The sequence below is a fragment of the Kribbella catacumbae DSM 19601 genome (assembly GCF_000372465.1).
In the GTDB taxonomy this organism is placed as follows: domain Bacteria; phylum Actinomycetota; class Actinomycetes; order Propionibacteriales; family Kribbellaceae; genus Kribbella; species Kribbella catacumbae.
Map to the genome: position 1 here is coordinate 109657 of NZ_AQUZ01000015.1, position 53709 is coordinate 163365.

General features: G+C 68.2%; 61 protein-coding genes, 1 tRNA gene and 1 pseudogene (2 of these 63 cut by a window edge). 34 read left to right on the forward strand and 29 right to left on the reverse strand.

All coding sequences use genetic code 11. The features are described 5' to 3' along the window. A protein-coding gene (locus tag A3ES_RS47480) for a TerC family protein (protein WP_051084743.1) crosses the window boundary here: on the forward strand, nt 1-469 show its end. It extends 719 nt beyond the left edge of the window; only the last 469 of its 1188 coding nucleotides appear in the window; its start codon lies off the left edge, out of view; its stop codon occupies nt 467-469. Nucleotides 470-486: 17 nt separating this feature from the next. Here A3ES_RS47480 and A3ES_RS0117730 read toward each other — a convergent pair whose 3' ends face one another. Continuing rightward, entirely contained in the window at nt 487-969 is a 483-nt protein-coding gene (locus tag A3ES_RS0117730) for a CGNR zinc finger domain-containing protein (protein WP_026162961.1), read from the reverse strand. A gap of 71 nt (nt 970-1040) precedes the next feature. Between A3ES_RS0117730 and A3ES_RS0117735 the strand changes: the two genes are divergently transcribed. The 3 genes from A3ES_RS0117735 (at nt 1041) to A3ES_RS0117745 (ending at nt 3285) form a co-directional block, all read left to right on the forward strand. Next, complete coding sequence (locus A3ES_RS0117735) at nt 1041-1904, forward strand: alpha/beta fold hydrolase (RefSeq protein WP_020388178.1); 864 nt, start codon at nt 1041-1043, stop codon at nt 1902-1904. A gap of 129 nt (nt 1905-2033) precedes the next feature. Beyond that, nucleotides 2034-2894, forward strand: a complete 861-nt coding sequence (locus A3ES_RS0117740) for a TrmH family RNA methyltransferase (RefSeq protein WP_020388179.1) — start codon at nt 2034-2036, stop codon at nt 2892-2894. Nucleotides 2895-2904: 10 nt separating this feature from the next. Continuing rightward, a complete protein-coding gene (locus A3ES_RS0117745) occupies nt 2905-3285 on the forward strand; it encodes a VOC family protein (protein ID WP_040454898.1) in 381 nt (126 codons plus the stop codon). Between the two features lie 4 nt (nt 3286-3289). Here A3ES_RS0117745 and A3ES_RS0117750 read toward each other — a convergent pair whose 3' ends face one another. Then, nucleotides 3290-4084: a methyltransferase domain-containing protein gene (locus A3ES_RS0117750; protein ID WP_020388181.1), complete on the reverse strand. Its 795-nt coding sequence runs from the start codon at nt 4082-4084 to the stop codon at nt 3290-3292. Nucleotides 4085-4254: 170 nt separating this feature from the next. On the opposite strand from A3ES_RS0117750, the gene A3ES_RS54080 reads away from it, so the two are divergent. Next, the gene (locus tag A3ES_RS54080; protein WP_020388182.1) at nt 4255-4419 is read left to right on the forward strand and encodes a hypothetical protein; all 165 of its coding nucleotides are present in this window, start codon (nt 4255-4257) and stop codon (nt 4417-4419) included. Then, the gene (locus tag A3ES_RS0117760) at nt 4416-5216 is read left to right on the forward strand and encodes an isocitrate lyase/PEP mutase family protein (RefSeq protein WP_020388183.1); all 801 of its coding nucleotides are present in this window, start codon (nt 4416-4418) and stop codon (nt 5214-5216) included. Before A3ES_RS54080 ends, A3ES_RS0117760 begins: the two co-directional genes overlap by 4 nt. On the opposite strand, the gene A3ES_RS0117765 is transcribed toward A3ES_RS0117760, so the two are convergent. Beyond that, nucleotides 5217-6380 carry a helix-turn-helix domain-containing protein gene (locus A3ES_RS0117765; protein ID WP_020388184.1) on the reverse strand — a complete coding sequence of 388 codons (1164 nt, stop codon included), beginning with the start codon at nt 6378-6380 and terminating at the stop codon, nt 5217-5219. 108 nt (nt 6381-6488) lie between these two features. Here A3ES_RS0117765 and A3ES_RS0117770 point away from each other — a divergent pair, with 108 nt between their 5' ends. Both A3ES_RS0117770 and A3ES_RS0117775 read left to right on the forward strand, forming a co-directional pair. After that, the gene (locus tag A3ES_RS0117770) at nt 6489-7034 is read left to right on the forward strand and encodes a P-loop nucleotide/nucleoside kinase family protein (protein WP_020388185.1); all 546 of its coding nucleotides are present in this window, start codon (nt 6489-6491) and stop codon (nt 7032-7034) included. A gap of 70 nt (nt 7035-7104) precedes the next feature. After that, entirely contained in the window at nt 7105-7797 is a 693-nt protein-coding gene (locus A3ES_RS0117775) for an RraA family protein (protein ID WP_020388186.1), read from the forward strand. A gap of 3 nt (nt 7798-7800) precedes the next feature. On the opposite strand, the gene A3ES_RS0117780 is transcribed toward A3ES_RS0117775, so the two are convergent. Continuing rightward, complete coding sequence (locus A3ES_RS0117780; protein ID WP_020388187.1) at nt 7801-8685, reverse strand: LLM class flavin-dependent oxidoreductase; 885 nt, start codon at nt 8683-8685, stop codon at nt 7801-7803. 92 nt (nt 8686-8777) lie between these two features. Between A3ES_RS0117780 and A3ES_RS0117785 the strand changes: the two genes are divergently transcribed. Beyond that, the gene (locus A3ES_RS0117785; protein ID WP_020388188.1) at nt 8778-9185 is read left to right on the forward strand and encodes a MarR family winged helix-turn-helix transcriptional regulator; all 408 of its coding nucleotides are present in this window, start codon (nt 8778-8780) and stop codon (nt 9183-9185) included. On the opposite strand, the gene A3ES_RS0117790 is transcribed toward A3ES_RS0117785, so the two are convergent. Then, nucleotides 9182-10027: an arylamine N-acetyltransferase family protein gene (locus tag A3ES_RS0117790; protein WP_020388189.1), complete on the reverse strand. Its 846-nt coding sequence runs from the start codon at nt 10025-10027 to the stop codon at nt 9182-9184. The genes A3ES_RS0117785 and A3ES_RS0117790 overlap by 4 nt on opposite strands. 60 nt (nt 10028-10087) lie before the next feature. Here A3ES_RS0117790 and A3ES_RS0117795 point away from each other — a divergent pair, with 60 nt between their 5' ends. Further along, a complete protein-coding gene (locus A3ES_RS0117795) occupies nt 10088-11107 on the forward strand; it encodes a lactonase family protein (RefSeq protein WP_020388190.1) in 1020 nt (339 codons plus the stop codon). 12 nt (nt 11108-11119) lie between these two features. Here the strand turns inward: A3ES_RS0117795 and A3ES_RS0117800 are convergent, their stop codons facing one another. Then, a complete protein-coding gene (locus tag A3ES_RS0117800) occupies nt 11120-12295 on the reverse strand; it encodes an MFS transporter (protein ID WP_083933504.1) in 1176 nt (391 codons plus the stop codon). A gap of 101 nt (nt 12296-12396) precedes the next feature. Between A3ES_RS0117800 and A3ES_RS0117805 the strand changes: the two genes are divergently transcribed. Beyond that, complete coding sequence (locus A3ES_RS0117805; protein ID WP_020388192.1) at nt 12397-13935, forward strand: HD domain-containing phosphohydrolase; 1539 nt, start codon at nt 12397-12399, stop codon at nt 13933-13935. Here A3ES_RS0117805 and A3ES_RS0117810 read toward each other — a convergent pair. Next, entirely contained in the window at nt 13925-14248 is a 324-nt protein-coding gene (locus tag A3ES_RS0117810) for a hypothetical protein (protein WP_020388193.1), read from the reverse strand. The genes A3ES_RS0117805 and A3ES_RS0117810 overlap by 11 nt on opposite strands. Continuing rightward, nucleotides 14245-15108, reverse strand: a complete 864-nt coding sequence (locus tag A3ES_RS0117815; RefSeq protein ID WP_020388194.1) for a phytanoyl-CoA dioxygenase family protein — start codon at nt 15106-15108, stop codon at nt 14245-14247. Before A3ES_RS0117815 ends, A3ES_RS0117810 begins: the two co-directional genes overlap by 4 nt. Before the next feature lie 100 nt (nt 15109-15208). Between A3ES_RS0117815 and A3ES_RS0117820 the strand changes: the two genes are divergently transcribed. The 3 genes from A3ES_RS0117820 to A3ES_RS0117830 all read left to right on the forward strand — a co-directional run bounded on the left by A3ES_RS0117820 (nt 15209) and on the right by A3ES_RS0117830 (nt 17297). Then, the gene (locus A3ES_RS0117820; protein WP_020388195.1) at nt 15209-16006 is read left to right on the forward strand and encodes an AraC family transcriptional regulator; all 798 of its coding nucleotides are present in this window, start codon (nt 15209-15211) and stop codon (nt 16004-16006) included. A gap of 10 nt (nt 16007-16016) precedes the next feature. Continuing rightward, the gene (locus tag A3ES_RS0117825; RefSeq protein ID WP_020388196.1) at nt 16017-16751 is read left to right on the forward strand and encodes a GNAT family N-acetyltransferase; all 735 of its coding nucleotides are present in this window, start codon (nt 16017-16019) and stop codon (nt 16749-16751) included. Between the two features lie 168 nt (nt 16752-16919). Then, nucleotides 16920-17297, forward strand: coding sequence for a hypothetical protein (locus A3ES_RS0117830; protein ID WP_157630580.1), 378 nt, complete (start codon nt 16920-16922; stop codon nt 17295-17297). 106 nt (nt 17298-17403) lie between these two features. Here A3ES_RS0117830 and A3ES_RS0117835 read toward each other — a convergent pair whose 3' ends face one another. Continuing rightward, entirely contained in the window at nt 17404-17895 is a 492-nt protein-coding gene (locus tag A3ES_RS0117835; protein ID WP_020388198.1) for a YajQ family cyclic di-GMP-binding protein, read from the reverse strand. Between the two features lie 99 nt (nt 17896-17994). On the opposite strand from A3ES_RS0117835, the gene A3ES_RS0117840 reads away from it, so the two are divergent. Next, a tRNA-Tyr gene (locus A3ES_RS0117840) sits at nt 17995-18077 on the forward strand. Between the two features lie 135 nt (nt 18078-18212). After that, nucleotides 18213-19343 (forward strand): hypothetical protein, encoded by a 1131-nt coding sequence (locus A3ES_RS0117845; RefSeq protein ID WP_020388199.1) that lies wholly within the window; start codon nt 18213-18215, stop codon nt 19341-19343. A 639-nt stretch (nt 19344-19982) separates the two neighbouring features. Here the strand turns inward: A3ES_RS0117845 and A3ES_RS0117850 are convergent. The 12 genes and pseudogenes from A3ES_RS0117850 to A3ES_RS0117905 all read right to left on the reverse strand — a co-directional run bounded on the left by A3ES_RS0117850 (nt 19983) and on the right by A3ES_RS0117905 (nt 32241). After that, nucleotides 19983-21437, reverse strand: a complete 1455-nt coding sequence (locus A3ES_RS0117850) for an NADH-quinone oxidoreductase subunit N (protein WP_020388200.1) — start codon at nt 21435-21437, stop codon at nt 19983-19985. After that, on the reverse strand, nt 21434-22984 hold the full coding sequence (locus tag A3ES_RS0117855) for a complex I subunit 4 family protein (protein ID WP_020388201.1): 1551 nt from the start codon (nt 22982-22984) through the stop codon (nt 21434-21436). The genes A3ES_RS0117850 and A3ES_RS0117855 overlap by 4 nt, the downstream gene beginning before the upstream one ends. Beyond that, nucleotides 22981-24747 carry an NADH-quinone oxidoreductase subunit 5 family protein gene (locus tag A3ES_RS0117860; RefSeq protein WP_020388202.1) on the reverse strand — a complete coding sequence of 589 codons (1767 nt, stop codon included), beginning with the start codon at nt 24745-24747 and terminating at the stop codon, nt 22981-22983. The genes A3ES_RS0117855 and A3ES_RS0117860 overlap by 4 nt, the downstream gene beginning before the upstream one ends. Beyond that, complete coding sequence (nuoK, locus tag A3ES_RS47485) at nt 24744-25070, reverse strand: NADH-quinone oxidoreductase subunit NuoK (protein ID WP_020388203.1); 327 nt, start codon at nt 25068-25070, stop codon at nt 24744-24746. Before nuoK ends, A3ES_RS0117860 begins: the two co-directional genes overlap by 4 nt. Beyond that, nucleotides 25070-25570 carry an NADH-quinone oxidoreductase subunit J family protein gene (locus A3ES_RS0117870; protein ID WP_020388204.1) on the reverse strand — a complete coding sequence of 167 codons (501 nt, stop codon included), beginning with the start codon at nt 25568-25570 and terminating at the stop codon, nt 25070-25072. The genes nuoK and A3ES_RS0117870 overlap by 1 nt, the downstream gene beginning before the upstream one ends. 143 nt (nt 25571-25713) lie before the next feature. Further along, nucleotides 25714-25929: pseudogene (locus A3ES_RS56075) on the reverse strand (4Fe-4S binding protein); the annotation flags it as partial. Nucleotides 25930-26140: 211 nt separating this feature from the next. Then, entirely contained in the window at nt 26141-26944 is an 804-nt protein-coding gene (locus A3ES_RS0117880) for a methylenetetrahydrofolate reductase (RefSeq protein ID WP_475008784.1), read from the reverse strand. 135 nt (nt 26945-27079) lie between these two features. Further along, on the reverse strand, nt 27080-28597 hold the full coding sequence (locus tag A3ES_RS0117885) for an alkaline phosphatase family protein (protein WP_020388207.1): 1518 nt from the start codon (nt 28595-28597) through the stop codon (nt 27080-27082). Between the two features lie 92 nt (nt 28598-28689). Next, nucleotides 28690-29949, reverse strand: a complete 1260-nt coding sequence (locus A3ES_RS0117890) for an RNA polymerase sigma factor (protein WP_020388208.1) — start codon at nt 29947-29949, stop codon at nt 28690-28692. Continuing rightward, the gene (locus A3ES_RS0117895; RefSeq protein WP_020388209.1) at nt 29946-30290 is read right to left on the reverse strand and encodes a YciI family protein; all 345 of its coding nucleotides are present in this window, start codon (nt 30288-30290) and stop codon (nt 29946-29948) included. Before A3ES_RS0117895 ends, A3ES_RS0117890 begins: the two co-directional genes overlap by 4 nt. A 32-nt stretch (nt 30291-30322) precedes the next feature. After that, entirely contained in the window at nt 30323-31588 is a 1266-nt protein-coding gene (locus A3ES_RS0117900) for a sensor histidine kinase (RefSeq protein WP_020388210.1), read from the reverse strand. Further along, entirely contained in the window at nt 31585-32241 is a 657-nt protein-coding gene (locus tag A3ES_RS0117905; protein WP_020388211.1) for a response regulator transcription factor, read from the reverse strand. The genes A3ES_RS0117900 and A3ES_RS0117905 overlap by 4 nt, the downstream gene beginning before the upstream one ends. A 142-nt stretch (nt 32242-32383) precedes the next feature. Here A3ES_RS0117905 and A3ES_RS0117910 point away from each other — a divergent pair, with 142 nt between their 5' ends. The 4 genes from A3ES_RS0117910 to A3ES_RS0117925 are packed head-to-tail and all read left to right on the forward strand — an operon-like array spanning nt 32384 to nt 35938. Then, nucleotides 32384-32905 (forward strand): hypothetical protein, encoded by a 522-nt coding sequence (locus A3ES_RS0117910; RefSeq protein ID WP_020388212.1) that lies wholly within the window; start codon nt 32384-32386, stop codon nt 32903-32905. Then, complete coding sequence (locus A3ES_RS0117915; protein ID WP_020388213.1) at nt 32905-33960, forward strand: peptidoglycan-binding protein; 1056 nt, start codon at nt 32905-32907, stop codon at nt 33958-33960. The genes A3ES_RS0117910 and A3ES_RS0117915 overlap by 1 nt, the downstream gene beginning before the upstream one ends. Then, on the forward strand, nt 33957-34619 hold the full coding sequence (locus tag A3ES_RS0117920; protein ID WP_020388214.1) for an ABC transporter ATP-binding protein: 663 nt from the start codon (nt 33957-33959) through the stop codon (nt 34617-34619). The genes A3ES_RS0117915 and A3ES_RS0117920 overlap by 4 nt, the downstream gene beginning before the upstream one ends. Further along, nucleotides 34619-35938 (forward strand): ABC transporter permease, encoded by a 1320-nt coding sequence (locus A3ES_RS0117925; RefSeq protein WP_083933506.1) that lies wholly within the window; start codon nt 34619-34621, stop codon nt 35936-35938. Before A3ES_RS0117920 ends, A3ES_RS0117925 begins: the two co-directional genes overlap by 1 nt. Here A3ES_RS0117925 and A3ES_RS0117930 read toward each other — a convergent pair. Next, nucleotides 35935-36885 carry a complex I subunit 1/NuoH family protein gene (locus tag A3ES_RS0117930; protein WP_040454932.1) on the reverse strand — a complete coding sequence of 317 codons (951 nt, stop codon included), beginning with the start codon at nt 36883-36885 and terminating at the stop codon, nt 35935-35937. The genes A3ES_RS0117925 and A3ES_RS0117930 overlap by 4 nt on opposite strands. An 89-nt stretch (nt 36886-36974) precedes the next feature. On the opposite strand from A3ES_RS0117930, the gene A3ES_RS0117935 reads away from it, so the two are divergent. Genes A3ES_RS0117935 through A3ES_RS0117945 form a run of 3 tightly spaced genes read left to right on the forward strand, consistent with a single transcriptional unit; the run spans nt 36975 to nt 38501 of the window. Continuing rightward, on the forward strand, nt 36975-37832 hold the full coding sequence (locus A3ES_RS0117935; RefSeq protein ID WP_020388217.1) for an NAD(P)H-binding protein: 858 nt from the start codon (nt 36975-36977) through the stop codon (nt 37830-37832). A 25-nt stretch (nt 37833-37857) separates the two neighbouring features. Then, nucleotides 37858-38079, forward strand: coding sequence for a type II toxin-antitoxin system VapB family antitoxin (vapB, locus tag A3ES_RS0117940; protein WP_020388218.1), 222 nt, complete (start codon nt 37858-37860; stop codon nt 38077-38079). Then, entirely contained in the window at nt 38076-38501 is a 426-nt protein-coding gene (locus A3ES_RS0117945; RefSeq protein WP_020388219.1) for a PIN domain nuclease, read from the forward strand. Before vapB ends, A3ES_RS0117945 begins: the two co-directional genes overlap by 4 nt. A gap of 3 nt (nt 38502-38504) precedes the next feature. Here A3ES_RS0117945 and A3ES_RS0117950 read toward each other — a convergent pair whose 3' ends face one another. Genes A3ES_RS0117950 through A3ES_RS0117965 form a run of 4 tightly spaced genes read right to left on the reverse strand, consistent with a single transcriptional unit; the run spans nt 38505 to nt 41442 of the window. Beyond that, a complete protein-coding gene (locus A3ES_RS0117950; protein WP_020388220.1) occupies nt 38505-39239 on the reverse strand; it encodes an NADH-quinone oxidoreductase subunit C in 735 nt (244 codons plus the stop codon). Next, on the reverse strand, nt 39236-39817 hold the full coding sequence (locus tag A3ES_RS0117955) for an NADH-quinone oxidoreductase subunit B (RefSeq protein WP_020388221.1): 582 nt from the start codon (nt 39815-39817) through the stop codon (nt 39236-39238). The genes A3ES_RS0117950 and A3ES_RS0117955 overlap by 4 nt, the downstream gene beginning before the upstream one ends. 4 nt (nt 39818-39821) lie before the next feature. Continuing rightward, nucleotides 39822-40673, reverse strand: a complete 852-nt coding sequence (locus tag A3ES_RS0117960; RefSeq protein ID WP_026162968.1) for an alpha/beta fold hydrolase — start codon at nt 40671-40673, stop codon at nt 39822-39824. A 7-nt stretch (nt 40674-40680) separates the two neighbouring features. After that, nucleotides 40681-41442, reverse strand: a complete 762-nt coding sequence (locus A3ES_RS0117965; protein ID WP_020388223.1) for an SDR family NAD(P)-dependent oxidoreductase — start codon at nt 41440-41442, stop codon at nt 40681-40683. 137 nt (nt 41443-41579) lie between these two features. On the opposite strand from A3ES_RS0117965, the gene A3ES_RS0117970 reads away from it, so the two are divergent. The 10 genes from A3ES_RS0117970 to A3ES_RS0118010 all read left to right on the forward strand — a co-directional run bounded on the left by A3ES_RS0117970 (nt 41580) and on the right by A3ES_RS0118010 (nt 50950). Next, nucleotides 41580-43046, forward strand: a complete 1467-nt coding sequence (locus A3ES_RS0117970) for a purine-cytosine permease family protein (protein WP_020388224.1) — start codon at nt 41580-41582, stop codon at nt 43044-43046. After that, entirely contained in the window at nt 43046-43585 is a 540-nt protein-coding gene (locus A3ES_RS0117975; RefSeq protein ID WP_020388225.1) for a cysteine hydrolase family protein, read from the forward strand. The genes A3ES_RS0117970 and A3ES_RS0117975 overlap by 1 nt, the downstream gene beginning before the upstream one ends. Then, the gene (locus A3ES_RS0117980) at nt 43582-44301 is read left to right on the forward strand and encodes a GntR family transcriptional regulator (protein WP_202806533.1); all 720 of its coding nucleotides are present in this window, start codon (nt 43582-43584) and stop codon (nt 44299-44301) included. Before A3ES_RS0117975 ends, A3ES_RS0117980 begins: the two co-directional genes overlap by 4 nt. Further along, nucleotides 44298-45311, forward strand: a complete 1014-nt coding sequence (locus A3ES_RS0117985) for an ADP-ribosylglycohydrolase family protein (RefSeq protein WP_020388227.1) — start codon at nt 44298-44300, stop codon at nt 45309-45311. Before A3ES_RS0117980 ends, A3ES_RS0117985 begins: the two co-directional genes overlap by 4 nt. Then, complete coding sequence (locus A3ES_RS0117990) at nt 45308-46219, forward strand: PfkB family carbohydrate kinase (protein WP_026162970.1); 912 nt, start codon at nt 45308-45310, stop codon at nt 46217-46219. Before A3ES_RS0117985 ends, A3ES_RS0117990 begins: the two co-directional genes overlap by 4 nt. Nucleotides 46220-46304: 85 nt before the next feature. Further along, a complete protein-coding gene (locus A3ES_RS0117995; RefSeq protein ID WP_020388229.1) occupies nt 46305-46466 on the forward strand; it encodes a hypothetical protein in 162 nt (53 codons plus the stop codon). 219 nt (nt 46467-46685) lie between these two features. Then, entirely contained in the window at nt 46686-46817 is a 132-nt protein-coding gene (locus A3ES_RS56745) for a hypothetical protein (protein ID WP_020388230.1), read from the forward strand. 13 nt (nt 46818-46830) lie between these two features. Further along, a complete protein-coding gene (locus tag A3ES_RS54085; protein WP_157630581.1) occupies nt 46831-46995 on the forward strand; it encodes a hypothetical protein in 165 nt (54 codons plus the stop codon). Nucleotides 46996-47108: 113 nt separating this feature from the next. Beyond that, nucleotides 47109-50021, forward strand: a complete 2913-nt coding sequence (locus A3ES_RS56750) for a helix-turn-helix transcriptional regulator (RefSeq protein WP_020388231.1) — start codon at nt 47109-47111, stop codon at nt 50019-50021. 113 nt (nt 50022-50134) lie between these two features. Further along, nucleotides 50135-50950, forward strand: coding sequence for an NPP1 family protein (locus A3ES_RS0118010; RefSeq protein WP_020388232.1), 816 nt, complete (start codon nt 50135-50137; stop codon nt 50948-50950). Nucleotides 50951-51019: 69 nt separating this feature from the next. On the opposite strand, the gene A3ES_RS0118015 is transcribed toward A3ES_RS0118010, so the two are convergent. The 3 genes from A3ES_RS0118015 to A3ES_RS0118025 all read right to left on the reverse strand — a co-directional run bounded on the left by A3ES_RS0118015 (nt 51020) and on the right by A3ES_RS0118025 (nt 53358). Next, nucleotides 51020-51727, reverse strand: a complete 708-nt coding sequence (locus tag A3ES_RS0118015; RefSeq protein WP_020388233.1) for a hypothetical protein — start codon at nt 51725-51727, stop codon at nt 51020-51022. 153 nt (nt 51728-51880) lie between these two features. Then, nucleotides 51881-52126 carry a hypothetical protein gene (locus A3ES_RS0118020; RefSeq protein ID WP_020388234.1) on the reverse strand — a complete coding sequence of 82 codons (246 nt, stop codon included), beginning with the start codon at nt 52124-52126 and terminating at the stop codon, nt 51881-51883. A gap of 179 nt (nt 52127-52305) precedes the next feature. Beyond that, entirely contained in the window at nt 52306-53358 is a 1053-nt protein-coding gene (locus A3ES_RS0118025) for a dipeptidase (protein WP_020388235.1), read from the reverse strand. Nucleotides 53359-53412: 54 nt separating this feature from the next. Between A3ES_RS0118025 and A3ES_RS0118030 the strand changes: the two genes are divergently transcribed. After that, nucleotides 53413-53709 carry the 5' portion of an ornithine cyclodeaminase family protein gene (locus A3ES_RS0118030; protein ID WP_020388236.1) on the forward strand. Its footprint extends 627 nt past the window's final position, so only the first 297 of its 924 coding nucleotides appear in the window; it begins with the start codon at nt 53413-53415; the stop codon falls past the right edge of the window.

Genomic DNA, 53709 nt, shown 5'->3' on the forward strand with positions numbered 1-53709 from the left:
GTACTTCCTGCTCGACGGCCTGCTGGACCGGCTGATCTACCTGTCCTTCGGGCTCGCCACCATCCTCGCCTTCATCGGCGCCAAGCTGATCCTGCACGCCCTGCACGAGAACAACCTGCCGTTCATCAACGGCGGCGAGCACATCGAGGTGACCGAGATCAGCACCGGCCTGTCGCTGGTCGTCATCTTGGTGGTGCTGGTGGTCACCGTCCTCGCGTCGCTGTTCAGCACCCGCGGCCGGACCCAGACAGCGATGGCCAACGTACGCCGTGACGCGCTCGCCTACCTGGACGCGGAGTACACCAACGACCCGGCCGAGCGCGAGCGGATCTTCCGCCGGCTGGAGGTCTCCCGCGACCACATCATTGCCCTCGGCCCCAAAGCGAAGCAGATCGTGAAGAACGAGCCCGAGCTGATGGAGCTGTGCGCCCGGGTCGTCGAGAGCCGCCAGGCAAGTTCGAACGCCTGACTCAGTCCGTACTGCACTCAGTCCGTATTTCGAAGGCGATCCTGATGCCGCCGGGCCTTCAACCGGTTGCCACACGTTGACATCGAGCACCAGCGACGGGCGTTCGCCTTGCTCCGGTCGATGAGGAAAAGGGTGCACTCGGCATCGTTCTCGCACGGCCGCAACCGACCCTGGACCTGAGCCCACGCGAGCACCGCCCGGGCCGCGAAACGGGCGCCTTCCACCTTCCACTCCACGCCGGACTCCCCGGCCACGGGGACCTGCCGCACGCCATCGAGGAACCGCTGCAGACTGGCCGCCGGTTGCTCGTCCCGTACTACGCCGGCGATGGCGTCGCGGATCTCGCGCGCGGCCGTCGGCGTACCGGGGATGCCGTGCGCTCGCAGCCAGCCGGATGCGCCCGCGCCGCGCAGTTCATCGGTCGGTACGCCGTCGACGATCGGCGCCGAGTTGAGCAGCTCGAGTAGTACTGCATCATTGGACATAACCCCATTAGCCATGTTGACAGGTTACACCGGCAGGGTGTTTGCTGTGTCTTGTAACCAGATAAAACTTTCAAAGGGGTTAGACGATGACCGTTCATCACCGGACTGTCGAGGTCGGCGGACACCAGCTCTTCTACCGCGAGGCAGGCCCGTCCGACGCGCCGACCCTGCTGCTCCTGCACGGGTTTCCGACCAGCTCGCACATGTTCCGCGACTTGATTCCGCTGCTCGAGGACCGGTATCACCTGGTCGCGCCCGACCACCTCGGCTTCGGCTACTCGGCGATGCCGTCGGCTGACGACTTCGAGTACAGCTTCGCCGCGCTGGCCGCCTTGACGACCGCCTTCACCGAGAAGCTCGGCCTGACGCAGTACGCGGTCTATGTGCAGGACTACGGCGCGCCGATCGCCTGGCGGATGGCGCTGGAGCACCCGGAGCGGATCACGGCGATCATCACCCAGAACGGGAACGCCTACGAGGACGGGTACGTCGAGGCCATGTGGGCCGACGTCGTCGCGTACGACGCCAACCCGACACCGGAGACCGCCGATGCAGCCGCAGGGCCGCAGAGCACGGCATTGGTGAAGTGGGCGTATCAGCACGGCGTACCGGATCAGAGCCTGCTCAGCCCGGATGCATGGCAGCACGACCTGTCGCTGCTCGCGCGGCCGGGCGCCGAGCAGGTGCAGCTCGATCTGGTCCGCACCTATCTCGACAACTTCAAGCTGTACCCGAAGTTCCAGGAGTACTTCCGGACCAGTCAGGTCCCGCTGCTCGCGGCCTGGGGTGCGAACGACGAGATCTTCCCGGCAGCCGGCGCCAAGGCCTTCCAGCGCGACCTTCCCGACGCGGAGATCCACCTACTGGACGCGGGCCACTTCGCCCTGGAATCCAACGCCCCCGAGATCGCCACCCTGATCAGGGACTTCCTGGGACGCAAGCTGGCCTGAGCACCCACCCACCTGATCATTCGCCCCCTTTTGACCCTCGCAACCTGCGCACAGCACCGAACGGTCTGCTGGAGGGTCAAAAGGGGGCGAATGATCAGGTGGGTGAGGTCTCGTAGGGTGGGGCTGGTGATGGAGAGGGTGGCTGTGGCGCAGCGGATCAGTAGTCGGAATGCCCGCTTTCAGGTGTGGCAGGCGTTGCTGGGCAACCGGAACAAGCGGTTGCGGGCCGGGGAGTTCCTCGTCCAGGGCGTCCGGCCGATCAACCTGGCGGTCGAGCACGGCTGGACCGTGCGGACGCTGATCCACGACTCGGAGCGGCCGTTGTCGCGCTGGGCGGCCGAGCTGCTTCAGGGGCAGCGCGGGGCCGAGCGGGTGAGCATGGCGCCGGAGTTGCTCGCCGAGCTGGGCGAGAAGGACGAGACGCCACCCGAGCTGATCGCCGTCGTGGAGATGCCGGCCGACGACCTCGAGCGGATCAAGGTTGGCCCGGACTTCCTCGGCGTCGTGTTCGACCGGCCGACCGGTCCGGGCAACATCGGCTCGATCATCCGCTCCGCCGATGCCTTTGGCGCCGACGGGCTGATCGTCACCGGGCACGCCGCAGACATCTACGACCCGAAGGCGGTTCGGGCCAGCACGGGATCGCTGTTCGCAGTACCGGCTGTGCGGGTGCCGTCGCAGCGGGAGGTGATGGCGTGGGTCGAGCAGCAGCGTGCCGGCGGTACGCCGATAGTCGTGGTCGGCACCGATGAGAAGGGTGAGGCCGACATCTACGACTTCGACCTGACCCGCCCGACGCTGCTGCTGATCGGCAACGAGACCTCCGGCCTGAGCACCGCCTGGAAGGAACTGGCCGACCACCTTCTCCGAATCCCGATGACCGGCTCCGCCAGTTCCCTCAACGCAGCCAACGCCGCGACCACAATCCTCTACGAAACCTCCCGCCAGCGTGCCCATTCCTTCAAGACTGGCGGCTCCGGCGGCGCCTAACGTCGCCATCATGACTGCTTCCGTACGACCGCAACCGATGATCGTCGTGACCGACGTCGAGAAGAGCAGCGCCTGGTACTGCGAAGTCCTGGGCGCGACGAGCGGCCACGGTGGACCGGAGTACGAGCAGGTGCTCGTCGATGGCGAACTGGTCCTCCAACTGCACAGGCTGGAAGTCGGCCACCACCACGGCACGATCGGCGACCCCGCACTCCCGCTGGGCAACGGGGTCGCCCTCTGGTTCCAGCTCGGCGCCCTCGAGCCGGCCATCGCCCGTGCCGCGCGGATTGGCGCCACCGTCCAGACCGCCCTGCACCACAATCCCAACGCTCACCACGAAGAGATCTGGCTTCGCGACCCCAACAACTATCTGGTCGTCCTGGCCAACTGACCCCTCAGGCGGTGGCGAGGATTTCGCCGTGGAGGAGGGACATGAAGCCCGCGGGGTCGGCTGCCCAGGTGCGCCACGCTTCGGAGATTCGGTCCAGGGCTTCTTGCGGTACGCCGGACGCCAGCGCCTGGTCGGCCAGGGCGGAGTGGAGGATGCGGTCGGCCCACATGCCGCCCCACCACGCGCGGTCGGCCTCATTGGCGAAGGTCCAGTTGCTTGCCGTGGCCTCCACCTTCTCGAAGCCGGCGGCCCGGGCCCAGGACAGGAGACGGCGGCCCGCGTCGGGTTCGCCGCTGTTGGCGCGGGCCATTCGCTGATAGAGCGCCATCCACTCGTCGAGCTCCGGCAACTCCGGGAACCAGGTGAAAGCGCGGTAGTCCGAGTCCCGTGCCGCGACGATCCCGCCTGGCTTGCAGACGCGGCGCATCTCGCGCAACGCCTGCACCGGGTCGGCGACGTGCTGCAAGACCTGGTGCGCGTGGACCACGTCGTACGAGTCGTCCGGCAGGTCGAGCCGGTGGACGTCGCCTACGACGAAGTCGACTGAGACGTCCAGCTTGGCGAAGGTCGCGCGGGTGATGTCGAGCGCGCTCTCGCTGGCTTCGAGTGCCGTCGTCCGGCCCGGCTGGACCAGCCTGGCGAGGTCGGCGGTGATGGTCCCGGGACCCGCGCCGATATCCAGCAAGGTCTGACCGGGACGCAACTGCGGCAACAGGTAGCCGGCCGAGTTCTCGGCAGTACGCCAACTGTGCGAGCGCAGTACGGATTCGTGGTGGCCGTGCGTGTACACGTTATTCATCAGGGACTCCTTCGTCCTCGCCGACACGCTCACCCTAGCCCTGAATCTTGACAAATGAGACATATCGTCTCAAATAGCGGAAGGACGTAGGTGGCCGAATATGGCCAGACCTGAGCCTGGTCAGCGGGCGAGGCTTGTCTCCTGAGGACGCATCGACCAGGAGGAAGAAAGTGCTCGCAAAGGTATTCCCCATCAAGCTCAAGGACGGCAATCAGTCGAAGGCCGAGGAGGTCGTGCTGGCGTACGGGCCACAGGGGCCGGGGCAGGAGGAGGAGCTCGGCGACCTGATGGTCGAGTTCGTCGAGGTCGACCACGAACTGCTGATCAGCCTGTGACCATCGACCGAGCAGCACAGGCCAGGGCGTTCCGGGCACTGCACGAGAACGGGCCGCTGGTCCTGCCGAACGCCTGGGATCCCGGCTCGGCGCGCGCGATCGAGGCGGCCGGGGCCAAGGCGGTCGCGACGACGAGCGCCGGGGTCTCCTGGGCCGAGGGAGTCGCGGACGCGGGCGGTCTCACCCGCACCACCGCGCTCGCCGTACTGCGACGCATCGCGGCCGTCGTCTCCGTCCCGATCACCGCGGATCTCGAGTCCGGGTACGGCGCGACAGCGGCCGAGGTTGGTGAGACCGTTGCCGAGGCCATCGAGATCGGTGTCGTCGGCATCAACCTCGAAGACAGCATCGAGCACGTGCTGGTGGATCCGTCAGTGCTGGCCGAGCGAATCGCCGCAGCTCGACAGGCAGCAGTTGCCTCTGGCATCGAGCTGGTCATCAACGCGCGGACCGACACGCACCTGTTCGGCGACGGCAGCGGAACACTCGAAAGAGCCAGCCTGTACGCCGAAGCCGGCGCGGACGTGCTGTTCGTACCAGGCGTAGTCGACCCAGATGCCATCCGCGAACTCGTTGCCGGATCGACTCTTCCGCTGAACGTGATGACCGGCCCGGGCGCGCCGACGATCAGCGAGCTGACAGCGCTGGGAGTCGCCCGGATCAGTGTCGGCCCGGCGATCAGCGCAGGCGCCTACGGGCTGGCGACCGCCGCAGCTCGGGAACTGCTTGCCATCGGCACCTACAACGCCTTGGCGGCAGCGGGCGACTTTGCCCAGAGCAACAAGCTGTTGCGCTAGTTATAGGTAGGTCAGCCTCGAAGCGACGTGACGGGCAGCGGTCTCGCTGACTCCGTCGATGCGGATGAGTGCCGAGACGAGAGTTTCGAGCGACTCGGCACCATCCAGCCTCACGTTGCCTGCCGCAACTTCTTTGGCCAGCGCCTGGAGCGTCTCACCAACTCGGCCCGGTCCGTCGTACTGCGCTGCCAGGGTTTCCGCCGAGGGGAAGGCGTGGGTCAACCCATGACCGAGCCCGGCCACCGGCGTACCGGTGCTCTTGACCAGCTGGCCGAGAATCTCGTCCGCCTCGGTCGGCGCCAGATCCCGGACAACCGCCTGGACCGCGGTCTCGAACGGTCCCCACGCGCCCGGGACCCTGATCCCAGGCCGGGCCTTGATCAAGGGAAGGCCGACGAGCTGGGTCGCCCGCTCGAAAACGTGGATCACGCCTTCCCAGTAAGGAAGATGGGCTCGCAACAGCAGATGGTCAGCGCCACCAGGGCCGATCTCGAGCAGCCCCGGATCGCCATCGAGGGCGATCGCCCGGCGGTAGATGCCATCGGCAACAGACTCCACCCCGGGGATCGCGTGGCCGGCCAGGAAGTCGATCATCGCCTCCCAGTCGTATGGCGGGGTGAACGGCATCCGCAGTACGAGGCCGCCGTCGGCAACCATCCGATCGGTACGCCGGCGCCGGTCGCGCAGCTCGCGTGGGGTTGACCGGAACACCTCACGCATCGCGCGGTTGAACTGGCGCAGGCTGCCGAAACCGGACGCGAAGGCGATGTCGGCGATCGTCAGGTCCGAGTCGTCCAGCAGCCGGCGGGCGAAGTGCGCCCTGCGGGAGCGGGCGAACTGGTCCGGGGTGACGCCGAGATGGTCGTTGAACATCCGGCGCAGGTGGCGCGCCGACAGACCGAGCCGGGCTGCCAGCGCCGTCTCGTCAGCGTCGTCGAGCACTCCGGTGATGATCAGCTGTATTGCGCGGCAGACGAGCTCGGGTGCTTCATCCGCCACGGTCCCGGCGACGCGGTACGGGCGGCAGCGCAGGCAGGCGCGGAACCCGGCGGCCTCGGCGGCAGCCACGAGCTCGAAGGTCTGCACGTTCTCCGCCAACGGCTTAGCGCCACAGCCCGGACGGCAGTAGATCCCGGTGGTCCGGACAGCGGAGTAGGTGGTCACACAGCCATCCTGCGAACCGGCGTCCCGCGCCGTCCAGTCATATCCGGACAGACGCTGGGCAGATCGGGACAGACGTGGGGCAGGTCGGCAGGGCGCTAAGGTGCCCGGGTGTCGGCGAAGCCCATGCTCATCGTGGTCAGTGGTCCCCCCGGGAGCGGCAAGACCACGCTCGCCCATCAGGTTGCCGCCGCGGTCGGTTGTCCGGCGATCTGCCGGGACGAGATCAAGGAGGGGATGGCGCACGCGACCCCGGGGTTCGTCCCGGGTCCCGGCGATCCGCTCACGATGCGCACGCTTGCGACGTTCTTCGACATCCTCGGGCTGCTGATCGGCCGCGGTACGACGGTGGTCGCCGAGGCCGCGTTCCAGGACCGCATCTGGCGACCGGGCCTCACACCGTTCCTAGGGCTGGCCGACGTCCGGATCGTCCACTGCACGGTTTCCGCCGAGGTCGCCCAGGCACGCATCGCCACCCGCGCCGCCGAGAACACTCTCCGCAAGGCCCACGAGGACGGCCACCGATCCGCCGACACCTGGCGCCGCGGCCACGACGCCTTCGACCCGATCGCCCTGGCGGTCCCCACGCTGACCGTCGACACGACCGACGGCTACCAGCCGGGTCTTCCCGAGGTCGTCCAGTTTCTTCGACGCTAGCGAGTTGCCCGTTGGGGCGCAGTACCGAAAGGTCCTGGTGGGGTATCGATTCTCTGACTAAAGTCAGGGAATGGCTGATCTGCTGAAGCGGTTCGAGAATCTGACCACTGCTCACGTCGCCGACGCCTGCCTGCGGGCCGGTGTGCCGGTACGGACGGTGTCGCTGCAACCCGTCATCCCGGCGCGCGTCGCCGGACGAGTACTGCCTGCGCGGCATGTCGGGAGCGTCGACGTCTTCCTGGAAGCGTTCGAGACGGCCGAGCCCGGCGACGTACTCGTCGTCGACAACGCCGGCCGACGCGACGAGGCCTGTGTCGGCGACCTGGTCGCCCTGGAGGCGCAGGCCGCCGGAGTGACCGGCCTGGTCGTCTGGGGCCTGCACCGCGACACCGTCGACATCCAGGCGATCGGCATGCCCGTCTACAGCCTCGGCGCGATGCCGACCGGGCCGCTGCGCCTTGATCCGCTGCCGGAGGATGCGCTGGAGTCCGCCAATGTCGGAGAGTGGACCGTCACGGGCGACGACGTAGTACTGGGTGACGAGGACGGCGTCGTCTTCATCCCCGCGGACCGCGTCGACGAACTGCTGGGGCTCGCGGAGTCGATCCAGGCGACCGAACGCCGGCAGGCCGAGCTGATCCACGCCGGTACTTCGTTGCGTGAGCAGGTGCAGTTCGCGGCCTATCTCGAGGCGCGGAAGGAGCGGCCGTTGCTGACCTTCCGCGAGCACCTTCGTACTGTCGGCGGCGCCATCGAGGAGTAGCAGCTACCCGATCGCGGCCCTGACGGCGGGCACGACTTCCTGGGACCAGCGGCTCAGAGTGGTTTCCGGGGAGTCGGGGCCGGCCGGGAAGAAGGTAAAGCCGGCGGCGTCGTGGTCGAGCACGGCGGAGGTCAGCTCTTCCACCCATTGAGCGGTTGAACCTCCGATCCAGCGGCCGTCGCCGTCGCGGGTCTGCGCGAGCGGCTGGGTCGTGATCCTGCCTGGGAAATTGTAGATGGTGGCGATGTCGGACGGCTTGCGGCCGACGGCCGAGGCCGCTTCGTCGATGATCGGCCGGGCCTGGCGACAGTGCTCCGTGAGCCAGTCTGCGGCGTGACCCGGAATCCACCCGTCGGCTTGACGGCCGGTTGCGGCCAACGATTTGGGGCCCTTGGAGCCTGTCCAGATCGGTGGCGCCGGGATTCGGGACGGCACGAGCGCGGTCACGCCGTAGTACGGGTCGGTGACGGCCGGGCCGCCGCCGGAGAGTTGGCGGACCAGGATCATCGCCTGTTCGAACGCCTCGACGGCCTCGGCCGGCCGGACCCGCGGCACACCCATCGTCTCGATCTTGTCCCACGCGCCACCCGCGCCGAGGCCGAGCACGAATCTGCCGTTGGAGATCGCGGTCAGCGAGGACGCGGTACGGGCCAGCACTGGCGCTGGGCGCAGCGGGAGGTTGGTGACGTTGACCAGCGCGGAGATGCGGGTCGTGCGGCCGAGCAGGAAGGCGAGCGCCGCGTAGGGGTCGAGCAGGTCCGGGAGATACGGGTGGTCCGAGAGCGAGAGGATGTCGAGCCCGTCCCGGTCGGCCTGTTCGGCCAGCCGGATGATGTCGGACACCGCGCGGACGTCCGCGGGCAAGCCGTACCCGAAGTGCACCGTCATGCTCTGCCTCCTAGATAGTTCGTAGACCTAAATACTAGGCCTACTAACTATCAGAAGCGCAAACAGTCCGGAGGACGGACTACAGTGCAGGGGTGGCAACGCATACCGAGCTGGTCGGCTCCCTGGTCGGGCTGATGCACGTCCTCCAGGACCTGTACGCCGAAACGAGCCGCCCGCTGGGCCTGACTCCCCAGCAGGCCCACCTGCTCTGCGTACTGCTCGCCGGCCCGCAGGGCATGACGGACCTGAGCCGCATCCTGAGCATCGAACGCTCCAGCCTGACCAGCATGGTCGACCGGCTGGAACGCCGCTCCCTGGTCGCCCGCAACGCCCACCCCACCGACCGCCGCGCCTGTCAGATCGTCCTGACACCCGGCGGCCACAAGCTCGCCGACCAGGCCCACACCGCCTTCACCGAGCGCGTCGAAGCCCTGACAACCGTCCTGTCCCCCACCGCCCGCAAGGCCCTCACCACAGCGATCACCCAGATCACGCTCTAGGTGGTCGGAGCCTCCTGGCGAGCGAGGAAGGCCTCGTACTGCGCCCAGACGCGGCGCCAGAGCGCATCGCGATCCGTGCGGGACAGGTGTGGGAGCGGCAGGTGGAAGACGTCGGCCAGGACGTCGAAGTACTCGGTCGGCTGCTCGATGATCTGGTTGTCGATCCGGTCCGTGTAGGTCTGGGTGAAGCCGACGGAGCGGATGACCGCCGTGCTCTCGGCCCGGCGAAGGAACGCTGAGCAGACCCGCACGAACGGTGAGTCCGGCGACTCGGACAGGTATTTGTGCTGCTCCTCGAAGTCGGCGAAGGTGGCCGGCGCGGACTCGAAGTCCATCCCCAGCAGGTTGCTGCGCGGGTCGTGATCCAGCCGCCACCCGTCGACGATGTCCGACCTCCGCAGGGACAGCACGAAGGGCACCTGCTCGGCCCTGGCGCCCGCCTGCAACGGGATCGGCCTCAGCAGGCCGTCGCCGAGGCCGACATCTACCAGCCACTCCTCCGAGGAGAGCAGCACGGTCAGGACCATGTGACTGGCGTCCACCACCCTCGGCCGGGTCGGGGTCTGTACTCCGCCGCGGTGCTTGATGACCTCGTAGCCCAGCTCGGTCAGCAGGTGGGCGAAGACGCCGTTCATCTGGAAGCAGTAGCCGCCTGCCTCGCGGGCGATGATCCGCGCTGCCACTGCCTCGGGATCGATCGGTCCACCTCCCCCGAACTGGTACTGCACGGTCTCGTACGGCACCTGGTCGACGAAGGCGGCGTGCAGCTCGGAGAGTCCCTCGACACTCGGGCGGTCATGGCCGGCGACGCCGATGCGGCGGAGGAAGGCTGCGGTGTCCATGACGTGAGCCTACGAGGAGTCAGGAGTGTCCGCAGGTGAGTTACCTGGCAGGGTGGGGGCATGACCTCGGAGCAGATTTTTGTCGGTAGTTACACCACTCAGGACGGTGGCGGCGACGGCATCGGGTTCGGTACGCCGGAGGAGTTGCAGGTCGTCGCGCCGACGGCCAACCCGTCGTTCCTGACGCTCTCGGCCGATGGGCGCTACCTCTACGCGACCAACGAACTGGACTCGGGCCGGGTCAGTGCCTTCGCGGTCGGGGACGGCGGCACGCTGGAGTTCCTCAATCATCAGCCCACCGGTGGCGCGCACCCGTGCCATCTCCAGCTCGACCCGTCCGGCAAGTTCCTGCTGTCGGCCAACTACGGCTCCGGGTCGGTCGCGATCCACCCGATCAAGGGCAACGGGTCGCTCGGCGACCCGAGCCAGATCCTGCGGCGCGAGGGCTCCGGCCCGAACGAGGAGCGCCAGGAAGGGCCGCACGCCCACCAGGTGACGTTCGACCCGTCGGGATCGTTTGCCTTCGACATCGATCTCGGCTCGGACACTGTCTACGTGTCCACACTCAGCACCGACGGCCGGCTCGAAGAGGTGAGCCGCCTGCAGATCCACCCGGGTGCCGGGCCGCGCCATCTCGTCTTCCACCCGGGCGGCGCAGCGGCGTACCTGATCAACGAGCTCGACTCGACGCTGACCGTGTGCAGCTACTCGGAGGGCAAGCTGGCCGTAGTACAGACGGTGTCGACGCGGCCGGACGATGCCGAGGGCGACAACTTCCCGGCCGAGGTGCTGGTGTCGGCGGACGGGCGGTTCGTCTACGGCTCCAACCGCGGCGACGACACGATCGCGGTGTTCGAGACCGGCGCGGAGGGACTCGAGGCGGAGCTGATCCAGACGATCGGTTCCGGCGGGACCTGGCCGCGGCACCTCGCCTTCAGCAAGGATGGAACCGAGCTGTACGCCGGGAACGAGCGCTCCGACTCGATCGCGGTCTTCACCGTCGACCAGAGCAGCGGCGCCCTCACCGCAACGGGGACGCCGCTGACCTGGCCAAAACCGGTCTGTGTCCTGCCCTACTAGGACCAGCCTGTACTACCTGGCTGCGGCTGCCCGGGTGCGCGAGGCGAGACTCAGCCCCGCGGCAGCCACCAGCCCGGCGGCAAGGAATCCGCTACCCCGCCCGAGGCCGGCGGCGACCAGCCCGAAAGTCGCCGGTCCGAGGCCCAGCGCCAGGTCGATGCTCATCGACACCGTGCCCATGACCGCACCACGCTCGCTCGCCGGCGCCCGCTCGAGCGCGAGCATCATGATCGCCGGCGTACCGAGCGCGATCCCGACGGCCAGCACCGCCGTTCCGGCCACGAGGCCCGGCACGGCGCGCCAGCCACCGATGATCACCAGACCGGTCGTACTGCAGAGCAGCGCCAACCGAACGCTCCTTGCCGCGCCCAGCCGATCCGGGATCCGTGCGCCCACACTGCGGATCACCACCACGATCGCCGCGAAGCCGAACAGCAGCATCCCCGAACCCGGCAACCCCAGATCCAGCGCGTAGAGCGGTACGAAGGCCAGGAACCCGGCCATCCCCCACACCAGCGCGAGCAACAACAGCCCCGGCACCACGGCCGCTGGATGAATCAACCGCTGGCCGGATGGGTTCGGAGTACCGGTTTCGAAGGCGGGGCGGGTGTCGCCACCCTGAAGTGCCAGCAGTACTGCGAGCCCGGCCGCGGCCGCGGACACCAGCCACACCGCCCCGAAACCAGCAGCGTCGATCACCGTCTCCCCGAGCGGCGGGCCCACCGCAAGCCCGATGTACAGCGACAGGGAGAACAGGCTGATCGCCTCGCCGCGACGCTCGGCCGGCGCCAGATCGCCCATCGCCGTGACCGCCCCGACGAAGAAGAACGCCTCCCCGACACCGGTCAGCAACCGCAACGCGACCAGCAGTCCAACACTGTTCGCCAACCCATAGCCCGCCACCGACAAGGCAAAGATGAGCCCACCGGCAACCATCGCGATCGCCCGCCCGCGCCGGTCGACCAGTCGCCCTACCCATGGCCGCAGCAACAGCGCGGACACGCTGAACGCCCCGACAGTCAGCCCCACCGCCACGTCGTCCCCGGCGAGTCGCCCGGTGACGTACAGCGGCACGGTCGGCACCAGCACGCCGTCCGCGACGAAGTAGGCGAGCGCTGCCACCCCCAGCAGAGCGAATTGCGGGGTGACCAAACGTGGTCTGGCAACGGTCGGCGCTGTGCGGCTCATGATGCTCCCCCTGCTCCGTTACGGGCTGTAAGGCCCACAATGGCCGTACGGCGCCCGCCGGGGCATCGGTAGTTCTGCCCATCCTTCGACGGAGGGTTTCGATGGCGGATGACGATCTGCGGCTCGCCGACCTGCTCTGCGCGCTGTCGGTGACCCTGGACCTGGCCATGGCGCAGCCACCGGAGAAGTCGATCCGCTGCTGCCTGGTCGCGACCCGGCTCGCCCGCCGCCTCGACCTGCCCGCCACGGAGCAACGGACCGTGTACTACGCGACGCTGCTCCGCCACCTCGGCTGTACGGCGACCACTCACGAGGAGGCCCACCTGTTCGGCCCGCGCGCAGCCGAGCTCCGTCCGCAGGCGGAGCGGACGGACAGCGCAAGCCGGCGCGAGTCCGCGGCCATGCTCCTGCAGGTAGGCCGTGGGACTGGAGCACGACGCCTCCAGTACGTCGCTCGCACGATCAAGGCCGGTGCGTCCGGTGAGGCGGAACTGCTGCTGGCCGTCTGCGAGGTCGGCAGCATGCTCGCCACCCGGCTCGGACTGGGACCGGCGGTCGCCGAGGCGCTCTACCAGAGCCTCGAACGCTGGGACGGCAGCGGTACGCCGAAAGGCCTGACCGGCCAGGAGATCGCACTGGCGACCAGGATCGCCGAGGTCGCCACCCAGGCGGTCATCTTCGACGGTCTCGGTGGTCCGTCAGCGGTAGAGGCCGCGTTTCGCAAGCGGCAAGGAGGTTGGCTCGACCCGGAGCTGGTCGGGCTCTTCGACCAGGGGCTGCTGGACGGCTTGGCGACGATCGACGTCTGGCAGGAGACGCTTGAAGCCGAGCCGGAGCCGCACTGCCGCATTCCGGAGCAGGAGCTGGACGAGCTGGCGCGGACCTTCGGCTACTTCGTCGATCTCAAGTCGCCGTACCTGTTCGGGCACTCGACCGGTGTCGCGGCGCTGGTGGACGAGGCGGCCAAGACGCTCCGGTTGAGCGATGCCGAGCGGGCCACCGTGCGCCGAGCCGCGCTGCTGCACGACCTCGGACGGGTGGCTGTGCCGACCGGAGTCTGGGAACGACCCGGCCAGCTCCGCCGCAGTGACTGGGAGCAGGTCCGGCTGCATCCGTACCACTCCCAGCGGATCCTTGCCCGATCCGTTGCCCTCGAACCGATCGCGGCCTTGGCCGGCCTCCACCACGAACGTCTGGACGGCACCGGCTATCCCCTCCAGTCGCGAGGCTCCCAACTCCCCCTGGCCGCGCGGCTGCTCGCTGCCGCTGACGTCTACCAGGCGCTCACTCAGGATCGCCCGCACCGGTCCGCGCTCTCACCTGCGGCCGCGGCAGACGCAGTACTCGAGCAGGTCGCGGCGGGACAGCTGGACGCGGACTGTGTCCGGGCAGTGCTGACGGCGGCTGGGCAACGAGTGCCCAGCCGCCGGATAAGCCGCCCTGCCGGTCTCAGCGATCGCGAGGTCGAGGTACTGCGCTTGGTCGCGCGCGGCCACTCCAATGCCGAGATCGCGCGGGAGTTGGTGGTAGCACCTCGCACCGCGGAGCATCACGTGCAGCACATCTACGGCAAGATCGGGGTCTCCACCCGCGCGGCCGCTGCCCTGTACGCGATGCAGCACGGCTTGTTCACACCGTGATGAGCTTCTCGAAGAAGAACTCGTGCTTGAGGAACGACACGTCGTACTCGTGACCCGGCTGCGGTGGGAGCAGTTGCGCGGCCTGGAAGAGTCGCCAGCCGTCCTTGAGCGCGTCGAGTCCGCTGGCGTACGGCGGGACGTCGGAGTCACCTGTCGTGGGTGACGTCGCACCGGTCCCGTCGTACGTCGACCAGCCGACCGTGCGCGAGTCGAGCGCGGACGAGGCCAGGTAGAGCACCAGGACCTGCTGGCGAACCAGCTGCTGGCCGGTGGCCTGCAGGCCGAGAGCCTGCTGGTCGGGGGTGATGCTCATGCCATCTCCTTCTTCGCTGCGTGCGGGTTGAGGCTGCGCTGCGCGACCACGCGCCGCGGGCGGTTGGACACCCTGGTGACCCAATAGTCCGGGTCGTAGGTGTCGTCGCCGGCCAGGGCCTGCCACAACTTGACCCGGTTGTAGATCTCCAGCCGGCCGGTCGCGTTCTCGTACCAGGGGAACGACTGACCGAGCTCGGCCGCCACCGCGTCGTCGTACAGGTCGTCGGTGTTCCACAGCCGGACCTGGCGGACGGTCGGGTTGAAGCGGATCTTGAACATGTAGCGGTCGATGTCACTGTCGTTCTTGCGGCCGCCGTGCCAGATGCCGTGGTGCAGGATGACGACCGTGCCGGGTGGGCAGGTCAGCCGGGTCTGGCCGAGCAGGTTCTGGTACCGGCCGGTGTCCGACTCGTTCGTCCTGCGCAGGTGGCTGCCGGGGACGCTGAGCGTGCCGCCCATCTCGAGCGTCACCTCCTGCGGGTAGTACATGAGCTGGACGTCGAAGGCGTCCTCGCGGACGTCGATGATCGCGTCGCCGTGCAGGTTCTGCGCCTCACCCTCGTTCGCCTTGCGGATGTGGACCGCGTGGTGATCGACGGTCGGCTCCGGGCCGACCAGGCTGTGGATGGCGCCCGCGACCTCGGGCAGCTGCACCAGCCGTTGGACGAACTCGTTGTCCACGAACGCCTCGGACAACGGGGTGCCGTACGGGACGCCGGGGATGCCGGCCAACAGGGCGTCGATCGCCTGCTGGTTCATCTCGTCGGGTACGACCGCGTCCATCCGGAACGCGCCGGTGGCGACGAAACTGGCCATCTGGACGGAGGTGAGCAGGTTCTTGCGATGCGGGTGGGGCATGTCTCTCCCTTTCGGCGCACTGGTTGCTACTCCTCCAGGCTAGGTAGGAGGGTTGTGGTTTCGCGTGGGCTGAGTTCACCACTGGTGGTAATTTCTCACCATGATCCCGCTCTATCTGGCTGAGCCTCCCGACTTGGTCAACGTGGGCGTGGGAGTGCATGGGGTGCGTGGGCTGCGGGATGTGTTCCGGCTTCCGGATCTGTGGCAGCTCCATCTCTACGGATACTCGGCCGACCTGACGATGGGCGGGACGACGTATCCGGTCGCCCCCGGCTCGGTCAGCCTGACGCCGGCCGGAGTACAGGTTCAGTTCGACTATCGAGGGCGCTCGGAGCACCTCTTCGCGCACTTCCGCCCTCGGATCGTGGGCGAGCCGTCGTACGTACAGGTCGTGCAAGACGCCGGTACTGCGGCGCCCGTACTGTCCGACATGCTCCGATCGGCCATTGGGGCCTCACCCAGCGGCTCTGCTCGAGTAGTGGCTGAGGTGTGGGCTGCACTCTGGCGGGTCGCCCAGCTGTCGGCGCCACTCACCGAAGGCGGCGCGGCGGCCGGGCACTCGGCAGTGTCGGCGGCAATCAGCTACATCGAGGCCAACCTGGCCAGGGTCCTGACCGTGCCGTCACTGGCTGCCGCTGCCGGCGTCTCCCACAACCACCTGACCAGACTCTTCCGCGCCGAGACCGGGCTGACAGTGGTCGCCTACATCCGCCAGCGCCGCATGGCTCGCGCCCGACACCTACTTGTCTCCTCCACTCTCTCTATCCCAGCTGTAGCCGCCTCCGTAGGCATCGCCGACCTCCAGGCCTTCAACAAGGCCTGCCACCGCGAACTGGGCGGCGCGCCCCGCGCAGTACGGGCTGGGAATGCGGTGGCTGGTGGTGGGCGCGGCGCCTAACCTTCACGGCATGTATGAGCTGATACCGGTCGCCACTGCGCCCGAACTGGATGAGGAAGCGGGCCGGCGGTTCGTCGAGGAGTGGCCGGAGTTCATCTTCCACGACGAGGGCGTGAAGCCTTATCGGGAACGGCGGATCGCGTACTTCCGGGAGTGGGAGTTCTACCTGGTCGACGACGATCGCCGGCTGATCGGTGGGTGCTGGGGAGTGCCGATCGCCTGGGACGGGTCCGTGGCGGATCTGCCTGGTGGCTTCACTGACTCGCTGGCTCGGTCGGTGGAGTCGCATGAGGCCGGGGTGGTGCCGAATACTTTCGTGCTGATGGCGGCCGCGGTCCGCAACGACGAGCAGGGCAAGGGACATGCGAGCCGGGTGATCACCGCAGTACGGGATCGCGCGGTCGAGGCTGGCCTGTCGCAGGTGATCGCCCCCGTACGACCGACACTCAAGTCGTCGTACCCGTTGATCGACATCGCCGAGTTCATGACGTGGACCCGCCCCGACGGCCTCCCCCTCGACCCCTGGCTCCGCACCCACGTCCGCCTGGGCGCCACTATCCTCGCGCCCGCTCCCGCCTCCCAAACCATGACCGGCACAGTCGGCGACTGGGAAAAGTGGACCGGCCTAGCCCTCCCCGCCACCGGCACCTACGTCATCCCCGACGGCCTGACCACCCTCGCCATCGACTACGAGGCCGACTCCGGCATCTACCGCGAACCCAACATCTGGATGCGCCACCGCTAACTAACACAGCGTTCTTGCAAGTGAGACGGTGTATCAGCAGTTGGGCGTGGCGGTGGCTGCTCTGGGTGGTCGCGACGGCACTCGAATGATCTTGTCTCTGCCGCGTGACCCGTGTCACAGTCCAGTAAGTCGCGGACAAGGGGTGCCCGCGTGGGGAGGGGAAACACCATGAACAGATTGCTTCGCCGTGCGCTCATGACAGGAGTCGGCACGGTCGCGATCGTGGGAATCGCGGCGGCACCGGCCAACGCGCACTTCTGCTTCAAGACCAACCTGAACGCCCACGCGGCACAGGGCATGGCCGGTTCGGCGAACTGGGTGCCGTTCGGTGACCTTGCTGCCCAGTTCCTGCCGGACCTGTGTCCGGCCGGAATCCAGCATCTGGCCACCGCGGCCGGCGCGACCACGTCCACGCTGATCAACAGCCACGGCACGATGGCCGGTGGCACGCTGAAGAAGGGCGCGAACGCCGGTACGCCGTCGATCTCGCATCTCGACTTCGACGCGCTCGACGCGGCGATCCCGGGCGCGTTCGCACTCTGCTGACCGTCAGCAAACGCAAGCAGCGCCGTGGTGGACCGGGGTGAGTTCGGTCACGTCCAGACCGAAGTCCTCCCGGATCCACCGGCGCACGCGCGGCACGGAGTACGGGTCAGCGGTAGTTGACGAACTGGACCGCGAAGTCGAGGTCCTGGCCCTTGATCAGGGACTGGACGGTCTGCAGGTCGTCGCGGCTCTTGCTGGAGACCCGCAGCTCGTCGCCCTGGATCTGCGCCTTGACGCCCTTGGGGCCCTCGTCGCGGATCAGCTTGGACAGCTTCTTCGCGTTCTCCTGGGTGATCCCCGCGCTGATCGTGGCGTTGAGCTTGTAGATCTTGCCGGACAGCTTGGGCTCGTCGGCCTCCAGGCCCTTCAGCGAGATCTGCCGCTTGACCAGCTTGTCCTTGAGGACGTCGAGGACCGCGTTGCAGCGCTCCTCGGTGTTCGCCTGGATGTCGATCGCCTCGCCGGACAGCTTGATGCCCGCATCCACGTTCTTGAAGTCGAACCGCTGGCTGATCTCCTTCGCCGCCTGGTTCACGGCGTTGTCCACCTCCTGCTGATCGACCTTGTTCACGATGTCGAAGGAGGACTCCGAAGCCATGGGCACGTCCTTTCTGACGCTGCTGTCTTTCCGATTTGCTGTCAGGGGCACTGTCTGTTGTATCGTCTCTCACGCCGGTTCACGAACCGGCAGCACCCTGGCAGGTTGCCCGAGTGGCCAAAGGGAGCAGACTGTAAATCTGTCGGCTTATGCCTACGCAGGTTCGAACCCTGCACCTGCCACAGGAGCTGTGACAGCCCCCGATCGCGGAGACGCGGTTGGGGGCTGTTTCGTTGTCGGGGCGGGGAATAGGGGCAAGATGGTGGGGGTTGGTTGTTGGGTCGGGTTGGTTGAGTTGGAGCGAGGAGACGCGGGCGATGAAACCCACTGAGTTCGTGAAGGTGAACAGTCAGTTCTGGGGGGAGCACCTCAAGAGCGTGAGTGAGCATCTGCCGACGAGTCACTCGCGGGAGCTGGCGGGGGTGCTGGTCTATCCGCGGCAGCTGGTGCTGACCGAGACGCCGGACTGGAACATCCTGGAGCTGGTCGGCGTGAGCCGGGAGTACCGGTCGCTGGAGGTACGGCGGCAGAAGGCCGCGAGCATCGACGAGTACTTCGCCGACGCCAAGGGCTCCAAGCCGGTGCTGATCCTGCGTGACGAGGACGTCTACCAGGACGCGACCATCGCCACCGAGGCCGGCCGCAAAGCGCTGGGGACCCGGTACCCGGGCGCACAGAGCGAGCGCGAGTTGGTGGGGACCGGCGACGGCAAGCTGCTGCAGTTCGCGCCGGGCAACTACTCGGCGCTGCATCGCGTGCTGCTTGTGACCGACGCCAGGGCGCACTGGACCTTCCTGGCGATCGCGATCCACCGCTCCGAGCCGGCCGACAAGTACCGCGCGTACCTGGACAGCCTGGTGAACTCGGCGCCACACCTCGACCCGGTGGGCACCTTGAGCGTGCCGCCCAGCGAGCTGCTCAAGTCCGAGCCCTTCGGCAGCACCTACCAGCACGGCCTCCACAAGACGACAGTGGGCGAGTTCCTGCAGCAGCACGAGGGGATCCTGCTGGCGGCCTTCGACGCGACGCAGCTGGTCCGTGAGCCGGTGCTCGAGCGCGAGGACGGTACTGCGGTCACGCCGGACTTCATCCTCGAGCGCGCAGACGGCACCCACATCATCGGCGACCTCGCGTTGCCCCTGCTCGAGACGGCCAAGGACGGCAAGAAGCGCAAGAGGCCGACCACCGCATCTGACGGCGTCGCGCGGCTCACGCAGTACGAGGACTACTTCCAGAGCTCCGAGAATCGGGCCTTCGCCACCACGAAGTACGGCGTAGAGGTGACGAGCCCGCGAAAGCTGCTGATCCTCGCCGGTCAGGAACAGACGACGGACAAGGTCGAGTCCATCGACTACGACACGATCCTGCGCCTGGCCCTCACCCCGAAGACCGTGACAAAAACCGCAGCGAGCGGCATCTCGTCGGTGGCGATCCTGGGACAGCAATAGAACCTGTCTGATTGAGGGCTGGTCTTGCGCGACCGCGGGCACGAGCAGCACCCTCCGTTCATTCGCCCCCTTTTCACCCGTTCTGGTGTCGATCACCTCAGGCGAGAGGCCGCGACGAGTGAAAGGGGACGAATGAAGGCTCTCCTGACGGAGCCGTGGGTCATTCGCGGTGTTGCCGGGGGTCGGCTAGCCGGTTGTAGAGCCTGTTGCGAACTGGCTCCGCAGCGGCCGATCGTGTACCGACCGACAGGAAGTAGTCGACCGTTCGGCCGCGCGCCACGCTCACACAGGCCGCGGCCGACCTCAGAACCGGCACTACTTCCTGTCGGTCGGGACACAACGCCAACCCCAGACCCATATCCCAACAGGCTCTGCAGCGCGCCATCGGTAACAGAACCGGCCAGTGGACCAGCCATCCCGGACCGTTCCCTTCGGCGGAACCAACTGTCGGCACTCGGCGGCTGCTGGCGGACTGGACGTCGGGGGTGGGGAGGTTTTTTGCCGGGTTTGGGGCGGACTCTCGCCGCGGGCGGGCGTATTTTCCTCCCCGGTCGGCGTCTCTCGCGGCGTGGCCGGGTCGGCTGACTTCGCCCCAGCCACACCCACCTCTCGCCACACCCGCCGGCAATGGCGTTGTGCTCAGCCGGCGAGGGCGAAGAGGGTGCCGGGGAGGATGGACAGGACGACGGCCGCCCCGGCGCAGAGTGAGATGACTCCGACGGCTGGGGACTCGATGTTGACGGAGAACGGGTCGTCGGCGGGGAGACGGAAGAGTTCGGCGACCCAGCGGAGGTAGACGGCCAGGCCGATCATCACGTTGAGAGCCATCACCAGGGCCAGCCAGCCGTAGTGGGCGTCGATGACGGCCTGGAAGGCGGCGAACTTGGTGAAGAGGCCAGCCAGTCCCGGGGGTAGGCCAGCGAGGACCATCAGGAAGAAGACCAGCGCGACGCCGAGGCCGGGCTCTGAGCGGACCATGCCGCGGTAGTCCGACAAGAACAGCCCACCGGGCCGATGCCGTTGGACAACCGCGACCGCACCGAAGGCGCCGAGGGTGACCACCACGTACGCCGCCAGGTAGGCAACGACCGCCTGCGCGTCGCCGACCGCGAGTGGCGCCAGCAGGAAGCCGACCTGGCCGATCGACGACCACGCGAGCAGGCGGACCGCCTCGACCTGACGCAGGGCTGCCAGGTTGCCGACCGTCATGGTGACGGCTGCCAGGATGGCGACGACGATCCGCAGATCCGAGCCAGACGGCGCGACTCCGAAGGTCACCAGCACGAGCAGCCCTGCCACGCCGGCCGACTTCGACACGACGGCGAGAAACGCGGTGACCTCGACCGGCGCACCGGAGTACGTGTCGGGCAGCCAGCCGTGGAACGGGACGGCGGCGATCTTGAAGCCGAACCCGACGATCACGAACAACCCCGCCGCGAAGGCGACCCGGCGCAGATCCGGGTCGATCCCCGGCATCCGCGTCGCGATCGTCTGCAGGTAGAGCGACCCGGTCACGCCGTACAGGTAGGAGATGCCGAAGAGCATCACGGCCGTCGAGAGGACCGACACCAGGAAGGCCTTCAGAGCCGCCTCGGAGCCACGCCGATCGCGGCGCAGGGCGACCATCGCGAAGCTCGGCAGCGAAACAACTTCCAAAGCGATGACCACCGTCGCGAGATCGCGCGCGCCGGCCAGCACGGTCGCGCCGACGAGCGCGCTGAGCAGCAGGAAGTGGTACTCCCCCACCGGGATGTCCGCGGACAGCAGCCGGTACGCCGAAAGGCCGACGACCCCGAGCCCGCCGATCAGGAGCACGGCCCACAACCCGATCGTCAGCGGTTCGAGCACGAGGCTGCACTCCGCCGGACCCTCGACCGCGGTACGGCAGAAGGCGGGCTTGAACGCGTCCCGCTGCGACATGACGAAGACGAGCCCGAAGAGGATCACGCCACCGGTGATCAGCGTGATCACGGTGTGCTTGAGCTGCTTGGTGCCGGTGCGCCAGAACCCGTCGATCAGCAGTACGGCGACAGCCCCGAGCGCCAGGAGCAGCGGTACGGCGGTCGCCTGCCAGTCGGTCCAGGTGATCGTCATGAGAACGTCCAGTAGTCGAGCAGCGTGAACGGCCAGAGCCCGAGCAGCACGGTGAGCACGATCAGCGGCGCCCAGGTGATCAACTCGATCCGGCTCACGTCGACCGCGAAGGCAGTCGCCGGATTGTCGGCGGGATCACCCTGGCAGAGCTGGCGGATCAGCCGGAGGAAGTACGCGGCCGTCAGTACCGCGCCCAGCCCGGCGATCACCATCAGCACCAGGAATGTTGTCCGGGGCAACGAATCGCCGGGATGGTAGGCGCCGAGCAGGATCAGCATCTCGCCCCAGAAGCCGGCCAGCCCGGGCAGCCCCAACGAGGCCAGGCAGGCGAAGGTGAGCAGCCCGCTGAGCCGCGGCAGCCGGGCGTACAGGGCGCGGCCGATCGTGCGCAGGTCGCTGGTGTCGTGCCGGTCCTTGATCCCCCCGGCCAGGAAGAACAGCAGGCCGGTGATGATGCCGTGGGCAATGTTCGCGTACAGCGCGCCGGCCAGTCCCTCCGGCGACATGGTGGCGATGCCGAGCCCGATGAAACCCATGTGGCCGACGCTGGAGTACGCGATCAGCCGCTTGACGTCGGTCTGCGCGAGACAGGCCAGCGACCCGGCGATGATCGCGACGGTCGAGAAGCCGGCCAGGTACGGCGCTATGGTCGCCGTCGCGTCGGGCAGTACCGGCAGCAGGATCCGGATCATGCCGTAGCTGCCGAGCTTCAGCAGTACTCCGGCGAGCAGCACCGAGCCGACCGTCGGCGCCTTGGCATGGGCATCGGGCAACCAGATGTGCAACGGCCAGAGCGGCATCTTCACGGCCAGCCCGACCGCGATCAGCACCGCCGCGACGAGCGCGATCCCGTGCCCACCCGCGACCGGATTCTCACCCAGTACCTCGAGATCGAACGTGCCCGCCTGGCGATGCACCAGCAGGAAACCGAGCAGCATCACGGCTGACCCGAGCACCGTCATCAGTACGAACGTGGTCGCCGCGCGACGCCGCCCGGCCCGGTCGTGCTCGTCGCCCCAGATGTCGATCACCAGCCACATCGGGATCAGCACGACCTCGAAGAACAGGAAGAACAGCACCAGGTCGAGCGCCGAGAACGTCCCGATCACGCCGGTCTCGATGATCAGCAGCAGCGCGATCAGCGAGCGGGTCCGGCCGGCGCGCGGGGTGATCCGCAGTGAGTACAGGCAGCAGAGAAAGACGAGCAGCGCGGTCAGCGCGATCAGTGGCATCGAGATGGTGTCGATGCCGAGGTGGAACCGCACGTCCAGCTCGGGGATCCAGGAGATGTCGGTCTCGGCGTACGCGTAGATCTTGCCCGGCAGGGTTCTGGGGGGCGGACCGAGAAAGCTTTCCAGCCTGTAAGTGCACGGACAATGAGGCCGGACCAGATCCCACCAGAGCACGGCTGAGCCGACCAGGACACCACCCGAGACGACCGAGCCGACGATCGCCGCCACACGATCGCCTGTCCCCGCAGGCAAAGCCCACAGGACCGCCGCGGTCAGCGCCGGCACCGCCAGCAGCGCGATCAGCAAGAGGCTCATGAGCCGATCACCCCTGCAAGGATCGCGAGTGCGACGACACCGACGACCGCTGCCGTCAGGTAGGTCTGCACATTGCCCGTCTGCAGCTTTCGGAACCCAGCAGAAGCCAGTACGCCGGCCCGCCCGGTCGCCCGGACATAAGCCCCGATGACATCCCGATCGCCACCGACGGTCAGCCTGGCAAGCCACTCCACCGGTACGACGAGCACCCGCTGGTACGCCGGATCCACCCCGAACTCGCGTTCGAGCACGACCGGCCGCGGATCAGCCCCACGCCGCCACAGCGAGTACGCCGGGAGCGCGCCGAACACCGCGAGCACCGTCGTCGCCAGCGCGATCGCCCAGTTGAGATGAAGGCCATCGGCGTACCCCAGTCCAACGGCACCAAGAGCCAGCACGATCAGCGGCGCAAGCATCAGCCAGGACCCCTCGTGCAGCTTGGAGCTGTCCGGCTCCTCGAGATCCGCCATCGGGTCGTCGTCCTCGAACGCGCCGAGCGCGCCGGCCAGTGCCGGAGTACGGAAGAACACCCACAGCCACAGGCGGACACAGTAGAAGGCGGTCAGAGCCGCTGTCAGGCAGACCGAGACGAGCACGATCCAGCCGACCGTCGAACCGTCGCGGGCGTGATGCCAAGCCGCTTCGACCACCGAGTCCTTGGAGAAGAAGCCGGCAAACCCCGGTACTCCGGCCAGCGCGGCGAGGCCGATCGTCATCGTCACGAAGGTGACCGGCATGCGTTTCCGCAAAGCACCGCGCCGCGTGTAACGGCGCAGTACGACGAAGGCGGCGCTGCCGACCTGATGCAGCAGCACGCCGGCGCAGAGGAAGAGCAGACCCTTGAAGGCGGCATGCGTGAGCAGGTGGAAGAGCGCCGCGTGGCGCCCGTCGTCAGTCCCGAGCGAGAGGCCGGCGAACATGATCGCCAGCTGGCTCACGGTCGACCAGGCGAGGACCCGCTTCACCTCCACCGCTGCCATCGCGCAGAAGGCGGCGAAGAGCATCGTCACGCAGGCGACCACGGCCAGCACGGTGAGAGTCGTCTCGGCCGCGAGGAACACGTCGTACAGGCGGGCGATCAGGAAGACGCCAGCGGCCACCATCGTCGCCGCGTGGATCAGCGCGCTGACCGGGCTCGGGCCGGGCATCGCGTCCGGGAGCCAGGTCTGCAGCGGGACCTGCGCGGACTTGCCGATCACGCCGACGAGGATCAGCAGGGTGCCGGTGGTCAGCGCGCCGGGTGAGATCGGGCTGTCGCCCAGTTCGGAGATCTTGAAGGTGTCGTAGCCGAGGCCCAGGACGAAGATGCCGAACAGGAAGCCGACGTCGCCGAGCCGGGTCATCAGGAACGCCTTCATCGCACCGGAGCGGGCGTCGCGGCGCTCCCAGTAGTGGCCGATCAGCAGGTACGAGCAGGCGCCCATCAGTTCCCAGCCGATCAGCAGCAGGAACAGGCTGTCGGAGACCACCACGGTCACCATCGACAACGTGAACAAGGTGACGAGTGCGGTGTAGGAGGCGACGCGTTCGTTCAGGTAGCCGATCGAGTAGAGCTGCACGCAGGCCGAGACGACGCCGACCACGGCGAGCAGCAGCACGGTCAGGTCGTCGGTGCGGAGGTCGTAGGTGATGAACACGTCGTTGCCGACGAAGGATCCGCCGAAAGCTGTCTGCTGCGGGTCGACGCCGTACAGCAGGCCGGCCGCGAGGATGACGAGCAGGGAGAAGCCGACGCCGACCACGCGCCATGCCGTGGCGATCACTGCTCGGCACCCCTCTCTTGCTCGAGCAGGTCGCGGGCGGCATCCGCGTCGACGTGGCCGTGACCACGGAACAGCAGCAGCACGATCGCCAGGCCGAGCCCGATCTCGGCGGCGGCGATGGTGATGACGAAGACCGCGAGGGTCTGACCGGTGGCCAGGCCGTCGACGTGCCAGGCGTCGAAGGCGATCAAGTTGAGGTTGACGGCGTTCAGCATCAGCTCGAACGACATCAGCATCGTGATCGCGTTGCGGCGGGCCAGTACGCCGTACACGCCGATGCAGAACAGTGCGACGGCGAGCAGCAGCGGGATGATGAGCGGCATCAGTCGCCCTTCTTCCCTGTGCGCTGGGACAAGACGATCGCGCCGATCAGGGCCGCGAGCAGCAACACCGACAGGACCTCGAACGGCAGCACCCAGGTGCGGAAGACCGCAGTACCGACTGCTTCGGCCGATCCGTCCGGTACGGGTTTGAGCTTTTCGTTGCCGAAGGCAAGCACAACGCCGGAGCCGAGGATCAGCGCGAGCACCAGCGCGACGACGGCGGCGAACGGGCTGCGCCGGGTGGTCAGGGCGGGCAGCGGATTGGTCGGCGCCTTGGTCAGCATCAGCGCGAACAGGACCAGGACGACGATCGCGCCGACGTACACCAGGATCTGCACCAGTGCGACGAACTCGGCGTGCAGGGCCCCGAAACAGCCGGCCACGGCACCGAGCGCGACGACCAGCCAGAGCGCGGCGTGCACGATCCGGCGAGACGTGACGACCATCACCGCGGCCAGCAGCGCCACCGCCCCCGCGATGGAGAAGAGAGCAGTGGTCACCCCTCGGCCTCCGCGGCGGGTTCGATCACCGACGGGCCGGGATCGATCGGCTGCGGTGCGGGCACGGTCCACATCCAGTCCCGCAGCCGGTCCTTCTCGTGGGTCAGGTTGCGCAGGTCGGTCTCGGCGTACTCGAACTCCGGCGACCAGAACAGCGCGTCGAACGGGCAGGCCTCGATGCAGATCCCGCAGTACATGCAGAGGGAGAAGTCGATCGCGAACCGGTCCAGCACGTTCCGGCTGCGCTCGCGGGCCTGCTCACCGACCGACGGCGCGGTCTCGGTGTGCGAGTCGATGTAGATGCACCAGCTCGGGCACTCGCGCGCGCAGAGCATGCAGGAGGTGCAGTTCTCCTCCATCAGCGCGATCACGCCGCGGGTCCGGGGCGCCAGCTCAGGCTGGACGTCGGGGTACTGCTCGGTGACGGCACGGCGGCCCAGCGTCTTGGCGGTGACCTTCAGGCCATCGATCAGACCCTTCCCTGGTACAGCCACGCCCCCTCCTCCGTCCGTCAGTCGGTCCTGCACGCTGACATTAGTCGGTTTCGCCGCGTCACGGCGCCAGGAGGTGTCAGAGTTCCCGTTCGAGGCGCGCGGCNACCTGCCGATAGCGGCTCACCGGGATGACATGGACGCCCTGGAAGGCGCCGCTGTCGCGGATCTTCAGGATCTGCTCGCAGGCGGCATCGACGCCCGCGTCGCGGTCCCGCTCGACCGCCTCGACCAGCGCGCCGGGGATGGTCAGCTGAGGCAGTTTGGCCAGGTCGGCGGCCATCTTGGCGCTCGCCAGCACCATCACCCCGGCGTATACGGGGATGTCGAGGGCGACGCTGTCACGCCACCTGAGCAGCTCGTCGAGGTCGTAGCTGACCTGCACGTAGAGGAAGTCGGCCTCGGCCTTCCACGCCGGTACTGCGCGCAGCCGGGTCGCCGCGCCGACCTGGAACGGCGCGATCCCGGGGAAGCTGGTCGCGCGGGCTTCCTCGATCATCGTCCGCACGGTCAGCTGGCTGGTCCGTGCGCCGGCCGTCGGGTTGTCGCCGTGCACGAACAGGAACTGCTCTACCCCGTACGCCGCCGCCGTCAGCAGGTCACGCCGGAAACCGAGCAGATTGCGGTCCCGCGAGTTGAGACAGGCGATCCCGCGCGCCCCCATCGCCTGCACCTCGTTGGCCACCGCCACGCTGGAAACAGTCGCCCGCCCGATGTGGTTGTCGGGGATCAGAAAGGCGTCCGCGATCGGACTCATCACCCCGATCTGATGCCGGACCTTTGTCAAATCCGGCCGCGTCGGCGGCTCCACCTCACAGATCAGCTCGAACCCGTCGCCCATGGCACTGGACTGTATCGAGCCGTACGGTCTAGCGATGGGCATGTATCAGCCACTGATCTGGTCGATGGCGTCCCGACCGACAGGACATAGTGCCGATTTTGGGGGCTGCCGGGTCGGCGCTGAGCGTGACCTTTTGGCGTGGACCGGACTATGTCCTGTCGGTCGGGACGGCCGGCTTCAGTTCTTGGTCAGTTGGGGGTTGTCGATGGACCAATACCAGTCGTTGTCGCCCTTGGTCAGGGACCAGGTGAGCTTGGCGGTCCGGGCACCGGTCGGGACGGGGATGTTGAGGCGTTCGAGCTTGGCGATGGCGTCTGTGGTGTAGGTGAGGATCGGGGTCGGGGTGGCGCCGTCGAAGGAGACCAGGACGGAGGCGGTTTCGGCGCCGCTCTTGAGGTAGTGGGAGGAGAAGGTCAGGGTCGCGTTCGCCGCGCCGGTGACGTCGTGCGCCGGTGAGGTGAGCTTGCTGTTGAAGAGTCCGCTGCGGGTCTTGTCCGACCACTCGTCGGAGTCGGCGACAGCGAAGACGCCGCGGGCCCGGACGTTGCTCTCGCGACTCTGGTTCGGCGCCGCTCGGGTCCAGAAGTCGTCCGTGGTGAACGACCAGCCCTGCCATTCCCGTACTCCACCCGTCCCCATCGCCGAGTTGTCGATCGTCCAGCCCGCCGGCGTCGTGTGCGTCCAGCCCTTCACGTCAGCCGGTACGCCGGTCTCGTCCGCACGCGCCTGCAGCGAGCCCACCAGCGAGTCGAACGGGTCGCCCGACGTCGGGAGGACCTGACCGTCGAGGTCGGCCGCCACGCCGAAACGACTCAGCACGATCGCCGCGATGTCGACGTTCTTCGGCGCGATCGCAGGTGTCCCAGGCGTCGTACCGGGGCCGCTGCGGATGATGAACGACGACCGCTCGGCCACTGAACTGCCACCGTGACCGCCGGAGTCGGTGTGGCCGTGGTCGGCCGTGACGAGATAAGTCCAGTCCTCGTTCGCGTACGTCGGCCGGGCGCGGACCGCCGACAGCAGGGTCGCGATGTGCTTGTCCGTCTGCTCGACTGCGGTCCGGTAGCAAGCTCCCTTGGCACCACAGCTGTGGCCGGCGATGTCGACGTTGCCGAAGTACACGAACGACGCGTCGGGCCCACTGTCCTTCAGGTACGCCGCTGCGTCGGTGGCGATCTTCGCGTCGGCAGCCGCCCAGCCGAGCGCGTCGCCGTCGAGCGTGACCTTGCGCTGCACCTCGTCGGTGAAGATCGCCTGGCCGGCACTGTTGGTGGTCAGCGGCGTCCAGTCGGCGATCGCGTACGTCGACAGCTCAGGGCGGGAGCGTTCCAGCCTGGTCAAGAAGTCCGGGTACTGCGTCAGGTTGGTGCCGGTACCCCAACTGTTGCTCTTTACCTTGTGCTTGTCGGGCCAGACACCGGTCGCGATGGTCGCCCAGCCGGGGCCGGACAGAGTCGGGGCGAACGGCTGGGCGTACAGGGTGGTCGGGCTGGCGGAGCCCGAGCTGATCAAGCCCTTCAACGCCGGAGTGTTGAAGGCCTGGATCTTGCTGAGCAAGGCACCGTCGATGCCGATGACGAGCACCTTCTGCACGCGCGCTGCGGGCGCGGCCGTTGAGCTACCTGCGGCAGTCGTGGTGAGGAGGGTTGTCAGGGTTAGCGCGGTCAGGGCGGTGAGAGCGGTGGGGCGGTTCACGAGGCTCCTCCGGTTGCTGTGATTGGTCCGGACCAATGACAGCAAGCCGGGCCCGCGGGGTCAACGGCTCGGCGGTAGCAACCAGGTGAATCTCAGAGGGCGTCCAGGCTGCGCTGGAGGAAGTCGCGTTCGGTGGTGTTCTCGGTCAGCGCCAAGGCCGCCCGGTACGCCGATGCCGCCTCCTGCCGTCGTTCCAGGCGCTTGAGGAGTCCTGCGCGGATCGCGTGGAAGAGGTAGTAGCCACCCAGGTCCAGGTCGTCGACAAGCGCGAGCCCCGCGGCCGGACCGTTGACTTCGGCGATGGCGACGGCTCGGTTGAGGGCGATGACCGGGCTCGGTTCGAGGGCGAGCAGGTGATCGTAGAGCTGGACGATCTGGGACCAATCGGTCTCCGTCGCGGAGGGCGCCTCGCTGTGGACCGCGTTCATCGCCGCCTGCAACTGGTACGGGCCAGGCTGCCCGCGGCGCAGGCATCGGCGTACCAGGTCTTGGCCTTCGGTGATCAGCGCGCGATCCCAGCGGCCGCGGTCCTGGTCGGCGAGCAGGACGAGCGAGCCATCCGCGGCCACTCGCGCCGGGCGGCGGGACTCTTGAAGCAGCATCAGCGCGAGCAGGCCGACCGCTTCCGGCTCGTCGGGCATCAGTTCGACCAGCAGCCGGCCGAGGCGGATCGCCTCGAGGCAGAGCTCGGTGCGGATCAGCTCATCGCCCGACGAAGCGGTGTACCCCTCGTTGAAGATCAGGTAGACGACGGCCAGCACGCCGCGGACGCGCTCGGGGAGATCCGCCTCGTAGGGCACGCGGAACGGGATGCCGGCGGTGCGGATCTTCGCCTTCGCGCGGACGATCCGCTGCGCCATCGTCGGCTCAGGGACGAGGAAAGCGCGGGCGATCTCGGGCGTGGTGAGGCCGCCGAGCAGGCGCAGCGTGAGCGCGACCCGGACGTTGAGAGCGAGCGCGGGATGGCAACAGGTGAAGATCAGCCGAAGCCGGTCGTCGCGCACGGCACCCTCCTCCACCGGTTCGTCCTGGGCGTGTAGCAACGCTGCCTGCGCGTGCTTGTCCTCACGGGAGGATTCGCGGCGCAGGCGGTCGATCGCGCGGTTGCGCGCGGTCGTGATGATCCAGCCGGCCGGGCTGGGCGGCAGTCCGGCGGTGGGCCACTTCTCGACGGCGGTCGTGAAGGCTTCCTGGACGGCGTCTTCGGCGGTGTCGAGATCACCGAACACCCGAGTCAGTACGGCGACAGCCCGGCCATGCTCGGCCCGGAACACCGCCGCCACCTCCGCGACCGACACCCCACCGACCGCCGCTGGAGGGCTGTCGGCTGAGGCTTCGGGCTCGTCGGTCATCCGGCGAAGGGTCTGACTTCGATGGACAGTGGCTGGAGGATGGTGGCGAGCTTGCGCCCCCAGCTGAGCGCCTCGTCGAGGTCGTCAGCCTGGATGACGGTGAACCCGCCGAGGTGTTCCTTGCCCTCGGTGAACGGCCCGTCCGTGAGCAGCACCTCGTCGCCGTCGGCGCGGAGTACGGTCGCGGACTCCGGCGGGTGCAGCCCGGCGCTGAACACCCAGGCGCCGGCCGCCCGGAGTTCATCGTTCAAGATCGCGAGGTTCTCCATGACCGGTTCGAGGATCTCCGGCCCGGGCGCCGGTCCGTCGGGCTGGTAGATGCTGAGCAAATACTGCTTCATCGGTGCCTCCTTTACCCCCTACACGAACAGGGTCAGCCCGGATCGACAGGCAGTCTCACGGTAATCGTCAAACCGCCGTCCGGTCGCGGTTCGGCGCTGACCGACCCGCTGTGCGCCTGCGCGACCGACTGCACGATCGACAATCCGAGCCCGGCACCCTTTGCCCCGACCAGGCGGTCGTCGGCCAGCCGGTGGAAGGGCTTGAACAACCCCGCCACCTCGTACGGCGGAACGCTGGGCCCGCTGTTGACCACCTCGACTTCGACCTGGTCGCCGGTCGCGCGGCTCTGAACGCGGACCCAGCCGGCGTCGGGAAGGTTGTGGCGGATGCCGTTCTCCACCAGGTTGTGGACGAGTCGCTCGAGCAGGAGCGCGTCGCCGGTGGTCGGCGCGTCGCCCGGTTCCGTGGTGATGGTGATGCCGGCGGTCTCGGCCTCAGCGGTGAGCTGGGCGGTGACGTGGGTGATCACGTCGGCGAGGTTCACCGGATAGGTGGCGGTGACCTGCTTCTCCGAGTCGGCGAGCAGGAGGAGGCCGGCGATCAACTGCTCGTGGCGGGCGTTGATCTCGAGCAAGGTCTCGCCGAGTTGCTTGAGGTCGTCGGAGGCGGTCTTGCGGTGCATGGCGACCTCGACCAGGGCGCGGCCGAGCGTGAGCGGGGTACGGAGTTCATGCGAGGCGTTGGCGACGAATCGCCGCTGCCCGTCGAACGAGTGGTCGAGGCGCTCGACCATGGTGTCGAAGGCGTCGGCGAGATTCTTCACCTCGTCGTCCGGGCCGTTGAGGGCGATCCGCTCGTGGAGGCCGCGGCCGGCGGCTGGTGCGGCGGCGATTCGCTTGGCCGTGTCGGTCACCCGATGCAGCGGCGCCAGGACGCGCCCGGCCACCAGCCATCCGAATCCGGCGGCCAAGCCACCCACCAAGACCAACGCGATACTCCCCTGTCCCAGCAAGGTCTTGGTGGCGGCCGCCTTGACCCGGGCGTTCTGCTCCCCCATCGCCCGCTCGGCATCCGGCCCGGTCAGCATGTCCCCAGCACTGTTGATCAGGTAGAGCCCTGGCAGCTGCCTCTGCGACGGCGGCGCAGAAGGCGAAGCCGGACCGGGAGTGGCGGAGGAGCCGGGGGNGGCGGGGGNGCCTGCCGNTGGGGNGGNGAGGTAGGNGCCTCGGATGATCACTCTGTCTCGGGAGAGTTGCTGGTTGAAGAGGGCGTAGGTGACCGCGAGCAGCAGGATGCCGGCGAGCAGGAAGAGGCCGGCGTAGATCAGGGTCAGGCGGGCTCGGAGGGTTAGTTTCATGGGATTCGGTACCCGACTCCGGTGACGGTTTCCACGAGGGCCGGCTCGCCGAGTTTGCGGCGGAGTTTGAGGATGGTGAGCCGGACCGCGCCGGTGAACGGATCGACGTGCTCGTCCCACGCCTTCTCCAGCAACTGCTCCGCCGACACCGTCGCTCCATCCGCCCGCAACAACTCAGCCAGTACTGCGAACTCCTTCTTCGCCAGCGGCACATAACGCCCGTCACGGAACACCTCGTGCCGCGAAGGATCCAGCGTCACCCCGGCGCGCCGTAGTACGGGTGGATCGGCGGGACGGCTGCGGCGGCCCAGCGCCAGCACCCGTGCCGCCAGCTCGGCAAAGGCGAACGGCTTGGTCAGATAGTCGTCGGCACCGAGGCCGAGCCCGTCCACCCGATCGGTGACCGATGCCGCCGCCGTCAGCATGAGCACGCGCGTGGCCGACTCGGACGCCACCAACTCGCGGCACACCTCGTCTCCGTGGACGACGGGGAGATCGCGGTCCAGCACCAGTACGTCGTACTCGTTGACCGCGAGTCGCTCGAGCGCGGCCGCGCCGTCGGGCGCCACGTCGACGGCGTGCGTCTCGTCGCGCAACCATTCGGCGATCGCTGCCGCGAGCAACGGTTCGTCCTCGGCCACCAACACCCGCATCGCAGCGCCACCTTTCCCCGTCGTGGCTGCCCATGATCCCCGATGCCGCGTTTCCCTCGCGTTACCCCGGCGAGGAAACAGCGGGGAAACGCCGTGCCGACTTGCCTAGACCCACTAATCCCTATCCCTTGGAGTAGACGTGATGCGAAAGCACTCGCTCGGCGCGCTGGCCACTCTCGCCCTGGCCCTCACCCTCACCGGCTGCGGCTCCGACGACAACGGCCAAGGCAGTCAGGTCGCGTCGGGCGACACCAAGCCCAGTACGAGCACTAGCGCCAGTACTGGCGCTGCCGAGCTCACCCGGGACGAGAAGTCCATGAAGTTCGCCCAGTGCCTGCGGGAGAACGGCATCAACGTGCCCGACCCCGAACCGGGCAAGGGCCCGATGATCAAGATGGACCCGAGCAGCGGAGTCACCAAGGCCGATATGGACAAGGCGATGGAGGCCTGCAAGGAGTTCAACCCGCAAGGTGAGGCAGGCCCCGACCCCCAGCAGGAGGAGAACGGCCGGAAGTTCGCCGCGTGCATGCGGGAGAACGGGGTCGAGAAGTTCCCGGACCCCAAGCCCGGCCAGCGCGGAATCATGATTGACAAGTCGGCCGGGGAGGACCCGGACATGCCGAAGGCGCAAGAGGCCTGCCAGAGCATCCTGGCGGGTAAGTGATGGCTCGAAGAACTCTGCTGACGGCGGTCGCTGTACTGGCTGCAGGTGGTGGGCTTACTGCCACTCTGCTGACTCGGAGCGACAGCAGCCAGGCTGCGGATCAGAGCCCTGCTGCCCTGACCAACACAGCCAAGGTCACCAAGCAGACGCTCAAGGACACCGAGACAGCTGACGGCGAGCTCGCCTACGGCACGACCACCACGGCGACCAACCGGGACGCCGGGACGCTCACCTGGCTTCCCGACAGCGGGCAGCAGATCAGCCGGGGGCAGACGCTCTTCCAGGTGAACAACCTGCCCACCACCTTGATGTACGGCGCCCTGCCGGCGTACAGGCGGCTTGCTGAAGACAGCGAAGGGCCGGACGTCCTGCAGCTCGAGCAGAACCTGAAGGCCTTGGGGTACGACGGTTTCACCGTCGACGACGAGTACACGTCGGCCACTGCCGAGGCGGTCGAGGAGTGGCAGGAGGATCGCGGGCTGGACGAGACCGGCGTGCTCGAGCTGGGGCAGGTCGTGTTCGCGCCCACCGCGGTTCGGGTGGACAGCTTGCAGGCCGCGGTCTCTGATCCGGTCACGCCCGGGCAGAAGCTGCTCAGCTACACCGGGACGACCAAGGCGGTGACTGTCGAGCTGGAGGCGGCGGATCAACGGCTGGCCAAGAAGAACGCGGCGGTGTCGGTGGCGTTGCCGGACAACACGACGGTCGCGGGCAAGGTCTCCGAGGTGTCGACAATCATCGTCCCGGCCGCGTCGCAGGACCAGGAGCCGGAGACGAAGGTCGAGGTGATCATTGCCTTGAGCAACCAGAGGGCGGTAGCGCCGTACGCGCTGGCAGCCGTCGACGTGACCTTCACGGCAGCCGAGCGGAAGAACGTGCTGACCGTACCGGTTGCCGCGCTACTGGCCTTGCAGGAAGGCGGTTTCGGGGTCGAGGTGGCCGACGGCACGACGACGCGGTACCTGCCGGTGAAGACCGGGTTGTTCGCGGGCGGCCGGGTCGAGATCAGTGGCGCGGGGATCACCGCGGGACTCGCCGTGGGGGTACCGAAGTGATCGAACTGACCGACGTGACGAAGGTGTACGCCGGTGGGGTCGCCGCGCTGGCCGGGGTGTCGCTGCGGATCGATGCCGGCGAACTGGTCGCGATCGTCGGCCCGTCGGGATCCGGCAAGTCGACCATGCTGAACGTCCTCGGCACCCTCGACCGGCCGACCTCAGGCCAGGTTCGGATCGACCGGTACGACGTGGCGCGGCTGTCCGACTCAGGGTTGTCCGCGTTGCGGGCGAGCCGGATCGGGTTCGTCTTCCAGCAGTTCCACCTGGCATCCGGCGTACGGGCGGTGGAGAACGTCGCCGACGGCCTCCTGTACTCCGGTCTGCGGCGTGGCCAGCGCCGCAAGCTTGCCTCGGCAGCTCTCGAACGCGTCGGCCTGGCACATCGGCTGGACCACGAGCCGCACGAGTTGTCGGGTGGTGAGCGCCAGCGGGTCGCTGTCGCGCGGGCGGTCGCGGGTGAGCCGGCACTGCTGCTGGCCGACGAACCGACTGGCGCACTCGACTCGGTGTCGGGGGCCGGGGTGATGCAGTTGCTCCGGGACCTGAACGCGGGCGGGACGACGGTCGTCATCATCACCCACGACCGCGACATCGCCGCATCCCTCCCCCGCCAGATCCACATGCGCGACGGCCGCATCACCGAGGAGGTGCACTGATGGGGCCACGCGAGGACGGCCCGGTGGGTGCGCGCCCTCCGGGCGAGGGCAGGTCGGCGGCGGGCGAGCGCCGGGGCGAAGGCGTGGTCGCCTCGCGGGCGCGCTCCGCTCCGCCTGAGCTGCGCGGGCTGCGCCCTGCGCGGTTGGGAGTGGGCGATGTCGTCCGGGTTGGGGGTGTGGGACTGCGGACTCGGCCGTTGCGGGCGTTCCTTTCCGCGTTGGGGATAGCGATCGGGATCGCGGCGATGGTGGCCGTGGTCGGCATCTCGGCGTCGTCGCGGGCCGAGCTGAACGACACACTCGATGCCTTGGGCACCAATCTCCTGACGGTCGCGCCGGGGACCAGGCTGACCGGGGAGCAGGCCGAGCTGCCGCTCAGCGCCGAGGTGATGGTCCGGCGGATCGGCCCGGTGCAGGCGTTGTCGGCGATCGGGCGGGTCGACGACGCGTCGGTCTACCGCAGCGACAAGATCCCTGCGATCCAGACCAACGGCATCGTCCCGTACGCCGCTCGCACCGATCTGCTCGCCACCATCGGAGCAACGGTCCGCAGCGGCAGATGGCTCGACGCGGCGACCGGCTCGTACCCCGCGACTGTGCTCGGATCGGCGGCTGCCGAGCGGCTCGGGATCACGCGATCCGGCACCGACACCAAGGTGCTGATCGGGGACGAGTGGTTCACCGTGCTCGGCATCCTCGAGCCCGCCGCACTCGCACCAGAGCTGGACAGCGCCGCGCTGATCGGCTGGCCGGCGGCCGGTTCCACCCTGGGCTTCGACGGGCACGCGACCAAGATCTACACGCGTTCCGGCGATGCGCAGGTCGAGGCCGTGCGCGACGTACTAGGCGCCACCGCAAACCCCGGGGCGCCGAACGAGGTCGAGGTCTCTCGCCCCTCCGATGCGCTTGCCGCGAAGCAGGCGGCGGGTAAGGCGTTCACGGGGTTGCTGCTCGGCCTCGGCGCGGTCGCCTTGCTAGTCGGTGGCGTGGGAGTCGCCAACATCATGGTGATCTCGGTGCTGGAGCGCCGGGCCGAGATCGGTCTCCGGCGATCGCTCGGCGCGACCAGGGGCCAGGTGCGGACGCAGTTCCTGACCGAGTCGCTGCTGCTCTCGGCTCTGGGTGGTGCCGGCGGGGCGATCCTCGGCAGCGGAGTCACGGCCGCCTACTCGTCGTACCAGGGCTGGCTGACGGTCATCCCGCTCTGGGCATTGACCGGCGGCATCGCGGCGACCTTGGTGATCGGCGGCGTCGCCGGGCTCTATCCCGCGATCCGCGCTTCCCGCCTGTCGCCGACCGAGGCGCTGGCGACCCCCTAGTAAAAGACGACGACCCCGATGCCGGTGAGCGCGAGCTGCAGCAGCGCCACCGGCACGAGGCCCTGCCAGGCGAGCTTCTGCAGTTGGTCGGCGCGCAACCGCGGGAACGCCACTCGCACCCAGATCACCAGCAGCGACACGGCCGCCACCTTCAGGATCGTCCAGATCCAGCCGATGCTGTCCGGCCCCGGCCCACCCCAGCCGCCGAGGAACAGGACCGTGGTGAGCCCGGCCAGTACGACGATCCCGGCGTACTCCGCGAGCAGGAACATCGCGAACCGGAGACCGGTGTACTCCGTGTACGGCCCGAAGATCACCTCGGAATCGGCCACCGGCATGTCGAAGGGCGGTCGCTGCAGCTCGGCTAGTCCGGCGATGAAGAACACCACCATGCCGGGCAGCTGCCAGAGCAGCCACCACGGATTCCAGACGCCGACGATGCCCGTCAGGCTCAAGGTGCCGGCCGCGACCGCGACACTCGCCGCGGACAACACGAACGGCAGCTCGTAGCTCATCAGCTGCGCCGCGACCCGGAGACCACCGAGCAGGCTGTACTTGTTGCCGCTCGCCCAGCCGGCCATCAGCGAGCCCAGCACGCCGACGCTCATCACGGCGAGCACGTAGAACAACCCCGAGTCCAGGTCGGCGCCGACGATGCCCGGAGCGAGCGGGATCGCGGCGAGCGCCGCCATGTACGGCAGGATCGCGACGATCGGGGCCCACTCGAAGACGCGCTTGTCCGCGGCCGCCGGGGTGACGCTCTCCTTCTGGACGAACTTCACGCCGTCGGCGACCAGCTGCGCCCAGCCGTGGAACGCACCGGCGTACATCGGGCCGAGGCGTGACTGCATGTGCGCCATCACCTTGTGCTCGGCCTGACCGACCAGCAAGGGCGCCACCAGGAACGCGAGCAGCACCCCCACGACCCGCACCACGAACTCGAGCATGAGCGCCACCCTATCTACTCCGGCTTGACCTGAACCATTGTTGAGGTCACAGGGTGTGGACAAACACCTATCCCAAGGAGCTGCTGACAATGACCACGATCCTCGTCACCGGAGCGACCGGGCGCGTCGGGCGCCACGTAGTACAGGGCCTACTGGAGGCGGGGGTGGATGTGCGGGCGCTGGTACGGAACCCGCTGCTTGCCGGGCTGCCGTCGGAGGTGGAGGTGGCGGCAGGCGACATCTACGACCCGGCTGCTGTGGAGCGGGCCGCCAGTGAGGTCGATGCGGCGTTCCTGCTGTGGCCGTCGTACAGCGCTGAGGGCGCCGAGGCCGTGGTGGCCGCGTTGACCAAGCAGGTGTCGCGCGTGGTCTACCTCTCGTCGTTGAACGTCAACGACGAGCAGCCCGCCGCGAGTGGGGTGTGGGGCGAGATCGAGGTGCTGCTCGCCGACACCGACTGGACGTTCTTGCGGCCGGGCGGGTTCATGGTCAACACGCAGGAGTGGGCCGATGACATCCGCACTGGCGACGTCGTACGGATGCCGGCGCCTGGGGCTGGACGGTCGTTGATCCACGAACGTGACATCGCGACGGTCGCAGTACGGGCGTTGCTGGATGACAAGCATGTGGGGCAGAAGTACCCGCTGACCGGGCCGGAGGTGCTGACGCAGGCGGAGCAGATCGCAGTACTGGGCGACGTGCTCGGCAAGCCGATTCGAGTCGAGGAGTTGAGCGCGGACGAAGCACGGCAGGCCATGGTCGACCAGGGCGTCGACCCGAGCTTCGCCGACGGTGCACTGGCCTACTGGAGTTCGCTGGTCGACTCCCCCGAGCCGGTGACCGACACCGTCGCGTCTCTCCTCGGCCGTCCCGCACTGACGTACCGCACCTGGGCGGAGGAGCACGCCGACGAGTTCCGGGTAGCACCAGCGCCTGATATCATCTGATATCGAGCGGTTCCAGGAGGCGCAGATGAGCGATGTGTTGATTCGCGACGTTCCGGACGAGGTCCTGTCGGCGATAGATCACCGGGCCAGCGATCTCGGGCTGTCCAGGAACGAATACCTTCGCCGGCAGCTCACCCAGGTGGCGTGCCGCACTCACCATGCAGTGACCGCGGCAGACCTCCGCCGGTTCTCGCACACTGTCCGGGACCTCGGTGATCCAGACGTCATGGACCAGGCCTGGTCATGACGCCGACGGGCGAGACTCGACGGTGGCTCATCGACAAATCGGCGCTGGTCCGGCTGGGCGACAGCCCGGCCGCCGACGAATGGGCCAACCGGATCGACCGGGGCCTCGTTTACATCGCGACGGTGACGTTGCTGGAGGTCGGCTTCTCCGCGAGGACCGCCGAAGAGCATCGGCTCGCTCTGCGGCATCCGCCGATCTCGTCGATGCCGGTCGAGAACAGCACGCCGGCGATCGAACGCAGATCGATCGCCGTGCAGTCGCTGCTCGCGGCCGGTGGACAGCACCGGGCACCATCGGTGGCTGATCTGCTGATCGCGGCGACCGCCGAGCTGGCAGGTCTGGTCGTGCTCCATCTCGACAAGGACTTTGAGCTGATCGCCGAGCACACCGGGCAACCGCTGGAGCGACTGGACCAGGCCTGAGCCTTAGGGCGAGGGGTCTTCGGGGGGCGTTTCGGCGGGCTTGGGTTCGGCTTGTTTCGTGGCGCGGCGGTCGCCGGCTGTGCGGCGGGGGCGGGCTGGGGTGGCGGCGGCTAGGGCGGGGGCCAGGGGGTCTGGGTCGGGGGTGCCTGGTTGGCGGGGGCCCCAGGATTCGGGGTCCGGTACGCCGGGTGGGAGGGTGCGGCGGCGGCTGGGAGCTCCCGCCTTGGCGGCTCCGGGCTTGGGTGCGTGGTCGGACTCGCCTGGCTCCTTGGCGCCCGGCCAGGGCTTGGCGACTCGGGAGGCGAGGACGAACTCCTTGCGCAGCGGGTTGCCCTCGAAGCCGTCGGGGAGCAGCAGCGGGATCAGGTTGGGGTGACCGTCGAAGGTGATGCCGAACATCTCGAAGGTCTCGCGCTCGTGCCAGTTCGCTCCGGCGTACAGGCTGGAGAGGGTCGCCAGGGAAGGCTCGGCGCGCGGGATCAGCGTGCGAACGATCAGGTGCTCGACGTGCGCCCCGCCCCAGAAGTCGGCGAGGTGCGTCACCACCCGGAAGCCGTCGGCGAGCTCGTCGCTCGCGGTCAGGAAGTCGAAGAAGGTCAGCCCGACCTCGTCCCGCAGGATCTCGTGCGTGGCGACCCAGGACTCAGCCGGTACGTCGATCGTCGCCGGCCCGAAGCTGTCGACCTTGGTCGCGGTGATGCCCGCCTCGGTCAGCGTGCTCAGTACGTCGTCGCTCACCGCGGCCCCGCCTCGGAGGGCGGCGCGACCAGCCCGCGGGTGAGGGCCTGCGGCGACGGCTCGTACCGATCGGCGACGTTCTCGCCGGCGATCTTCTCCTGCAGTTTGAGGATGCCCTGCAGCAACGCCTCCGGCCGCGGCGGGCAGCCGGGCACGTAGACGTCGACCGGGATGATCTGGTCGACACCCTTCGTGACGCAGTACGAGTCCCAGTAGGGCCCGCCCGAGTTCGAGCAGGAGCCGAACGAGATCACGTACTTCGGCTCCGGCATCTGGTCGTAGAGCCGCTTGATCGCGGGCGCCATCTTGTCCGTCACGGTGCCCGACACGACCATCAGGTCGGCCTGCCGCGGCCCGGGCGCGAACGGGATCACGCCGAGCCGGATGAAGTCGTGCCGGCCCATCGACGCCGCGATGAACTCGATCGCGCAGCAGGCGAGACCGAAGTTGAAAACCCAGAGCGAGTACTTGCGGCCCCAGTTCAGCAGGTACCGCACCGGCTCGGGCGCAAGCTTGGCCAGCGACCCGACGGCCGGCCGCACCGTCGGCATCGGCAGGTGGACTCCGCTGTCTGGCATGTGGTCAGCCTAGTCCGACAATCTCCTCCGCGAAGACCTCCGGGTATTCGAGCGGCGCATAGTGCCCGACGCCGTCGACGAAGCGCAGCCGTACGTCGCTGAAGAAGTCGTCGAGCCGATCCGACCAGACCCGCGGGAACAGCGGATCGAACTCCGGCCACAACACCACCGTCGGTACGCCGATCCGGTCGTACGACGCCGGAGCCGTCTCCGCGGCCGACGTCGCCACCGTCCCGGCACCCGCCCGGTACCAGCTGAGCGAGGCCGTGAAAGCACCTGGAACCGAGTACAGCTCCACCAGGTGATCCAGCTCCGGTACAAAGCCTGGCCCTGACCAGTGCGTCCAGAAGTGCTGCAGATACGCCCGTACTGCGTCCGGCTGGCCGTCGATCAGTTGCTCGATCACGGGCAGCTTGTGAAAGCCCTGGTACCAGTACTCCGCCTGCGCCTGCTCCGAGAACACCCGCTTCCCGACTCCCGGCAGCGGCGGGGCAACCACCAATCCATCCACCAACTCCGGATGACTGCGCGCGATCCCCTGCGCGACCCGGCTACCGACGTCATAGCCGGCCAGCACCGGCCGCTCGAGCCCAAGCTCCTCGATCAGCCCCAGCACGCTCCGGGCCTGCCCAGCGACCCCGTACTGCGCCGCCGGGTCGGCCACGTGCTTGTCCGACTCCCCAAACCCCCGCAGATCCGGCACTACGACCTCGTGCCCCTGCTCCACCAGTAGCGGCACGAGTCGCCGGTAGTCAGTCCGGTCTCCGGGCCACCCGTGCAGCAGTACAACCGCAGGCCCCTCCCCTTCCCTGTCGTAGGCCAACGAGAAGCCGTCTACAGCAGCACTATTCGACATAGGTACATCACAGCAGGTTGAGCAAGTGACCCGTCGCGGACGTCAGTCCACCTTCCACAGGAAGTGTGATGCCGGTGATCCACGAAGCATCGTCGGACGCGAGGAAGGCGATCGCCGCCGCCACGTCCTCGGCCTTCCCGACCCGGCCGAGGGGATAGATCGCCTTCAGCTCCTCCAGCAGAGCCTCCTTGCCGATGAACCGGTCGGTCGCCACCGTCGCCGGCGCCACCACGTTGAACCGGACACCCTTCGGCCCGTGGTCGGAGGCCAAGTTGCGAACGAGGTTGGCCAGCGCGGCCTTCGCAGCGGCGTACGGGGCGGTGCCGAGGGCAATCTCCGCGCTGATCGAGCCGACCAGGACAGCGGACCCACGGGACTCGATGAGGTGCGGTAGCGAGGCCCGGATGCAGCGGGTCGCTCCGGTGAAGGTGAAGTCGTACTGCCTGCCCCACTGCGCCTCACCGGGCTCGGTCCCTTCGAGCGCAAGGTTGTGCCCGGCAACATTGGCCAGTACGTCGAGCCGCCCGAACCGCTGCACGGTCGCCGCGACCGCGGCGTCGACCGAGGCGGTTTCGGTGATGTCGCAGTCGAGCGCCATAGCGACACCGCCCGCGGCGGTGACATCGGAGACGACCGAGGCGGTCCCCTCGGAGTCGATGTCGGCCGCGCCGACGGCCGCGCCCTCCGCTGCCAGCCGCAGTACGGTCGCCCGGCCGATGCCGTGCGCCGCCCCGGTCACGAAAGCGACCTTGTTCTCGAACCTCTTCACAGCCGTCTCCTCCGCTAGGAATCCGACGCTAGGCCCTAGACAGAGCTCTAGGTCAAACCGGCCCTTGACCGCGACGTAGCGTCGACCTACCGTGAACTGGACAGGACTGGACAGGTTCATTTGGGGTGGGAGTGCGGATGACCGATCAGTTGCCGGCAGAGGTTGCCGAGGTTCGCGCGTTCGCGGTCGAGAGCAACGGCCTGAACGTGATCGACGACGCGGACCGCAAGGGCACTCCACAGCAACTGTTCTGGCCGTGGTTCGGGGCGAACGTCTCCGTCCTCGGGCTCAGCTACGGCGCTTTCGCGCTCGGCTTCGGGATCTCGTTCTGGCAGGCGGTGATCGCGGGTGTCGCCGGGGTTGTCTTCTCGTTCCTGCTCTGCGGCCTGATCGCGCTGGCCGGCAAACGTGGCTCGGCGCCGACGCTGGTGCTGAGCCGCGCCGCGTTCGGTGTCCGCGGCAACAAACTCCCCTCGCTGGTGAGCTGGTTGCTGACCGTCGGCTGGGAAACCGTGCTGACCATCCTCGCGACGCTGGCCACGGCGACCGTGTTCGAGCGGCTCGGCTGGGGCGGCGGCGACATCACCAAGGTGATCGCCCTGGTCGTCGTCGGCACGCTGATCGTCGCCTGCGGGGTGCTCGGTTTCGACCTGATCATGCGGGCCCAGACGATCATCACGATCGTCACCGGCGTCCTGACCGTCGTCTACATCGCGCTCGTCGCGGACCAGGTCAACTGGAGCACCGTCACTTCACTGCCGGGCGGTTCGGGCCAGGAGGTGATCGGGGCTCTGGTGTTCCTGATGACCGGCTTCGGCCTCGGCTGGGTGAACGCGGCCGCCGACTACTCCCGCTACCTCCCCCGTACTGCGTCCAGCCGGGGCGTGGTCGGCTGGACGACCTTCGGCTCCTCGATCGCCCCGGTCGTGCTGCTGGTCTTCGGCCTTCTGCTCGCCGGATCCTCGCAAGACCTGAGTACCGCGATCGCGGCCGACCCAATCGGAGCTCTGGCCGAGGCGTTGCCGACCTGGTTCCTGGTGCCGTTCGTGTTGGTGGCGGTGCTCGGCCTGGTGGGTGGCGCAGTACTGGACATCTACTCGTCCGGGCTCGCGCTGCTGTCCATCGGACTGCCTGCTCCGCGGTACGTCGCGGCCTTCATCGACGGCCTCGTGATGATCGCCGGAACCATCTACGTGGTGTTCTTCTCCAGCAGTTCCTTCCTCTCCCAGTTCCAGGGCTTCCTGATCACGCTGGGCGTCCCGGTGGCGGCCTGGTGCGGCATCATGCTCGCCGACATCGCCAGCCGCCGGCGCGACTACTCCGACGCCGACCTCTTCGACCGTCGCGGCCGCTACGGCGACATCCAGTGGTTGCCGATAGCAACCATGGTGGTCGTGACCGCGATCGGCTGGGGCCTGGTCACCAACGGCCTGGCGAGCTGGCTGACCTGGCAGGGCTACCTGCTGGAGCCGTTCGGCCTGAGCGGCAAGGAAGGCACCTGGGCGTTCGCGAACCTCGGCGTCCTGTTCGCCCTGGTCGCGTCGTTCCTGGTCCAGTACTTCGCCGGCCGCGGCCAGGTCCGGACCCAAGAGGCGGCCGCCTGATGGCACCGGTGTTAGCCCTGATCGACCTGCAGCGGATCTTCGCGGAGCCCGAGAGCGGCTGGGCCGCGCCGGACTTCCACCGCGTCGTCAAGCCGGCCCAGGAACTCATCGAGATCCTGTCGCCCAACATCGTCTTCACCCGCTTCATCGCCCCCGAAGAACCGGCCGGCTCCTGGATCCCGTACTACGAACAATGGCCGTTCGCGTTGCAGCCTCCGGACTCCTACGCCTACCAATTGGTGGAGGAGTTCCAGGGCTCACCGACTCTCGACAAGACCACCTTCGGCAAATGGGGACCCGAGTTGGCGGAGGCGGTCGGGCCGGACGGCCACCTGGTGCTCGCCGGCGTCACCACCGACTGCTGCGTGCTCACGACCGCACTGGCGGCCGTCGACGCCGGCGTACGGGTTCAGGTTGTTGCCGATGCGTGTGCCGGAGTGGATGAGGCGAGTCACCAGAAGACGCTGGACATCATGCGGCTCTACGCACCGATGCTGGAGATCGTCACGGTCGACCAGGTCCGAGAGCAGAACCCGTGATCCGTGGAGTGAACCTCAAGCACGAGCGGATCGCCTCCATCCTGGCCCGGGAGATCCGCTCGGGCCGGGTCGGGCACGGCAGTCAGTTGCCCGGCGAGGTGGAGCTGGCCAGGCGGTTCTCGGTCAGCCGGAACACGGTCCGCTCGGCGCTCGCAGTACTGAGTGAGGACGGGTTGATCACCACCCGCACCGGCAAGGGGTCCTTCGTACTCTTCGACGGGCGGCCGTTGAACGACCGGCTTGGCTGGTCGCACGCGCTGGCCGAGCAGGGCGTCGAGACGCAGGTGCGGATGCTGCGGCTCGCCCATGAGCAGGACCACGAACTGGCCGAGCGGCTCGGGCTGGACTCGCCCGACGTGATTGTCATCCAGCGGCTGCGGGTGATCGTCGGCGGCGAGGCGATCTCGATCGAACGCAGTTGCATCCCGGCGTTGGACGAGTTGCGCGACTTGCCCGAACGCGGTCTGGACGACAACTCCATCACCGCCACGCTCAGCCGGGCCGGACTGCATCTCGACCATGGCGAGCAACGCCTGCGCGGCCGTCCGCTCGACCCCGAAGAGGCCATCCTTCTCGATCGGCCCGAGGGCACCTGGTTCCTGCACACCCGCCGGGTCAGCTTCACCAGCGACGACCGCTTCGCCGAGCAGGTGGACAGCCTGCTGGACCCCAACCACTTCGAACTCAGCCTCACCTACACCGGGTCGGGCCGATGAAGGTTTCGCGGGCGACGGGCGCCCTGTACGGACTGGCGATCGGCGACGCCCTCGGCATGCCGACCCAATCGTTGCCCAGGGCACTCATCGTCGAACGGTACGGCGAACTGATCGACGGATTTCACGCAGCACCCGATGATCAGCCGCTGGCCGCAGGCATGCCGGCCGGAGCGATCACCGACGATACCGAGCAGGCGCTGTTGCTCGGGCGGCTGGTGGTGACGTCCGGCGGCAAGGTCGATGGCCGTGAGCTCGCCCAGAAGTTGCTGGAGTGGGAAGACGGCATGCGGGCGCGCGGCTCGCTCGATCTGCTCGGGCCGTCCACCAAACGCGCCATCGACGAACTGCTGCAGGGCAAGGACATCGACGAGACCGGCCGCTACGGCACCACCAACGGCGCCGCGATGCGCGTCACCCCGGTCGGCATTGCCACCCCCTCCACCGAGCTCGACCTTCTCCTCGACCGGGTGATCGCCGCCAGCGCGGCCACTCACAACACCGGCCTCGCACTCTCCGCGGCCGCGGCGGTCGCGGCGGCAGTCAGTGCGGGCATCGACGGCGCGACCGTCCACGAAGCGACCGAGTTCGCGGTCGTAGCCGCGACCAAAGCCTCCAAGAGTGGCCATTGGGTGGCAGGTGCGGATGTTGCCTCCCGCATCAAGTGGGCCACCTCCCTGATCGACACGGCGCCTGGCAACACCCCTCCTAGGCCGGGCGCCGTGTCTGCACTTCTCTACGACCTGGTCGGCACCAGCCTGGCCAGCCAGGAATCCGTACCGGCCGCGTTCGCCGTCCTCGCCGCCTATCCCGACGACCCCTGGCTGGCCGTCCGCCTGGCCGCCTCGGTCGGCGGTGACACCGACACCATCGCCGCGATCGCCGGGGCCGTCGCGGGCGCCTGCCACGGGGAAGAGGGGTTCCCGGCCGACGCCCGGATCACCGTTGCCGGAGTCAACAACCTGGATCTCGAAGAGCTCGCGGACCAGTTGCTGAAGGTCCGCGCGGGATGAGACTCCTCCACCTGGGCAATGTGGTCATCGACCTGGTACTCACCGTCGGCGACCTCCCGGCCCGCGGCGGCGACGTCATCGCCACCAGTACTGCGACCACCCCCGGCGGCGGCTTCAACGTCATGGCGGCCGCCGTCCGCCAAGGCCTCCCCACCCTGTACGCCGGTGCGCATGGCACCGGCCCCTTCGCCACCCTGGCCCGGGCGGCCCTTACCGAGGCCGGCATCGAGTGGTTGCACCCGGCAAGGGAGGACCTGGACACCGGCTTTGTCGTCACTCTCATCGATGCCACCGGCGAGCGCTCCTTCGTCACCAGCCCCGGCGCCGAGGCCACTCTCACCGGCGACGAGCTCCCGGAGCCGGCAGCCGACGACCTCGTGTACCTCTCCGGGTACAGCCTGTTGCACGACTCCAACCGAGCCGCCCTGCTCCCCTGGCTGGCCAAGCTGCCGGATGACGTCGAGGTGTTCTTCGACCCTGGACCACTCGTTGCCGAGATCCCCGACCACGCCCTGGAGGCGGTGCTCGCCCGAGTCGACTGGTGGAGCTCCAACGCCGCCGAAGCCGCCCTGCTGACCGGCTTGGCCGACCCCGTCGAGGCGGCCCGCGCAGTACGGCGGAGAACCCGGCGGGCCGATGTGATCGTCCGGACCGGGCCGGATGGCTGCGTACTCGCAGTACGGGGTCAGGACGTCACGCGGGTCGGCGGGTTCGCAGTACGGGCTGTGGACCTGAATGGGGCCGGAGATGCGCATGCCGGGGCCTTCCTGGCGGGTATTGCCGAGGGCAAGGAACCGGCTGAGGCGGCCCGGCGGGCGAACGCGGCCGCGGCCCTGGCTGTGACCCGGCGCGGACCGGCCACTGCACCCACTAGGGACGAACTAGAGGCCTATCTAAGGGGTCACTAGGCAGCGCATAGGGAGTAGTACTGATGTGGGCGTCCTCCTCAGACGAGCACAGTCGTGGCAACGACCGAAGCTCCCGGAGGACACCATGTACTCGCACTCCATTCAAGGGCTCCAAGCGGAGATCTCCTACCGCCAGGAGCGGATCAAGCGGGACTACGGGCGCCCCTTGTGGTTCAGCCGCAAGCCAGCCAAGCCGGTGACGCAGAAACCCTGCCTCCCGGCGGTACAGGTTCGGCACGCGATGTGAGCGCCCGACCACCACCTGCCCCCTCTACCAGCGCGGCCGAGCCCCCCTCCCGGGTCCTCGGCCGCGCTGCCGTTTCAGGGGTACCTAGGCGGCGCCGGAGTACCTAGTAGGCGCCTAGGGCCCCTGGATAGGGACTAGTACCGATGTGCCGGTCCTCCTCAGACGAGCAGATTAGGGGCATCGACAAGGAGTCGAGGCAACACCAGCCAGGAGGCACAGATGTACACGAACGACTCGGTCAAGGCAGAGGTCAGCTACCGCAAGGAGCGCCTTACCCGTGACTACCGCCGGACCGCCCGCAAGCCGGGGGCCCGCCGCAGCATCGTCCACCTGTTCACCAAGAACGTCTGAGGGGAGGTACACCATGTTCACCACACCCCAGTCAGTCCAGGCAGAGACCGCCTACCGGCAGGAGCGGATCAAGCGCGACTTCAGCCGCGCCGCCGGCCGCCGGGAGCGTCGGGCGGAGGCTTCCCAGCCTGAGCCGCGGCACGCTCGCCGGGCGCTGCGACCCACTACCGCCGCATGATCGCCGTGGACGCCGTCCCCGACCAGATAGTCCCGGTCGGGGACGGCGTTTCTCTGTCGGCAAAACCACAACGGACGGGATGCCGTCGATTTGTGTCGGCTCCAGGGGCGAAGATGGACGACGTGCCCTGGACCTCGACACCTCTCGTCGGCCGCTCGACCGAGCTGGCCGCACTGCTCAGCGCCGTGGATGAGGCGAAAACCCGCCGCGCCGGGGCGATCCTGCTGTCCGGCGACGCGGGTGTCGGCAAGACCCGGATGCTCGACGAGGTGGCCACCGGCGCACACGAGCGCGGTTTCGGCGTACTGGTCGGGCACTGCACCGACTTCGGCGACGCCGGACTGCCGTATCTGCCGTTCACCGAGATCTTCGGCCGGCTGGCCGGTGAGCGCCCGGAGCTGGTCGAGAGCGTCCTGACCAACTTCCCGGCGATCGGCCGGTTGCTGCCGACCCACCGCCTGATCGGCGCCCAGCCTGTCCCGCAGGAGGGGCAGCTGGATCGCGCTGCGCTGTTCGACGCAGTACTGGGCGCCTTCACCGCGCTGTCGACCAGTGAGCCGCTGGTGGTGATCGTCGAGGACGCCCACTGGGCCGATGACTCGAGTCGCGACCTGATCGGCTTTCTGATCACCCGACTCACCTCGCAGCGCCTCGCACTCGTCGTGTCCTACCGCAGCGACGACCTGCACCGGCGGCACCCGCTGCGCCGGCCGATCGCCGAGTGGTCCCGCAACCCACGCGTACGCCGCGTCGGGCTGCTGCCGCTCGACGACACCGACTCCCGCACCTTGCTGACCGCACTGCTCACGGAGCCGCTGTCGGAGGCCGAGGAGCTCCGGATCCTCGAGCGTGCCGGCGGCAACGCGTTCTTCACCGAGGAACTGGTCGCTGCGTCGTCGATGGGCGACGCGGAGGCAGTACCGCCCGATCTGGCCGACCTGCTGCTCGTCCGGCTCGACCCGCTGTCGGACGACGCCCGGCAGGTCGCCCGGGTGATCGCTGTTGCCGGGCGGCGCGTTCCCCACACGCTGCTGACGGCAGTGGCCGGTCTGCCCGACCGCGAGCTGGACGCCGCGCTGCGGGAGCTGATCGACGCGCACATCATCGAGCACCCGGCCAACGCGAGCTACTACTTCCGTCACGCGCTGCTGGCGGAGGCTGTGTACGACGACCTGCTGCCTGGCGAGCGCGTGCGACAGCATGCGGCGTACGCGAAGGCCCTGAAGGACCAGACCGTCGCCGGTACTGCGGCGGAGCTGGCTGGGCACGCGACCAGGTCCCACGACCTGGCCACTGCCTTCGAGGCGCGGGTGCGAGCCGGGCAAGAGGCGATCTCGGTGGCGGCGCCGCAGGAGGCGCTGAAGCACTACGAGATGGCCCTGGAGCTCTACCCGAACGCAGCCGACGCGAGCATCGACAAGACCTGGCTGATCGTCGAGACGGCGACCGCCGCCGCACTGTCCGCGCAGCAACTGCGGGCTCTCAAGTTGCTTCGCAAGGCGCTCGCCGAACTGCCGGCCGACGCGCCGCGGCTGCAGCGGGCACAACTGCTGATGCCACTGGCCGAGATCGCCTTGGTCGTCGACCAGGACAACGAGGCGCACGAGGCGATCTCGCAGGCGCTGCGGCTGACCTCGGACGAGCCGGCAAGCGTGTTCAAGGCGCAGGTGGCCTCGATGTACGCGCGGGTCTCGGATGCACTCGGGCGGCCGATGGAGGCGGAGCGCTGGGCGCACGAGTCGCTGCAGATCGCCCGTGAAATCGGTCAGGAGTCTGCTGCCGGAGATGCCGGGATCACGCTGGCTCAGTTGCGTCGGCGCGCCGGCGATCCGATCGCTGCCGCCAAACAGCTGGAGGAGGCCGCAGTACGGGCGCAGTTGGCCGGCGATCCGGCGGCCGAGGTCCGTAGCCGCTTCCTGCTCGGGTCGAACCACTACGAGATGGGCGACCTGCCCAGCGCCAAGACGGCGCTCCTGTACGCATCTCAGCGAGCGGGCGAGCTGGGGCGTCATTGGGCGGCGTACGGGTTCGATGCCCGGCGGATGCTTGCACTGACTCAGTTCGTCATGGGCGAGTGGGACGATGCGGCGGCGACCGCACGGACCGATCCGATGACACCCGCGGCGGCGAAGGCGGCGCTGCGGGCACTCGGCCTGGCTGTGCGAGGTGGGCGTGGCGACACGACCGTCGCCGAAGACTTGGAGCGGCTGCGCAAGTGGTGGACGCAAGACATCATGCTGCCGATCGTCGGCCTGCAGCCGGCCGTCGACGCGTATCGCCAGCTGAACCAGACCGCCGAGGCGGAGAAGCTGATCGCCGACGTGTCCACGCTGTGCGCCGACGTCTTCCAGACCGAATGGTTCATGGCGCGGATCCGGTTCTCGGCGATCGGCCTGCAGGTGCTGTGTCACCGCGTCGTCCACGAGCCGACCGCAGCCGCCGAGTTGGTGGCGCGTGGGGCCGAACTGGTCTCGGACGGTCAAACGACGGCCGAGAAGGGCTTGCCGCCCGGCCGCGTGCTGGGCGTCGAAGGGATCGCGTGGCTGGCCCGGCTGGAGGCCGAGTGGGAGCGCCTCCGCTGGCTGGCCGACATCGACCCGCCGACACCGGCCGAGCATGTCGCCACTTGGCAGCGCACGGTCGATGCTTTCGGCTACGGCGATGTCCACCAGCAGGCCTGGTCCCGGGTGCACTTCTCTGCTGCCTTGCGAGCGGCCGGCCGGGTGGCCGACGCCAACGAGCAAACCACCCTGGCCGGCGAGACCGCCCGCGAGCTCGGCGCCAAGCCGCTGCTCGACGAGCTCGGCGGAGCAGACACCGGAGTCGGCCCAACAGCACTCACCGCCCGCGAGACCGAAGTACTGGCTCTGCTGGCCGAAGGCAGGACCAACCGGCAACTGGCTCGGGAGCTCTACATCTCGGAGAAGACGGTCAGCGTCCACGTCTCCAACATCCTGGCCAAACTAGGCGTCCGGAGCCGCACCGAGGCGGCCGCCGTCGCGCGCAGGGACGGGCTGCTCGGCTAGCCGAATTCACTCAGCGTCGATTCTTAGTCACGTGAAGTATGTACTGCCGTGCCCTTGGGGTGCCATCCTCGACAGCGTTCGCACCGCCCCGCGACTGTCGAAAAGAGCGAAGCATGGACAAGCTGTCGCCCACCACATCCGCCCAACCGCCCAAGTCCCGGCGCCGCCGCCGTCTGCTCGGTGTCGGCCTAGGTACCGCCGTACTGATGGTCACCTCCGCCGCAGCCGCGTATGCCGCGCCGCCACCATCCCTCCCGCAGAACGCCGGCGGGTTGGAGCAGTCCTTCTCCCCGGCCTACGACTACGACGGCGACGGGTGCTACGCCACCCCTGCCATCGGATCGAACGGCACCCTCAACGCCGGCCTGAACACGACCGGAGCCGTCAACGGCAGCTGCCATGACCAGTCCGACCTCGACAACTCCCAGACCTACGCCCGCTCGAAGTGCAACAACGGGTGGTGCGCGGTCGTCTACGCCAGCTACTTCGAGAAGGACCAGGCGGTGGCCGGCAGCGGGCTCGGCGGCCATCGGCACGACTTCGAGCACGTCATTTCCTGGATCAACCAGGCGACCAACCAGGTCGAGTACGTGACCACCACCCAGCACTCCAGCCAGGTGACCTACTCCCGCTCACAGGTGCGCTTCGACGGCACACACCCCAAGGTCGTCTACCACAAAGACGGCGCGAGCACGCACTTCTTCCGGCTCGCCAACACCAACGACGAGCCACCGGAAAACCACTACCACAACTGGCGCTATCCCCCGCTGGTCGACTGGAACGGCTGGCCGACCACGTCGCTCCGAGACACCTTGATGAACGCCAACTTCGGCTCCGCAACCATCAAGATCACCGACAAGGACGACCGCTTCCGCAACCTCCTCAACGCCGCCAAACCCGCCCCCATCCCCTTCAACCCCTGGGCCTAACTCCACTTTGGGCACCGGCCAGTCACCTACTCCCCAGTAGCCCGCCTGACCGGTGCCCAAAGTCGCGTTTTATCGGCTGATGGTCGGCGAATAGGCGTCCCAGATGCTGGTGGTGGCGGGGACGTAGGCGCGGTAGCGGCGAGTTCTGTTGGGGTAGTAGTTGTAGGTCACCTGGCCCTGCGCGCCGGTGGTCACGTAGGCGAGGCCCTTCCAGGTCGAGGTACCGATCTCCTGGTACTGCAGGAGCACCTTCTTGTTCGCCCAGCGGATGAAGCGGGGAGAGTGCCCTCCGTCCCAACGCGAGACGGTGGTGAGCAATGCGGTCCTAGTGCCCTTACGGCCTCCGCTGATAGCCGCGACCGACGCCCATCTGGCCACTGTGGTGGCAGATGCGAGGTCCGCGATCTTGGTGCCGTTGGCATCGGTGGCACCGCCTGCAGGCGTGAACGTGAGCGTGCCAGGGGGCGGATTCCAGCCGCGAACGCCGAAACTGGCCAGCCGTTCGCCGAAGTTGAAGACGAGTTTCGAGTCTGCCGAGTCCCCGACTCCTAAAGGTTTCTTCCACACCGCTGTGTAGACGCTGGCCGAACAGTTCGACCCGAGGCTCGCCCAATACATGTTCATCTCGGCCTTGATGGTGATCCTCTTCGGCAGGACGAGCGAGCAGGTGGCGGTCGCCTGCTGGGTAGCAGCTGGTACTGCGGCTTCGGCCGGCTGGGCGAGCACGAGGCTCGAGGCCAGCAGGCCGGCGGCCGCCAGTGCGGGCTTGTAGCGCATGAGAGTTCCCCTCCTGGAGTGCGGACAGGGAGGAACAGTAGCGACAACGAGGTGGGCGCCCAGCTGCGCGGCCGTTCGGGGCCGGGGGGGTACATGGCCCGGGAACCGGTGGCGTAGTGGGCGCCCACGATCACCGCGTGGCGCGTCCCAGGGTCAGTGGTGGCCGCGTGAGCGGTGCTGGAGGTGGGCGGCCAGTGGGAACCAGGTCGGCCGGGGCTCCTGCCGGCGGCGGTACCGGATGAGGTCTTCGACCGTGGCGTCCGGGTGGTCAGGACGTGGTCGCGGGCCGGTCTCGGTGATCCGCTCGAAGACCTCCTGCGCCTGGCTGAACTTCACCAGCAGGATCGCCGCGACCGCACTCGCTGCCGCCGCAATCAATACCCAGAGTTGCCAAGACATGCCCCACCGCCCCGTGTTCGCCCCGTATCCCCCAGTAATTACTGTAACCCCGAACCCCGCAATTGGCGACAGATTCATCGCAATCCGTTACGGAGCGAGGTTTCTGAACACAAATGTTGTCCGACGCAATCACCAAGGGTGACCAGGCAACGATCGCTGTCTGACTTGGAAGCTCACTCTCAGTGAGAGTGCAGGACGCGGACCAGGTTGGCGCCGAGGACCTTGCGGATCACCGGGTCGGGCAGGCCGCGCTTCTGCAGCGCCTCGGTGACCAGCGGCATCCCGGCCGGCCCTTCGAGACCGGGAACCAGGACGGCGACGTCGACGCCCTCGATGACCAGCGGCCGGTCGCAGGCCGGGATCTTCTCGGCGAACACCTCGTCGACGAAGTCGCTGCCGAGGCCGACATGATCCTCGCCGGCCACGCCGGCGACGTACTCGATGTGGTCCGCCAGATGCTCCACGGTCGGCTGAGCGTCGCCGGTCAGAAAGCCGGCGAAGAAGTTGATGCAGACGACCCCGCCGGTCGCGGCGATCCCGCGCAGCTGCTCGTCGGTGAGATTGCGGTGATGCTCGCGCAGCCCGAACGCGCTCGAATGCGACGCGACGACCGGCTTGGTCGCCAGCTCGAGAATGTGCTCGACCCCGCGCCGCCCGACGTGCGAGACGTCGACCAGGACGTCCAATTCCTCCAGCAACCCGACAGCCTCGACCCCGGCCTTCGTCAGCCGGCTCCCGGTCGCGTCCTCGCCCGAGCCGTCGCCGAGCGCGCTGCGGCCGAAGTGCGTGAACGACGCCATCCGTACGCCGAGCCGCGCCAGCGTCTGCAGGAGCTCGACATCCTTGTCGATCTGCGGGCAGCCCTCGAGCGCGAGCACCAGAGCGATCCGCCCGGCCGCGACGGTCTCGTCGATCTCGTCGCCGGTCCGGCACAGCGTCACCTGATCGGCATTGCCCTCGGCGATCCGATGCGCGGCCTCGATCATCCTGAGCGTCTCGCGCAACGCCCCTTCGGGCAGGAACTCACTGTCGAGAAACACCGGCAGCACCTGGACGTCGATCCCGCCGGCGCGCAACTGCGGGATCCACCGATCACGGAAGTACTCGACCCACACCTCTTTAGGTCGGCGCGCGACCAGCATCAGCAGGTCGTTGTGCCCGTCAGCAATCACCTGACCGGGGTGGTGGGGTGGGGTCAGCGATGATGCTGTGTCGCCGTGCAGATCCGTCATCGCGTCGCCCCTCAGCTGTTGGCTCTGCCCGCAACGCTATAACCTCGCCGTCTTATGAAGGTGCTGAGCGCGGAAGACGTACGCCGTACCGTCCCGATGCCGGCCGCGATCGCCGCGGTACGGCAGGCGTTCCTCGAACTCGCGGCGGGGAACTTCGTGTTGCCGCCACGCCAGATCTTCGGCGACGGCGCGATCCTGGTGATGTCGGCCTACCACTCCCCGACCAGGACCGCGATCGTGAAGAAGATCGGCATCGCCCTCGACCAGGTCCCCGCCATCCGCGCGACGGTGATCTGGACCGGCGACGGCGAACAACTCGTTGCCGACGGCACCTCCATCACCACGCTGCGG

What these genes read in the sequence shown, in the direction of transcription:
- A3ES_RS0117730 (WP_026162961.1), bottom strand. Translation starts at nt 969, where the DNA reads ATGGCTAATGGGGTTATGTCCAATGATGCAGTACTACTCGAGCTGCTC.
- A3ES_RS0117735 (WP_020388178.1), top strand. Translation starts at nt 1,041, where the DNA reads ATGACCGTTCATCACCGGACTGTCGAGGTCGGCGGACACCAGCTCTTC.
- A3ES_RS0117740 (WP_020388179.1), top strand. Translation starts at nt 2,034, where the DNA reads ATGGAGAGGGTGGCTGTGGCGCAGCGGATCAGTAGTCGGAATGCCCGC.
- A3ES_RS0117745 (WP_040454898.1), top strand. Translation starts at nt 2,905, where the DNA reads ATGACTGCTTCCGTACGACCGCAACCGATGATCGTCGTGACCGACGTC.
- A3ES_RS0117750 (WP_020388181.1), bottom strand. Translation starts at nt 4,084, where the DNA reads ATGAATAACGTGTACACGCACGGCCACCACGAATCCGTACTGCGCTCG.
- A3ES_RS0117775 (WP_020388186.1), top strand. Translation starts at nt 7,105, where the DNA reads ATGGCTGATCTGCTGAAGCGGTTCGAGAATCTGACCACTGCTCACGTC.
- A3ES_RS0117780 (WP_020388187.1), bottom strand. Translation starts at nt 8,685, where the DNA reads ATGACGGTGCACTTCGGGTACGGCTTGCCCGCGGACGTCCGCGCGGTG.
- A3ES_RS0117790 (WP_020388189.1), bottom strand. Translation starts at nt 10,027, where the DNA reads ATGGACACCGCAGCCTTCCTCCGCCGCATCGGCGTCGCCGGCCATGAC.
- A3ES_RS0117795 (WP_020388190.1), top strand. Translation starts at nt 10,088, where the DNA reads ATGACCTCGGAGCAGATTTTTGTCGGTAGTTACACCACTCAGGACGGT.
- A3ES_RS0117800 (WP_083933504.1), bottom strand. Translation starts at nt 12,295, where the DNA reads ATGAGCCGCACAGCGCCGACCGTTGCCAGACCACGTTTGGTCACCCCG.
- A3ES_RS0117805 (WP_020388192.1), top strand. Translation starts at nt 12,397, where the DNA reads ATGGCGGATGACGATCTGCGGCTCGCCGACCTGCTCTGCGCGCTGTCG.
- A3ES_RS0117810 (WP_020388193.1), bottom strand. Translation starts at nt 14,248, where the DNA reads ATGAGCATCACCCCCGACCAGCAGGCTCTCGGCCTGCAGGCCACCGGC.
- A3ES_RS0117815 (WP_020388194.1), bottom strand. Translation starts at nt 15,108, where the DNA reads ATGCCCCACCCGCATCGCAAGAACCTGCTCACCTCCGTCCAGATGGCC.
- A3ES_RS0117820 (WP_020388195.1), top strand. Translation starts at nt 15,209, where the DNA reads ATGATCCCGCTCTATCTGGCTGAGCCTCCCGACTTGGTCAACGTGGGC.
- A3ES_RS0117825 (WP_020388196.1), top strand. Translation starts at nt 16,017, where the DNA reads ATGTATGAGCTGATACCGGTCGCCACTGCGCCCGAACTGGATGAGGAA.
- A3ES_RS0117830 (WP_157630580.1), top strand. Translation starts at nt 16,920, where the DNA reads ATGAACAGATTGCTTCGCCGTGCGCTCATGACAGGAGTCGGCACGGTC.
- A3ES_RS0117835 (WP_020388198.1), bottom strand. Translation starts at nt 17,895, where the DNA reads ATGGCTTCGGAGTCCTCCTTCGACATCGTGAACAAGGTCGATCAGCAG.
- A3ES_RS0117845 (WP_020388199.1), top strand. Translation starts at nt 18,213, where the DNA reads ATGAAACCCACTGAGTTCGTGAAGGTGAACAGTCAGTTCTGGGGGGAG.
- A3ES_RS0117850 (WP_020388200.1), bottom strand. Translation starts at nt 21,437, where the DNA reads ATGACGATCACCTGGACCGACTGGCAGGCGACCGCCGTACCGCTGCTC.
- A3ES_RS0117855 (WP_020388201.1), bottom strand. Translation starts at nt 22,984, where the DNA reads ATGAGCCTCTTGCTGATCGCGCTGCTGGCGGTGCCGGCGCTGACCGCG.
- nuoK (WP_020388203.1), bottom strand. Translation starts at nt 25,070, where the DNA reads ATGCCGCTCATCATCCCGCTGCTGCTCGCCGTCGCACTGTTCTGCATC.
- A3ES_RS0117890 (WP_020388208.1), bottom strand. Translation starts at nt 29,949, where the DNA reads ATGACCGACGAGCCCGAAGCCTCAGCCGACAGCCCTCCAGCGGCGGTC.
- A3ES_RS0117895 (WP_020388209.1), bottom strand. Translation starts at nt 30,290, where the DNA reads ATGAAGCAGTATTTGCTCAGCATCTACCAGCCCGACGGACCGGCGCCC.
- A3ES_RS0117905 (WP_020388211.1), bottom strand. Translation starts at nt 32,241, where the DNA reads ATGCGGGTGTTGGTGGCCGAGGACGAACCGTTGCTCGCGGCAGCGATC.
- A3ES_RS0117910 (WP_020388212.1), top strand. Translation starts at nt 32,384, where the DNA reads ATGCGAAAGCACTCGCTCGGCGCGCTGGCCACTCTCGCCCTGGCCCTC.
- A3ES_RS0117915 (WP_020388213.1), top strand. Translation starts at nt 32,905, where the DNA reads ATGGCTCGAAGAACTCTGCTGACGGCGGTCGCTGTACTGGCTGCAGGT.
- A3ES_RS0117925 (WP_083933506.1), top strand. Translation starts at nt 34,619, where the DNA reads ATGGGGCCACGCGAGGACGGCCCGGTGGGTGCGCGCCCTCCGGGCGAG.
- A3ES_RS0117930 (WP_040454932.1), bottom strand. Translation starts at nt 36,885, where the DNA reads ATGCTCGAGTTCGTGGTGCGGGTCGTGGGGGTGCTGCTCGCGTTCCTG.
- A3ES_RS0117935 (WP_020388217.1), top strand. Translation starts at nt 36,975, where the DNA reads ATGACCACGATCCTCGTCACCGGAGCGACCGGGCGCGTCGGGCGCCAC.
- vapB (WP_020388218.1), top strand. Translation starts at nt 37,858, where the DNA reads ATGAGCGATGTGTTGATTCGCGACGTTCCGGACGAGGTCCTGTCGGCG.
- A3ES_RS0117945 (WP_020388219.1), top strand. Translation starts at nt 38,076, where the DNA reads ATGACGCCGACGGGCGAGACTCGACGGTGGCTCATCGACAAATCGGCG.
- A3ES_RS0117955 (WP_020388221.1), bottom strand. Translation starts at nt 39,817, where the DNA reads ATGCCAGACAGCGGAGTCCACCTGCCGATGCCGACGGTGCGGCCGGCC.
- A3ES_RS0117960 (WP_026162968.1), bottom strand. Translation starts at nt 40,673, where the DNA reads ATGTCGAATAGTGCTGCTGTAGACGGCTTCTCGTTGGCCTACGACAGG.
- A3ES_RS0117970 (WP_020388224.1), top strand. Translation starts at nt 41,580, where the DNA reads ATGACCGATCAGTTGCCGGCAGAGGTTGCCGAGGTTCGCGCGTTCGCG.
- A3ES_RS0117975 (WP_020388225.1), top strand. Translation starts at nt 43,046, where the DNA reads ATGGCACCGGTGTTAGCCCTGATCGACCTGCAGCGGATCTTCGCGGAG.
- A3ES_RS0117985 (WP_020388227.1), top strand. Translation starts at nt 44,298, where the DNA reads ATGAAGGTTTCGCGGGCGACGGGCGCCCTGTACGGACTGGCGATCGGC.
- A3ES_RS0117990 (WP_026162970.1), top strand. Translation starts at nt 45,308, where the DNA reads ATGAGACTCCTCCACCTGGGCAATGTGGTCATCGACCTGGTACTCACC.
- A3ES_RS0117995 (WP_020388229.1), top strand. Translation starts at nt 46,305, where the DNA reads ATGTACTCGCACTCCATTCAAGGGCTCCAAGCGGAGATCTCCTACCGC.
- A3ES_RS56745 (WP_020388230.1), top strand. Translation starts at nt 46,686, where the DNA reads ATGTACACGAACGACTCGGTCAAGGCAGAGGTCAGCTACCGCAAGGAG.
- A3ES_RS54085 (WP_157630581.1), top strand. Translation starts at nt 46,831, where the DNA reads ATGTTCACCACACCCCAGTCAGTCCAGGCAGAGACCGCCTACCGGCAG.
- A3ES_RS56750 (WP_020388231.1), top strand. Translation starts at nt 47,109, where the DNA reads ATGGACGACGTGCCCTGGACCTCGACACCTCTCGTCGGCCGCTCGACC.
- A3ES_RS0118010 (WP_020388232.1), top strand. Translation starts at nt 50,135, where the DNA reads ATGGACAAGCTGTCGCCCACCACATCCGCCCAACCGCCCAAGTCCCGG.
- A3ES_RS0118015 (WP_020388233.1), bottom strand. Translation starts at nt 51,727, where the DNA reads ATGCGCTACAAGCCCGCACTGGCGGCCGCCGGCCTGCTGGCCTCGAGC.
- A3ES_RS0118020 (WP_020388234.1), bottom strand. Translation starts at nt 52,126, where the DNA reads ATGTCTTGGCAACTCTGGGTATTGATTGCGGCGGCAGCGAGTGCGGTC.
- A3ES_RS0118025 (WP_020388235.1), bottom strand. Translation starts at nt 53,358, where the DNA reads ATGACGGATCTGCACGGCGACACAGCATCATCGCTGACCCCACCCCAC.